Annotated in this window: 39 protein-coding genes and 2 pseudogenes (1 of these 41 only partly in view); 25 read left to right on the top strand and 16 right to left on the bottom strand. The window is 69.4% G+C overall.

The window, feature by feature from the left end:
• On the bottom strand, positions 1 to 218 hold the 5' portion of the coding sequence (locus ACFWP7_RS05960; RefSeq protein WP_384376644.1) for a hypothetical protein. 49 nt of this gene lie to the left of the window's left edge; 218 of the gene's 267 nt are visible here — the first part of the coding sequence; the start codon lies at positions 216 to 218; the stop codon falls past the left edge of the window.
• Positions 219 to 401: 183 nt separating this feature from the next.
• On the opposite strand from ACFWP7_RS05960, the gene miaA reads away from it, so the two are divergent.
• From miaA to hflX, 6 genes are all read left to right on the top strand, one after another.
• Entirely contained in the window at positions 402 to 1,340 is a 939-nt protein-coding gene (gene miaA, locus ACFWP7_RS05955) for a tRNA (adenosine(37)-N6)-dimethylallyltransferase MiaA (RefSeq protein WP_384376641.1), read from the top strand.
• Positions 1,341 to 1,448: 108 nt separating this feature from the next.
• Positions 1,449 to 2,012, top strand: a complete 564-nt coding sequence (locus tag ACFWP7_RS05950) for a hypothetical protein (protein WP_384376667.1) — start codon at positions 1,449 to 1,451, stop codon at positions 2,010 to 2,012.
• Between the two features lie 108 nt (positions 2,013 to 2,120).
• Positions 2,121 to 2,990, top strand: a complete 870-nt coding sequence (dapF, locus tag ACFWP7_RS05945) for a diaminopimelate epimerase (protein WP_384376638.1) — start codon at positions 2,121 to 2,123, stop codon at positions 2,988 to 2,990.
• 168 nt (positions 2,991 to 3,158) lie between these two features.
• On the top strand, positions 3,159 to 5,363 hold the full coding sequence (locus ACFWP7_RS05940) for a RelA/SpoT family protein (RefSeq protein WP_384376635.1): 2,205 nt from the start codon (positions 3,159 to 3,161) through the stop codon (positions 5,361 to 5,363).
• 70 nt (positions 5,364 to 5,433) lie between these two features.
• Positions 5,434 to 6,933, top strand: a complete 1,500-nt coding sequence (locus tag ACFWP7_RS05935) for a M1 family metallopeptidase (RefSeq protein WP_384376632.1) — start codon at positions 5,434 to 5,436, stop codon at positions 6,931 to 6,933.
• Between the two features lie 215 nt (positions 6,934 to 7,148).
• Positions 7,149 to 8,645, top strand: a complete 1,497-nt coding sequence (gene hflX / locus ACFWP7_RS05930) for a GTPase HflX (RefSeq protein ID WP_384376629.1) — start codon at positions 7,149 to 7,151, stop codon at positions 8,643 to 8,645.
• A 99-nt stretch (positions 8,646 to 8,744) separates the two neighbouring features.
• Here the strand turns inward: hflX and ACFWP7_RS05925 are convergent.
• Positions 8,745 to 9,422: pseudogene (locus ACFWP7_RS05925) on the bottom strand (hypothetical protein).
• Positions 9,423 to 9,630: 208 nt separating this feature from the next.
• Here ACFWP7_RS05925 and ACFWP7_RS05920 point away from each other — a divergent pair.
• Positions 9,631 to 9,774 (top strand): annotated as a pseudogene (locus ACFWP7_RS05920) (IS30 family transposase); the annotation flags it as partial.
• Positions 9,775 to 9,859: 85 nt separating this feature from the next.
• Here ACFWP7_RS05920 and ACFWP7_RS05915 read toward each other — a convergent pair.
• Positions 9,860 to 11,086, bottom strand: a complete 1,227-nt coding sequence (locus tag ACFWP7_RS05915; RefSeq protein WP_384376626.1) for a trypsin-like serine peptidase — start codon at positions 11,084 to 11,086, stop codon at positions 9,860 to 9,862.
• Positions 11,087 to 11,556: 470 nt separating this feature from the next.
• Here ACFWP7_RS05915 and ACFWP7_RS05910 point away from each other — a divergent pair, with 470 nt between their 5' ends.
• The 5 genes from ACFWP7_RS05910 to ACFWP7_RS05890 all read left to right on the top strand — a co-directional run bounded on the left by ACFWP7_RS05910 (position 11,557) and on the right by ACFWP7_RS05890 (position 18,988).
• Complete coding sequence (locus ACFWP7_RS05910) at positions 11,557 to 13,059, top strand: diaminobutyrate--2-oxoglutarate transaminase family protein (RefSeq protein WP_384376623.1); 1,503 nt, start codon at positions 11,557 to 11,559, stop codon at positions 13,057 to 13,059.
• Between the two features lie 711 nt (positions 13,060 to 13,770).
• Positions 13,771 to 15,831 (top strand): IucA/IucC family protein, encoded by a 2,061-nt coding sequence (locus tag ACFWP7_RS05905; RefSeq protein ID WP_384376620.1) that lies wholly within the window; start codon positions 13,771 to 13,773, stop codon positions 15,829 to 15,831.
• A 38-nt stretch (positions 15,832 to 15,869) separates the two neighbouring features.
• On the top strand, positions 15,870 to 16,673 hold the full coding sequence (locus ACFWP7_RS05900) for a GNAT family N-acetyltransferase (protein WP_384376617.1): 804 nt from the start codon (positions 15,870 to 15,872) through the stop codon (positions 16,671 to 16,673).
• A 57-nt stretch (positions 16,674 to 16,730) separates the two neighbouring features.
• The gene (locus tag ACFWP7_RS05895) at positions 16,731 to 17,015 is read left to right on the top strand and encodes a hypothetical protein (RefSeq protein WP_384376613.1); all 285 of its coding nucleotides are present in this window, start codon (positions 16,731 to 16,733) and stop codon (positions 17,013 to 17,015) included.
• Positions 17,012 to 18,988, top strand: a complete 1,977-nt coding sequence (locus tag ACFWP7_RS05890) for an ATP-dependent DNA helicase (protein WP_384376610.1) — start codon at positions 17,012 to 17,014, stop codon at positions 18,986 to 18,988. The genes ACFWP7_RS05895 and ACFWP7_RS05890 overlap by 4 nt, the downstream gene beginning before the upstream one ends.
• Before the next feature lie 809 nt (positions 18,989 to 19,797).
• Here ACFWP7_RS05890 and lexA read toward each other — a convergent pair.
• A complete protein-coding gene (gene lexA, locus ACFWP7_RS05885) occupies positions 19,798 to 20,574 on the bottom strand; it encodes a transcriptional repressor LexA (protein ID WP_365426069.1) in 777 nt (258 codons plus the stop codon).
• A gap of 518 nt (positions 20,575 to 21,092) precedes the next feature.
• On the opposite strand from lexA, the gene nrdR reads away from it, so the two are divergent.
• Together nrdR and ACFWP7_RS05875 are read left to right on the top strand one after the other, a co-directional pair.
• Positions 21,093 to 21,656 (top strand): transcriptional regulator NrdR, encoded by a 564-nt coding sequence (gene nrdR, locus ACFWP7_RS05880; RefSeq protein WP_384376606.1) that lies wholly within the window; start codon positions 21,093 to 21,095, stop codon positions 21,654 to 21,656.
• 150 nt (positions 21,657 to 21,806) lie between these two features.
• Positions 21,807 to 24,707, top strand: a complete 2,901-nt coding sequence (locus ACFWP7_RS05875) for a vitamin B12-dependent ribonucleotide reductase (RefSeq protein ID WP_384376604.1) — start codon at positions 21,807 to 21,809, stop codon at positions 24,705 to 24,707.
• A 270-nt stretch (positions 24,708 to 24,977) separates the two neighbouring features.
• Here ACFWP7_RS05875 and ACFWP7_RS05870 read toward each other — a convergent pair whose 3' ends face one another.
• Entirely contained in the window at positions 24,978 to 25,688 is a 711-nt protein-coding gene (locus ACFWP7_RS05870; RefSeq protein WP_384376601.1) for a DUF6461 domain-containing protein, read from the bottom strand.
• 183 nt (positions 25,689 to 25,871) lie between these two features.
• Positions 25,872 to 26,405 (bottom strand): TerD family protein, encoded by a 534-nt coding sequence (locus ACFWP7_RS05865; RefSeq protein WP_384376598.1) that lies wholly within the window; start codon positions 26,403 to 26,405, stop codon positions 25,872 to 25,874.
• Between the two features lie 155 nt (positions 26,406 to 26,560).
• Here ACFWP7_RS05865 and ACFWP7_RS05860 point away from each other — a divergent pair, with 155 nt between their 5' ends.
• The 4 genes from ACFWP7_RS05860 (at position 26,561) to ACFWP7_RS05845 (ending at position 30,963) form a co-directional block, all read left to right on the top strand.
• Positions 26,561 to 27,166, top strand: coding sequence for a YdbC family protein (locus tag ACFWP7_RS05860; protein WP_384376595.1), 606 nt, complete (start codon positions 26,561 to 26,563; stop codon positions 27,164 to 27,166).
• A 107-nt stretch (positions 27,167 to 27,273) separates the two neighbouring features.
• Positions 27,274 to 27,921, top strand: a complete 648-nt coding sequence (locus ACFWP7_RS05855; protein WP_384376592.1) for a histidine phosphatase family protein — start codon at positions 27,274 to 27,276, stop codon at positions 27,919 to 27,921.
• A gap of 24 nt (positions 27,922 to 27,945) precedes the next feature.
• Positions 27,946 to 28,878, top strand: coding sequence for an ADP-ribosylglycohydrolase family protein (locus tag ACFWP7_RS05850; RefSeq protein ID WP_384376589.1), 933 nt, complete (start codon positions 27,946 to 27,948; stop codon positions 28,876 to 28,878).
• Between the two features lie 360 nt (positions 28,879 to 29,238).
• The gene (locus ACFWP7_RS05845; RefSeq protein WP_384376586.1) at positions 29,239 to 30,963 is read left to right on the top strand and encodes a DUF4173 domain-containing protein; all 1,725 of its coding nucleotides are present in this window, start codon (positions 29,239 to 29,241) and stop codon (positions 30,961 to 30,963) included.
• Between the two features lie 175 nt (positions 30,964 to 31,138).
• Here the strand turns inward: ACFWP7_RS05845 and ACFWP7_RS05840 are convergent, their stop codons facing one another.
• Complete coding sequence (locus tag ACFWP7_RS05840; RefSeq protein ID WP_384376665.1) at positions 31,139 to 32,698, bottom strand: MFS transporter; 1,560 nt, start codon at positions 32,696 to 32,698, stop codon at positions 31,139 to 31,141.
• A gap of 171 nt (positions 32,699 to 32,869) precedes the next feature.
• On the opposite strand from ACFWP7_RS05840, the gene ACFWP7_RS05835 reads away from it, so the two are divergent.
• The 3 genes from ACFWP7_RS05835 to ACFWP7_RS05825 all read left to right on the top strand — a co-directional run bounded on the left by ACFWP7_RS05835 (position 32,870) and on the right by ACFWP7_RS05825 (position 35,066).
• Positions 32,870 to 33,493 (top strand): TetR/AcrR family transcriptional regulator, encoded by a 624-nt coding sequence (locus tag ACFWP7_RS05835; protein ID WP_384376583.1) that lies wholly within the window; start codon positions 32,870 to 32,872, stop codon positions 33,491 to 33,493.
• A 173-nt stretch (positions 33,494 to 33,666) separates the two neighbouring features.
• Positions 33,667 to 34,368 carry a ribonuclease HII gene (locus ACFWP7_RS05830; protein ID WP_384376580.1) on the top strand — a complete coding sequence of 234 codons (702 nt, stop codon included), beginning with the start codon at positions 33,667 to 33,669 and terminating at the stop codon, positions 34,366 to 34,368.
• 68 nt (positions 34,369 to 34,436) lie between these two features.
• Positions 34,437 to 35,066, top strand: coding sequence for a hypothetical protein (locus tag ACFWP7_RS05825; protein ID WP_384376577.1), 630 nt, complete (start codon positions 34,437 to 34,439; stop codon positions 35,064 to 35,066).
• A 432-nt stretch (positions 35,067 to 35,498) separates the two neighbouring features.
• Here the strand turns inward: ACFWP7_RS05825 and ACFWP7_RS05820 are convergent, their stop codons facing one another.
• A complete protein-coding gene (locus tag ACFWP7_RS05820; protein WP_384376574.1) occupies positions 35,499 to 36,134 on the bottom strand; it encodes a hypothetical protein in 636 nt (211 codons plus the stop codon).
• 415 nt (positions 36,135 to 36,549) lie between these two features.
• Between ACFWP7_RS05820 and ACFWP7_RS05815 the strand changes: the two genes are divergently transcribed.
• Complete coding sequence (locus ACFWP7_RS05815; protein ID WP_384376571.1) at positions 36,550 to 38,709, top strand: RecQ family ATP-dependent DNA helicase; 2,160 nt, start codon at positions 36,550 to 36,552, stop codon at positions 38,707 to 38,709.
• A gap of 892 nt (positions 38,710 to 39,601) precedes the next feature.
• Here the strand turns inward: ACFWP7_RS05815 and ACFWP7_RS05810 are convergent.
• Positions 39,602 to 41,089, bottom strand: a complete 1,488-nt coding sequence (locus ACFWP7_RS05810) for a M28 family peptidase (RefSeq protein ID WP_384376568.1) — start codon at positions 41,087 to 41,089, stop codon at positions 39,602 to 39,604.
• A gap of 988 nt (positions 41,090 to 42,077) precedes the next feature.
• Between ACFWP7_RS05810 and ACFWP7_RS05805 the strand changes: the two genes are divergently transcribed.
• The 3 genes from ACFWP7_RS05805 (at position 42,078) to ACFWP7_RS05795 (ending at position 46,162) form a co-directional block, all read left to right on the top strand.
• Complete coding sequence (locus ACFWP7_RS05805; protein WP_384376565.1) at positions 42,078 to 42,899, top strand: sensor histidine kinase; 822 nt, start codon at positions 42,078 to 42,080, stop codon at positions 42,897 to 42,899.
• Positions 42,886 to 43,569, top strand: a complete 684-nt coding sequence (locus tag ACFWP7_RS05800) for a LuxR C-terminal-related transcriptional regulator (RefSeq protein ID WP_384376562.1) — start codon at positions 42,886 to 42,888, stop codon at positions 43,567 to 43,569. Before ACFWP7_RS05805 ends, ACFWP7_RS05800 begins: the two co-directional genes overlap by 14 nt.
• A gap of 637 nt (positions 43,570 to 44,206) precedes the next feature.
• Entirely contained in the window at positions 44,207 to 46,162 is a 1,956-nt protein-coding gene (locus ACFWP7_RS05795) for a BTAD domain-containing putative transcriptional regulator (protein WP_384376558.1), read from the top strand.
• A gap of 31 nt (positions 46,163 to 46,193) precedes the next feature.
• On the opposite strand, the gene ACFWP7_RS05790 is transcribed toward ACFWP7_RS05795, so the two are convergent.
• The 7 genes from ACFWP7_RS05790 to dapF (ACFWP7_RS05760) form a co-directional block, all read right to left on the bottom strand.
• Entirely contained in the window at positions 46,194 to 47,513 is a 1,320-nt protein-coding gene (locus tag ACFWP7_RS05790; protein WP_384376555.1) for an MFS transporter, read from the bottom strand.
• Positions 47,510 to 48,325, bottom strand: a complete 816-nt coding sequence (locus ACFWP7_RS05785) for an alpha/beta fold hydrolase (RefSeq protein ID WP_384376552.1) — start codon at positions 48,323 to 48,325, stop codon at positions 47,510 to 47,512. The genes ACFWP7_RS05790 and ACFWP7_RS05785 overlap by 4 nt, the downstream gene beginning before the upstream one ends.
• Positions 48,322 to 50,724 (bottom strand): amino acid adenylation domain-containing protein, encoded by a 2,403-nt coding sequence (locus ACFWP7_RS05780; RefSeq protein WP_384376549.1) that lies wholly within the window; start codon positions 50,722 to 50,724, stop codon positions 48,322 to 48,324. Before ACFWP7_RS05780 ends, ACFWP7_RS05785 begins: the two co-directional genes overlap by 4 nt.
• On the bottom strand, positions 50,721 to 52,250 hold the full coding sequence (gene glyA / locus ACFWP7_RS05775; RefSeq protein WP_384376546.1) for a serine hydroxymethyltransferase: 1,530 nt from the start codon (positions 52,248 to 52,250) through the stop codon (positions 50,721 to 50,723). Before glyA ends, ACFWP7_RS05780 begins: the two co-directional genes overlap by 4 nt.
• Positions 52,243 to 55,422, bottom strand: a complete 3,180-nt coding sequence (locus tag ACFWP7_RS05770; RefSeq protein WP_384376543.1) for an amino acid adenylation domain-containing protein — start codon at positions 55,420 to 55,422, stop codon at positions 52,243 to 52,245. The genes glyA and ACFWP7_RS05770 overlap by 8 nt, the downstream gene beginning before the upstream one ends.
• A 174-nt stretch (positions 55,423 to 55,596) precedes the next feature.
• Positions 55,597 to 56,703, bottom strand: a complete 1,107-nt coding sequence (locus tag ACFWP7_RS05765) for an aminotransferase class I/II-fold pyridoxal phosphate-dependent enzyme (protein WP_384376540.1) — start codon at positions 56,701 to 56,703, stop codon at positions 55,597 to 55,599.
• Complete coding sequence (dapF, locus tag ACFWP7_RS05760; RefSeq protein ID WP_384376537.1) at positions 56,700 to 57,608, bottom strand: diaminopimelate epimerase; 909 nt, start codon at positions 57,606 to 57,608, stop codon at positions 56,700 to 56,702. The genes ACFWP7_RS05765 and dapF (ACFWP7_RS05760) overlap by 4 nt, the downstream gene beginning before the upstream one ends.
• Positions 57,609 to 57,671: the final 63 nt, after the last annotated feature.

Genomic DNA, 57,671 nt, shown 5'->3' with positions numbered 1-57,671 from the left:
GTCTGCTGCTTGGGGATCTCGACGTCCTCCGTGGTGGCGGCCCCGGCGGTCTCGGTCTCCGCCGTCGCCTCGCCCTCGGTCTTGGTCTCGGACGAACCCTTCGCCTCTTCCGCCACCTCCGCCTCGGTCTCGGCCGTCACTGTGTCGGCCTGCACCTCAGCGGTTGACGCCTCCTCCGTAGCCTTCGACCTCCGGAGAAGTCGTGCAAAAACACCCATATCCACTCCATACGTTACTCGTGAGGGTGAAATCCCGCGTTGCCCGGTGCGCCCCATTGCGCCACCCGGGCCACCGCTCGTCCGAAACCGGCGGCTGGAACCTCGCAACAGGCAACGACCTCGGGCCTTTGCCGTTACGTAACTCGTTAGAGGAGAGGCCGGGACGTTTGCGAGACTGGGACCGTGAGAAGTAACTGCCCCACCTCCCGGGTCATCGCCGTCGTCGGACCGACCGCGGCAGGAAAGTCCGATCTGGGCGTTTTCCTCGCCCAGCGCCTCGGCGGCGAGGTCGTCAACGCCGACTCCATGCAGTTGTACCGAGGGATGGACATCGGTACCGCCAAACTGACGTCCGAGGAGCGCGGTGGGATCCCGCACCACCTCCTGGACATCTGGGACGTGACCGTCACGGCCAGCGTCGCCGAGTACCAGCGGCTCGCCCGCGCCCGGATCGACGCACTGCTCGCCGAGGGCCGCTGGCCGATCCTGGTGGGCGGCTCCGGGCTGTACGTCCGTGGGGCCGTGGACCACCTCGACTTCCCCGGCACCGACCCCGAGGTACGGGCCCGGCTTGAGGAGGAGCTCACCCTGCGCGGCTCGGGCGCGCTGCACGCGCGGCTGGCCATGGCCGATCCGGAGGCCGCCCACGCGATCCTGCCCAGCAACGGCCGCCGTATCGTCCGCGCCCTCGAGGTCATCGAGATCACCGGCAAGCCCTTCACCGCCAACCTGCCGGGACACGACTCCGTGTACGACACCCTCCAGATCGGCGTCGATGTGGCGCGTCCCGAGCTGGATGAGCGGATCGCGCGCCGGGTGGACCGGATGTGGGGCGCGGGGTTCGTCGACGAGGTGCGGGCACTGGAGGCGCAGGGCTTGCGCGAAGGGCGCACGGCCGCGCGCGCACTCGGCTATCAGCAGGTGCTCGCGGCGCTCGCGGGGGAGTGCACCGAAACGGAGGCGCGCGCCGAGACCGTACGTGCCACCAAGCGCTTCGCGCGCCGTCAGGATTCATGGTTCCGCCGTGACCCGCGGGTGCATTGGCTCAGTGGGGCTGCGGCAGATCTCACAGAACTTCCGCAGCTCGCGCTGGCGTTGGTCGAACGACCGGTCACAGCCTGATCACGTCATGGCATCGGGACGCTCCGGCCGTCATCCGGGCCTCCGGCGCCGTGCCATCATCGAGCTTCGATCGACCAGTGAAAGTCCGAGTTGGGAGGGCGCGTGGCGATGGAGGCCGGCCCTCGTGACACCGCACGAGACACTGAGCACGGTATCGATCCGGAAGGCGAGCGCCTGAACGTCGATCCGGACAGCGACCGTCTGAACATCGATCCGGATGGCGACCATCTGAACATCGATCCGGACGGAGAACCCCTGATTTCCGACGGACCCGAGGACACCCCGGACGGTGTGATCGCCGACGGGCCCGGGCCGGACGAGATGTCCCCTGAGCCCGAGGTCGAGGTCGAGCTGCGTCCGCAGCGCCGACTGCGCATCTGGCAGCTCGCACCCATCGTGGCCCTGGCCGCGATCGGCTCCCTGATGTTCGCCTTCCCGTTGGCCTTCGAGTTCGGGGACGGCGGCGCCGTGGTCGCCATGCTCGGCCTGCTGATCTGCTCCTGCGCCGCGGGCTGGGGAATGATGGCCGCCCGCCGTGTCGGCTACACCTGGCCGGGCTTCCCGCAGCGCGGTTCGGGCCGCGGTCCGGACTGGCGTGTGGTGATCGCGTACGTCGTGCTGGTCGCGGCCGTGGTGGTGCTCGCCGTGGGGCGCGTGGCGCGGCTGCGCTGACCCACCCGTGCCGTGCGTGATCCGGCTTCGCCGGGGTTGTGTGCGGCCGCTGCTGTGACGATGCCTCCGTGCGTGCGGAGTGTCGGACCGAACCCGTACGATCGAGGAATGAGCGCGCGGATCGCCTTCCTCAAGGGGCACGGGACCGAGAACGACTTTGTGATCATCCCGGACCCGGAGAACGTCATCGACCTGCCCCCGGCTGCCGTCGCCGCCCTGTGCGACCGCCGCGCGGGCATCGGCGGCGACGGTGTGCTGCATGTCGTACGGTCCGCCGCGCACCCCGAGGCCAGGGAAATGGCGGCCGAGGCGGAGTGGTTCATGGACTACCGCAATGGCGACGGGTCGGTCGCGGAGATGTGCGGCAACGGAGTGCGTGTGTTCGCGCGCTACCTCCAGCGGGCCGGATATGTGGCCGAGGGTGACATCGCGCTGGCCACGCGCGGAGGCGTGAAGGCGGTGCATATCGCCAAGGACGGAGACGTGACCGTCGGCATGGGCAAGGCGCTCCTCCCCGAAGGGGACGTCAGCGTGAGCGTCGGCGCACGCACCTGGCCCGCGCGCAACGTCAACATGGGCAACCCGCACGCGGTCGCCTTCGTGGACGACCTCGCACACGCCGGCGAGCTGTACTCGCCGCCGCCGTTCAGCCCGGAATCGGTGTACCCGGACGGGGTGAACGTCGAGTTCGTGGTGGACCGCGGCCCGCAGCACGTAGCCCTCCGCGTCCACGAGCGCGGCGCCGGGGAGACCCGCTCGTGCGGCACGGGCGCGTGTGCCGTGGCTGTCGCCGCGGCCCGACGTGACGGCGCCGACCCGGCCGTGACCGGCACTCCGGCGACGTACACCGTGGACGTACCCGGCGGACGTCTGGTGATCACCGAACACCCGGACGGCGAGATCGAGATGACGGGTCCTGCGGTGATCGTGGCCGAAGGTGAGCTTCTTGCCGAATGGTTCGAAACCGTAAACCCCTGAACCTTCGCTCGAATGGGTGATCCGTTTCACGCTCGGCGAGAGGCGGTCAGCCGCACGTGGTGGGCTCGGTAGCATCAAGCACCGGCCCGGACGGGGGATCGACACCATCCCCTGAGCCGTGTACGCCATGGGGCACCCGTCCGCCGGTCTACGCAGCCGGAGGTGCCCATGAGTGCGGAGGCGACAAATCCCGCGACGCCAGGCCCTGTCATGCCGTCCCACAAGCTCTCGGCCTCACCCCCGCTCGCGACTTCGATCGAGCGGGAGGACTCCCCTGAGCAGGGAGCACCTCCAGTGCACCGCAGGAAGGGCCTTCCCCGGCTCGACCTGCGCCGTCTGGGCCGGGCCGCGTTGCTCGGCCCCGCGGCCCGTGACCGGCTGCCGGACGCGATCGGCCATGTGGCCGAGGCCCACCGCGCCCACCACCCCAGCGCCGACCTGGAACCACTGCGCCGGGCGTACGTGCTCGCCGAGTCCTCCCACCGCGGTCAGATGCGCAAGAGCGGTGAGCCGTACATCACACACCCGCTCGCGGTGACCCTGATCCTCGCCGAACTCGGCGCGGAGACCACGACGTTGACCGCCTCTCTGCTTCACGACACCGTCGAGGACACGGAAGTGACCCTCGATCAGGTGCGAGAGCAGTTCGGCGAGGAGGTCCGCTACCTGGTCGACGGTGTCACCAAGCTGGAAAAAGTCGACTACGGAGCCGCCGCCGAGCCCGAGACGTTCCGCAAGATGCTTGTCGCCACCGGCAACGACGTCCGCGTGATGTCGATCAAACTCGCCGACCGGCTGCACAACATGCGCACCCTCGGTGTCATGCGTCCCGAGAAGCAGGCGCGAATCGCCAAGGTCACCAGGGACGTTCTGATCCCGCTGGCCGAACGGCTCGGCGTCCAGGCGCTCAAGACCGAGCTCGAGGACCTCGTCTTCGCGATTCTGCACCCCGAGGAGTACCGGCACACCAGGGGGCTGATCGCCGACAACGCGGCGCGCGACGGCGACCCGCTGGCGGAGATCGCCGAGGAGGTGCGCGGGGTGCTGCGCGAGTCGGGTCTGCAGGCCGAAGTCGTCATAAGGCCGCGGCACTTCGTCTCCGTGCACCGGGTGTCGCGCAAACGTGGTCCCATGCGCGGCGCCGACTTCGGACGGCTCCTGGTCCTCGTGAACGAGGACGCCGACTGCTACGGGGTCCTCGGCGAACTGCACACCTGTCTCACGCCCGTGGTCTCGGAGTTCAAGGACTTCATCGCCGTACCGAAGTTCAACCTCTACCAGTCGCTGCACACGGCCGTCGCGCGCGGCGACGGCGAGATCGCCGAAGTCCTCATCCGCACCCACCAGATGCACAAGGTCGCCGAGGCCGGGGTCATCGCGCTCGGCAATCCGTACGCTCCTCCTTCGGAGGAGCAAGCAGAGGGATCTGTCGACGACGAGCGTGCCGACCCCACCCGCCCCGGCTGGCTCTCCCGGCTCCTCGACTGGCAGGCGGGTGCCGCGGATCCTGACACGTTCTGGTCCACACTGCGTGAAGACCTCGCCCAGGACCGCGAGATCACCGTCTTCCGCGCCGACGGCGGCTCGTTGGGCCTTCCCGACGGCGCCAGTTGCGTGGACGCCGCGTACGCGCAGTACGGCGACGACGCGCACGCCTGCATGGGCGCCCGCGTCAACGGCCGCCTGGCGACGCTGAGTACGGTTCTGCGGGACGGCGACACCGTGCAGCTCCTGATGGGGCAGGACCCGGCCTCCGAGCCCTCCAGGGAGTGGCTGGAGCACGCGCACACGCCGGCCGCGCGGATCGCCATCCAGCGTTGGCTCGCCGCACACCCATCGCCGCGCGACTCCGCGGCCCCCGAGACGCCGGCCGCGGCTCCTCGCCCGACCGCCGACGGGCCGACCGCCCGCCCCGGCGCCGCGAACGCCGTGGTCGAGCAGTCCGGCGCGTCCGTACGGCTCGCGGGCTGCTGTACGCCCGTACCGCCCGACGCCGTGACCGGCTTCGCCGTACGCGGGGGAGTGGTCACCGTCCACCGGGTCGAATGCGCCGCCGTGGAGAGCATGAAGGGCGTGGGACGCGCGGAGGTCGGAGTGAGCTGGGGCGACACCACCGAGTGCCGCGTCACGCTGGTGGCCGAGTCCTTCGGGCGCCCGCATCTGCTCGCCGATCTCACCGAAGCCATCGCCCTGGAGGGCGTCGCCATCGTCTCGGCGACCGTCGAACCGCCCAGCCAGCAGCGCGTACGGCACACGTACACGCTCCAACTCCCGGACGCGGCGCACCTTCCCGGGCTGATGCGGGCCATGCGGAACGTGCCGGGTGTGTACGACGTGAGCCGGGCGCGGCACCAGGCGGCGGCCGCGCAGTAGGAGGACCCTTTCGGGTGGATCCGGCGCGCGTCGTCACCGTACGGCGGGTGCGCGCTGGTAGCCGTGGTCCATGCCGCTCACCCCCTGCCCAAGGACTCCCCTCCCCAGGACCCGTCGGATCAAGGCGGCCCTGCTCGCCTCGGCCGTCTCCGTCTGCCTCGTCGCCGCGAGTGCGCCCTCCCCGGCCGCCCCGCTCGGCGTCGGCGACCGGCTCTTCCCGTACCTGGGCAATCCCGGGTACGACGTCGCGTCGTACGACCTCGCCTTCACCTATCCCGGCACCAACACCAAGCCGCTCGCGGCCGTCACCACGATCGACGCCGTGGCGTCCGCCCCGCTCGATCAGGTCAATCTCGACTTCGCGCACGGAACAGTGGGATCGGTCGACGTCAACGGGGTGCCCGCGTCCTTCAAGAGTGCCGGGGAAGACCTGGTGGTGACTCCCGCGGAACCGGTGCCCGCCGGGGGCTGGATGCGGATCACCGTGCAGCACACCAGTGACCCGGTCCCCGCCGCGAACCAGGACGGCGGCTGGGTGCAGACCAAGGACGGGCTGGCGATGGCCAACCAGGCCGACGCCGCGCACCTGGTCTTCCCCTGCAACGACCATCCGTCCGACAAAGCGATGTTCACCATCCACGTCACCGCGCCCGACGGGTACACGGCCGTGGCGAACGGTCTGCCGGTCGGAACGAACCGTGCCGGCAAGTCCACCACCTGGACGTACCGCACCCAGCACCCCATGGCGACCGAGCTCGCGCAGGTGTCCGTCGGCCGCTCCACGGTGCTGCACCGGACCGGGCCGCACGGCCTGCCCGTACGCGATGTCGTGCCCACCAAGGACCGCGAACTGCTGGAACCGTGGCTCAAGAAGACCCCCGACCAGATCGCCTGGATGGAGGGGAAGATCGGACCGTACCCCTTCGAGACGTACGGGCTGCTGATGGCCGACGCACGGACCGGCTTCGAACTGGAGACACAAACGCTCTCTCTCTTCGAGAGAGAGCTCTTCACCGAGCCCGCCTACCCGAAGTGGTACGTCGAGTCGATCATGGTGCACGAGCTGTCGCACCAGTGGTTCGGCGACAGCGTCAGCCCCCGCGCCTGGTCCGACCTGTGGCTGAACGAGGGGCACGCCACCTGGTACGAGGCCCTGTACGCCGAGGAGAAGGCAGACAGGCCCATGGCGACCCGTATGAAGGCCGCCTACCGGGCGTCCGACGGCTGGCGGGCCGCAGGAGGGCCCCCGGCGGCGCCCAAGGGGCCCAAGCCCGGTCAGAAGATCAGTATCTTCCGGCCGAACGTCTACGACGGAGCCGCTTTGGCGCTGTACGCGCTGCGTGAGGAGATCGGGCGTCCGGCCTTCGAGCGGCTGGAGCGGTCCTGGGTGGGCGTTCACTACGACGGGGTTGCGTCGACGGCGGACTTCGAGAGCCTGGCGTCCGGCATCGCCGGCCGTGATCTGAGCGGCTTCTTCAAGGCGTGGCTGTACGGCGAGAAGACCCCGCCGATGCCGGGCCACCCGGACTGGAAGAGTGACGCCCCTAAGGCGACACAGAGCGCCGGATAACTGACGTGACGAGACGGGACGTGCCGTGCGACCATCTTTCAGGTCGGCGGCACGGCCCCTCCGGGCTGGTGAAACGACCCCTCGGGGGTCGGCGACCCCGGTCACTCGGGGTTGACATGGCGGAATCCGGGAATCTCACGGTGACCCGGGACGTTCTCCTCCATGACGGACGGTGTCCGCCGCGCATTCCATGTCCCCCTAGACGTAAGGATCCAATGACCTCCTCTTCTTCCCCTTCCCAGGACGCGCAGAGCCTCGCGCAGAACAACCCCGAAGGTCTTCGGGCCGATGCCCTGATGGAAGAGGACGTCGCCTGGAGCCATCAGATCGACGAAGAGCGGGACGGCGACCAGCTCGAACGTTCCGAGCGTGCGGCCCTGCGACGTGTGGCGGGCCTCTCCACCGAGCTCGAGGACGTCACCGAGGTCGAATACCGGCAGCTCCGCCTGGAGCGCGTCGTACTTGTCGGTGTGTGGACCTCGGGGACCGTGACCGACGCGGACAACTCGCTCGCCGAGCTGGCGGCCCTCGCGGAGACCGCGGGTGCCCTCGTGCTCGACGGCGTGGTCCAGCGCCGCGACAAGCCGGACGCGGCCACGTACATCGGCTCCGGCAAGGCGAACGAGCTGCGGGACATCGTCCTGGAGACCGGCGCCGACACCGTCATCTGCGACGGTGAGCTGAGCCCCGGCCAGCTGATCCACCTGGAAGACGTCGTCAAGGTCAAGGTCATCGACCGTACGGCCCTGATCCTCGACATCTTCGCCCAGCATGCCAAGTCCCGAGAGGGCAAGGCGCAGGTCGCGCTCGCGCAGATGCAGTACATGCTGCCGAGGCTGCGCGGCTGGGGTCAGTCGCTGTCCCGTCAGATGGGCGGCGGCTCGGGCGGCGGCCTCGCCACCCGTGGTCCCGGTGAGACCAAGATCGAGACGGACCGGCGCCGTATCCGCGAGAAGATGGCGAAGATGCGCCGGGAGATCGCGAGTATGAAGACGGGCCGCGACATCAAGCGTCAGGAGCGCCGCCGCAACAAGGTGCCCTCGGTCGCCATCGCCGGTTACACCAACGCCGGCAAGTCCTCGCTGCTCAACCGCCTCACGGGCGCGGGAGTGCTCGTCGAGAACGCGCTGTTCGCGACCCTCGACCCGACCGTGCGCCGGGCCGAGACCCCGGGCGGGCGGCTGTACACGCTGGTCGACACGGTCGGTTTCGTCCGGCACCTGCCGCACCACCTGGTCGAGGCGTTCCGCTCCACCATGGAGGAGGTCGGCGAGGCAGACCTGATCCTGCACGTGGTCGACGGTTCGCACCCGGCGCCGGAGGAGCAGCTGGCCGCCGTGCGCGAGGTCATCCGTGACGTGGGCGCCATCAAGGTGCCCGAGATCGTGGTGATCAACAAGGCGGATGCGGCCGATCCGCTGGTACTCCAGCGGCTGATGCGGATGGAGAAGCGCTCCATCGCGGTCTCGGCCCGTACGGGGCTGGGCATCGACGAGCTGCTCGCCCTCATCGACAACGAGCTGCCGCGTCCCTCGGTCGAGATCGAGGTCCTCGTGCCGTACACGCACGGCAAGCTGGTCGCGCGCGCACACAACGAGGGCGAGGTGATCTCCGAGGAGCACACCCCGGAGGGCACGCTGCTCAAGGTGCGGGTCCATGAGGAACTGGCGGCGGAGCTGACGCCGTATGTTCCGGCGCCTGCGCTCTCGTAGGGACGTATTCGGTGCTCGTGTATGTATGAACTGATGCGGTGCTCTGGGTGCTCTAAGGCCTCTAGGTCCTAGAGCACCCAGGGGTCCTCTAGTGCCGTATCAGGCAACGTTCGCCCAGTCGACGACGGCGCGTAGGCGCCGGTCGTCGGCGTGGGGGTTTTGCCGGATGACGTAGTGGCGGATCATGCTGCCCTCTTTGTGGCCGGCGTCGTCCGTGCCGTCGAGGGCGAAGTTGCGCGGAGCGGTGAACTTTTCCTCGGTGCGGTTGGCCAGGAGGAGTGGGTCGGTGTGTAGGCGATGTCGCCGGGGTTCACCGCCGCCCAAGTAGCCGACCCGCTGGCATTTCCTCGTGGCCAGGTGGCTGTGGACAGGCGCCTACCCCGCCGTGGCGGTTGTAGGTCGCCCTCCGTCGTCGGCGCGGCTCACGGTCGGGGTCCTTGTGCTTGCCGCTGCCTTCGGCCCACCGCCAACCGAGATGGGGCATCAGGTTGAGCGGCCAGAACTCGTCCGTACAGAAGACGACTTCGGGGTCACCGTCCTCGGACCCCTTGGCTACCAGGAAGTCGGCCGGCTTGGCCGGGCTCCAAGTCGAGAACGGCGGGCCGTGCTCGGCCGGCCTGGACTTGGCGACCTTCTTGATCGCTCGCGGGTCGGGCAGAGTGAACGTCCTGGGTCGCCCGCACTTTGCCACTTCGGGTCGGTGCAGCGCCGGATGATCCGCAGCAGCCGTCTGCCCTCGTCATCGTCGATCTCACGGATGCGTACTCGTTCTGCCACCCGCAGCGGTCGCGCTCGGGCTTCGGCCGGGCTTTCTGGTGCGGACGTACGAAGGCCCGCCCCTCTTGTCCTTCCGTTCTGGTGGTCGTCGCAACACCCCAGCTCAGGGGATGCGATGGAGTTCAAGATCCGGGAGGACCGGGCGGGCCGGGGCCCGAAGAAGTTGCTGCGTGAGCGGGAGACATACTGCCGGCACATGCAGCAGTAGTTCCCCAAGGGCACGGATCTCTCCGTCCACACCCGCGAACACCTGGACGCCGTCGCCGCCGAACTCAACAGCCGCCCACGCAAAACGCTCGACTGGGAAACCCCAGCCGAGCGTCTCGCCAAGCTCCCGGCGACAGCCAGTTGATCACTGTGTTGCTACGACCCCTGGAAATCGCCTGTCGGAGGGGCGGGCCTTCATCGTGTGCCGTATCGCTGCTACGGCTGTTGGGTCACTGCCCGGCGAACTTGTCGCTCACCTCGTCGTACACACCCTTGGCCACCTGGCCGAGGTGCGGACCCGCCAGCCAGCCCGAAGTGACCGGGCCGATCGACGTGTTGGACACCAGCGCGGGCTTGCCGTCGGTCCCCGCGGCCACCCAGCCGCCGCCGGACGAACCGCCCGTCATGGTGCACCCGATGCGGTACATCGTCGGGTCGGACTCCACGATCGACAACCGCCCCGGCTTGTCCGTGCACTGGAGCATCGTCTCGCCGTCGAACGGCGCCGCCGCCGGATAGCCGGTCGCCGTGATGCTCGCCACCTGCGACACGGCCGGCGCGCTGAAGTTCACCGGCAGCGCCGAACCGATCGTCTCCTCAAGGGACTTGCCGTCACCGCCCTCTTCCGGCGTCACATGCAGCACGGCGAAGTCGTACGAAGCTCCGTCGCCGCCCGTGGCACCGCCCTGCTCGATCCACTGGTCCGAGGTCTGCGCCCAGTCGCTCCACCAGACGCCGTACGGTGCGACCTCGTCCTTCGTCGCGGCCGCCAACTCGGCGGCTGTGGCACCGTCGTCGTTGTACGAGGGAACGAAGGCGATGTTGCGGTACCAGCCGCCCGTCTTGCCGGAGTGCACGCAGTGGCCCGCAGTCCAGACCATGTTGGACTTGCCCGGGTTGGCCGGGTCCTCGACCACCGTCGCCGAACAGACCATCGTGCCCTCGGGGGAGTCGAAGAACACCTTGCCCGCCTCGGCGGCGTTGTCGTGGTAGGGCGCCGACACGGCCTGCGCGCTCACGGGAGCCGGGGTCGGGTCGGTGACACCCTGGTCACCGGAGAGGTCGCTCTCGTCAACGCCCTTGTCCTTGTCCGGGTCGTCCGCCTCGCGCATCCGGTCCGGGTCCCACAAGCCCTCGATGATCGGGTTGATGTAGTCCTCGGCTTCGCGCAGCCAGTCGTCCTTGTCCCAGTTCTTCCAGGCGCCGTTCTTCCACTTGTCGACATCGATCCCGTGCTCTTTGAGCCGGTCCCTGATGTCGTCCGGAATCGTGATCTTGTCGTCGCCGCTCTGGGCCGCGGACGAGGCCTCGCCGCCGGCTGTGTTGTCGCCCGAACCGCAGGCGGTGGCGGTCAGCGCGAGTGTCGCGGTGAGACAGACGGCGGCCAGCACGGGCGAGGTTCTGCGGCGCGCGCCCCTCCCTCGACGACCGGCGAAGGGCGGGCGTATCGATCGCATGGTGTAACTCCCCCTGGAGATATGAGAACTGCGTGTTGCGGGTGCGGGTGTTGTGTATGCGGTGCGGTGCGAGTACGGGGCTGGTGCGGGTGCTTGGCGGTCGCCTGTACGGCCTACCCGCCCTACCGGCCTCGGCCGTTCGGTGTCACCGGACGGCATCACAGACTATGCGGTCGCTGTGGGGGACATCCGGCGGAACGGCAACGGTTCCGTCACGGCAAGGATCTTCAGCCCACCCGCTTCCCCGCGCGGGCGGCGTCGTTGGTACGTACGGGGGGCCTGCCGCATGCGTTCAGAACCCCCTGCCAACTCGCCTCTGGACAGCGGGAGGAGCTGAAGCCGTGGCCGTGACCGAGTCTGCGGTTGTGTCAGTGGGGCGTGAGCCCGAGGAGACGCGGGAGGGTGCGTCTCGCGCTTCGGACGGGGCGAGGAAGGGTGTGTCCCGCGCTTCCGGCGAGGCGCGAGAGGGCATGTCCCGCACTTCCGAGGGGACGCGCGCGGCACACGAGGGGATTCTGCGGCGCCAGTCGGCGCGCGAGTCGGCGGCGCGCACCTACGCGCGCGCCCTGCCGATCGTCCCCGTGCGGGCGCGCGGCCTGACGATCGAGGGGGCCGACGGCCGCCGCTACCTCGACTGTCTTTCCGGCGCGGGGACCTTGACCCTGGGACACAACCATCCAGTGGTCCTGGAGGCCATCAGAAAGGTCCTCGACTCCGGAGCCCCACTTCACGCCCTCGACCTCGCCACCCCCGTCGAGGACGCCTTCACCACTGAGCTGTTCCGCACGCTGCCGCCCGAGTTCGCCGCCTGCGCGCGGGTGCAGTTCTGCGGACCCGCCGGGACGGACGCCGTTGAGGCCGCGTTCATACTTGCGCGCGCGGCGACCGGGCGGACCGGGATGCTCGCGTTCACCGGCGCGTACCACGGGATGACCGCGGGAGCGCTCGAAGCATCCGCAGGCGCGACCGACGTACGTGTCACGCGCCTGCCCTATCCGCAGGACTACCGCTGCCCGTTCGGTATCGGTGGTGACCGCGGGGCCGAACTGGCGGCGCGCTGGACGGAGTCCGTGCTCGACGACCCCAAGTCGGGCGTGCCGCAGCCCGCCGGGATGATCCTCGAACCCGTCCAGGGTGAGGGCGGAGTGATTCCGGCGCCCGACGCGTGGATGCGCAGGATGCGTGAGATCACCGCGGCGCGGTCCATCCCGCTGATCGTGGACGAGGTCGAGACCGGCGTCGGCAGGACCGGGGCCTTCTGGGCGGTGGAGCACAGCGGGATCACGCCGGACGTCATGGTCCTTTCCAAGGCCATCGGCGGAAGCCTGCCGCTGGCCGTCGTCGTCTACCGCGACGACCTCGACGTTTGGCAACCCGGCGCGCACGCAGGCACGTTCCGCGGAAACCAACTCGCCATGGCCGCGGGCACGGCGACCCTCGCGTACGTCCGCAAAAACCACCTCGCCGAACGCGCCGGGACACTGGGTGCCCGCATGCTCGACCAACTCCGGCTACTGGCCGACGAGTTCTCCTGCGTCGGAGATGTACGCGGCCGGGGACTGATGATCGGCGTCGAGTTGGTGGACCCCGAGGCAACTCCGGACCCCGCCGGCGGCTCGCGACCCGCCGCTCCCGAACTTGCCGCCGCCGTCCAACGGGAGTGCCTTCGCCGGGGCTTGATCGTGGAACTGGGTGGTCGCCACGGCGGCGTGGTGCGACTCCTCCCTCCGCTGACCATCAGCGACGAACAGGCGAGCGCCGTACTGGACCGCCTCGCGGACGCGGTGAGTGCGGTGGCGCGAGGGCATCTGAGGCGTGGCGGGGGCGGGGCACGTGCGGAGCCGGACGGGCGGTCGGACGACGAGGGGAGTCTTGGTGGGTGTTCCGCCGGGGGCCGGCTTCGTGACCGTGGCGAGCTGCCGGAGCCCGCTGATCAGGGCCGGCGTTCCGGGTGTGCCGAACACACCGGATAGCCGCCAGTGGCCGGGCTCCCGGGCTGCTCGGTCGTTGCGCCGCTCGGCCGCCGGGTCGCTCGATCGTTGGGGCGCCGAGTGGCGACGCGGTGGCGGGCACACCGAGGCACCCCACGGGGCGTGCGGCGCCCGGATCGCGGGGCGTGCGTGTCCGGTGTGCGTGGTGCGGCACCCGGATCCGGGGCACGGCGCCGGGGTCTGGTGTACGGCGCTGGGTTCTGGCGTACGGGCTTGGGTCTGGCGTACGGGGCTGGGATCGGGCGTACGGAGCTTGGGTCTGGCGTGTACGGGGCTTGGGTCCGATGTACGGGGCTGGGATCGGGTGTATGGGGCTGAGATCGGCGTACGGCGCCGGGATCCGGCATACGGCGTGGGGCACCGGCTCCGAGCCACCTCAGTCCGGCGAGACGTACCCCTTCACCCCTCCGCTCGTACCCCTCTGCTGTCACCTGTCCCGGCTCTCAGCAGTTCCAGCTCCTGGACCGTGCGGTTCCCAGCCGCCGGTGGCCCTCTCCTTGGAGCAGCACCGCTCACCCCTCACCGTATGGAAGCCGGCGCCTCGTACCGACCCCGCACCAGCTGCACCGGACCTCCAATCCCACTCGCACCCCCACCCCACCCGAATCAACCCGGAACGCCAAAGGCCCAACGCGCGCCCGTGCCGCCCGGTTCGTCGCCGCACGAGCCCGAACGACCTCACAAGGAACTCTCTTGAACACCACCTCCGCACCCGACGGTCCTCCCCACACCCGCGAGCGAGCGACCCACGGCACGCAGAGCCCGCTCGTGCCCGCGGCCGAATCGGTCCCCCGCCAGAAGGAAGGGGCCCGGGAGTCCGAGCGGCTGCGCGGCGGCACCGCCGATCTGTTGGAGCACCCCGACGTGCATACCGCAGCCCAGGCAGCAGCCGTCGAGAATCTCCTGCGCTGCTGGGTACGGGAGAACAACCTGCCTGCTCCCGAGGACGGCATCCTCCGCATCCCGCTCTCCGCCAGTGCCACAACCCTGCTCGCCCCCGTCCACTACTGGTCGCCCACCGGCTGGCACCGTCTCGGCCTCCCCTACTTCGCCGACGCTCCCGAAGAGGCACCGCCCGCCGACGCGGTCACGGTTGCGGCGCTGCTCGCACGGCAAACGGTCAGGAGCGCGACGACAGTCGGCACCGACCCTGCGCCGGCCGCCCCCGGCACCGACCCTGCGCCGGCCGCCCCCGGCACCGGCCCCGTGTCGCCCGGCCCCGGCAGAACAACCCGTGGCGGCAAAGCGCCCCGCCCCGAACCGCCGGGTTCGCACAGCCCCGCCGGTGACGGAGTCGACCTTGTCGGCCGCGTCGCCGATTCCGTTCGACGTACCGCCGCGTTCATCAGTGACCGCAGGGAACGCCCCGCCCATGAGCCCGACCTCTTCCTGACGGCCGAGCAGGCGCTCGTGCTCGGGCACCCGCTGCATCCCACACCGAAGAGCCGCGAGGGACTCTCCGAGGCGGAAGCCCGCCTGTATTCACCGGAGTTGCGCGGCTCCTTCGCCCTGTACTGGATGGCTGTGGCTCCCTCGCTGCTGGCAGCCGACTCGGCGTGGACGGAACGCGGCCGCCCCGTCACAGCGGAGCAGCTCACGGCACGGCTGGCCGGCACCGGGCTGTCCCTGCCCGACGGGTACGCCGCCCTGCCCATGCATCCCTGGCAGCTGAGTGAGGTCCGGCACCGTCCCGAGACCGCGGCCCTGCTGGACGCGGGACTGCTCCGGGACCTCGGCCCGCATGGCTCCCGGTGGCATCCCACCTCCTCGGTCCGCACCCTTTACCGCTCCGGCGCCCCCGCGATGCTGAAGCTGTCGCTGGGCCTGCGCATCACCAACTCCCGCCGTGAGAACCTCCGCAAGGAACTCCACCGTGGCGTGGAGGTCCACCGACTGTTGCGCAGCGGCCTGTTCAAGCAGTGGCAGGCTGTCCACCCGGGCTTCGACATCGTCCGTGATCCCGCCTGGCTGGCCGTCGACGGTCCGGACGGCAACCCCTTGCCCGGACTCGACGTGGTGATCCGCCACAACCCGTTCAGCCCGACAGACGACGCCGGTTGCATCGCGGGACTGGTCTCGCCCCGACCCCACGCCCAAGCCGGCGCACGGGACCAACCACAGGGCGGGCCCCCATCGCGGTCTCGGCTCGCCGAGATCGTCACCCGTCTCGCCGGCCACACCGGTCGCCCTCGCGGCGCCGTCGCCACCGAGTGGTTCCTGCGCTATCTGGAGCAGGTCGTACGCCCCGTGCTCTGGCTGGACGGCGAGGCGGGGATCGCTCTGGAAGCGCACCAGCAGAACACGCTGCTCCTGCTGGACCCCGAGGGGTGGCCCACGGGCGGCCGCTACCGCGACAACCAGGGCTACTACTTCCGCGAGTCGCGGCGCGCGGAACTCGACGCCCGGCTGCCCGGCATCGGCGAGCGGAGCGACACGTTCGTCTCCGACGAGGTCACCGACGAACGCTTCGCCTACTACCTCGCGATCAACAACGTGCTGGGCCTGGTCGGCGCGTTCGGATCCCAGCACCTGGCAGACGAAGAGTTGTTGCTCGCCGCGTTCCGCCGCTTCCTCGCCGATGTGGCCACCGGCCCGGCTCGGCTGCGTACGTCCCTGCCCGCCCACCTCCTCGAATCCCCCGTCCTGCGCTGCAAGGCCAACCTGCTCACCCGGTTGCACGGCCTCGACGAACTCGTCGGTCCCGTCGACACCCAGTCCGTCTACGTCACCATCACCAACCCCCTTCATTCCTGAGGACATGACCCACCCCGTCTACTGAGAGGAGCGACGCCGTGCCCCCTGCCGATGCGAGCGCCGACGCCGGTGCCGCACCCGTCACCGAGCTCGCCACCCGAACGCGGCCCGGTTCGAATCCCGACGCCAGTGCGGACTGCGAGGACACCCTGGACCTGCGTCTGCCCGACGAGCTCATCGCGCTCTTCGCCGAAGGAGCCAGGGCACACGGGGATACCAGCGGAGGGCGGATGGGCACGGCGAACGAAACCCGCGTCGCCCCGGCCGGTGACGAGCTGCTCGACCGCATCGGCAGCTGGGGGCCGACCGATACTCCCGCGGGCGCCTTCCACCTCGTCCCCGTAAGCATCGAGCGCGACCTCCCGCTCGTCACCCGTTGGATGAACGACCCTGCCGTCGCCGCGTTCTGGGACCTGGCGGGTGCCCAGTCCGTGGCCGAAGAGCACCTACGCCGTCAGTTGGAAGGAGACGGACGAAGTGTTCCCTGCCTCGGCGTGCTGGACGGCACGCTCATGAGCTACTGGGAGATCTACCGCGCGGACCTGGACCTGCTGGCGCGCCACTACCCCGCCCGACCGCACGACACCGGAATCCACCTCCTCATCGGTGGTGTCGCCAACCGTGGGCGAGGTCTCGGCTCCACCCTGCTCAGAGCTGTCGCCGACCTCGTGCTGGACAAGCGCCCCTCGTGCGCTCGCGTTGTCGCGGAACCCGACCTTCGCAACACCCCCTCCGTCTCCGCTTTCCTGAGCGCCGGCTTCCGGTTCTCCGCCGAGGTCGACCTGCCCGACAAGCGGGCAGCCCTCATGGTCCGAGACCGGGCCCTGCGCGATCTGTTGTAGCGCCGTCACATGTAGTACACCGCTCGTCCCGCTCCGGTTCCCTTTCGAGGAGTCCCCGTGCCGAATTCATCCGCCACCCCGGGCTCCGGCGAGCCATCAGCTCTGTACGACCCGCCTGAGCTGGGCAAAGACCGGCGGGAGCAGGCCGGCCGTCGCCTGCTCGCCAAGATGGTCGGCGAGTTCTCGTACGAGATGATCATCCAGCCGGAGCCGGAGCCGGAGCCGGAGCCGGAGCCGGAGCCGGAGCCGGAGCCGCGTCCTTTGCTCGGCTTGATCGCGACCGTCGTCCCCACCTTGATCGCCCGGTTGTCAGTGGCGACCCTTAAGGTGGCAGAGCTATGACACAGCCCTCACTCCCCGAACTCCTGCATGCCGCCGTCACTGCTGTCGGCGGTACGGAGCGCCCTGGCCAGGTGACCATGGCCGAAGCCGTCGCAGGTGCCATCGACGACAGCTCTCACCTGCTGGTCCAGGCGGGCACCGGCACCGGAAAGTCGCTCGGTTACCTGGTGCCCGCGCTCGCGCACGGGGAGCGGGTGGTCGTGGCGACGGCCACCCTGGCGCTCCAGCGGCAGCTTGTGGAGCGGGACCTTCCACGGACCGTGGACGCCCTCCATCCGTTGCTGCGCCGCCGCCCCGAGTTCGCGATGCTCAAGGGCCGGTCGAACTATCTGTGTCTGCACCGACTGCGCGAGGGCATGCCGCAGGAAGAGGAGGAGGGCCTCTTCGATCAGTTCGAGGCTGCCGCTCCCACCAGCAAACTCGGCCAGGACCTGGTGCGGCTACGGGACTGGTCGGACGAGACGGAGACCGGGGACCGGGACAACCTCACGCCGGGCGTCTCCGACCGTGCCTGGGCCCAGGTGTCCGTGTCGTCCCGGGAGTGCCTGGGCGCCAGCAAGTGCGCCTACGGAGCAGAGTGCTTCGCCGAGGCGGCCCGCGAGCGCGCCAAGCTGGCCGAGGTCATCGTCACCAACCACGCGCTGCTCGCGATCGACGCCATCGAGGGCGCGCCGGTTCTCCCGATGCACGAGGTGCTGATCGTTGACGAGGCCCACGAGTTGGTCTCCAGGGTTACCGGCGTTGCGACCGGCGAGCTCACGCCCGGCCAGGTCAACCGTGCCGTCCGCCGCGCAGCGAAGTTGGTCAACGAGAAGGCGGCCGACCAGCTCCAGACCGCCGCCGAGGGCTTCGAGCGGCTCATGGAGCTGGCCCTGCCCGGGCGCCTGGAGGAGATCCCGGAGGACCTCGGGTACGCCCTGATGGCACTTCGCGATGCCGCTCGTACGGTGATCTCGGCGCTCGGTTCCACGCGTGACAAGTCCGTCCAGGACGAGGACGCCGTACGCAAGCAGGCCCTCGCCTCGCTGGAGGCCGTGCACGATGTGGCGGAGCGGATCACCAACGGCTCGGAGTGGGACGTCGTCTGGTATGAGCGCCACGACCGCTTCGGCGCGTCACTGCGCGTGGCTCCCATGAATGTCTCCGGGCTCCTCAGGGAGAAGCTCTTCACGGACCGCTCCGTCGTCCTGACCTCCGCGACGCTGAAGCTCGGCGGTGACTTCAACGGAGTGGGAGCGTCGCTGGGCCTCGCCCCGGAGGGCACGGAGGGCGAGGATCTCCCGCAGTGGAAGGGCGTGGACGTCGGCTCGCCCTTCGACTACCCCAGGCAGGGCATTCTCTACGTCGCCAAGCACCTGTCCCGCCCCGCCCGTGACGGCGATCGCGGGGACATGCTGGACGAGCTCACCGAACTGGTCCAGGCCGCCGGCGGTCGCACACTCGGGCTGTTCTCCTCGATGCGGGCCGCCCAACTCGCCGCCGAGGAACTGCGTTCGCGTGTCCCCGAGTACCCCATCCTGCTCCAGGGCGAGGAGACGCTCGGCGAGCTGATCAAGAACTTCGCGGCAGACCCGAAGACCTGCCTCTTCGGCACCCTCTCCCTCTGGCAGGGCGTCGACGTCCCCGGTCCGAGCTGCCAGCTGGTCGTCATGGACAAGATCCCTTTCCCACGCCCCGACGACCCCCTGATGAGCGCCCGCCAGAAGGCTGTCGAGGACAAGGGAGGCAACGGGTTCATGGCCGTCGCCGCCACTCACGCGGCCCTGCTGATGGCCCAGGGCGCCGGCCGCCTCGTACGAGCGACGGGGGACCGTGGCGTCGTCGCGGTACTGGACCAGCGCCTGGCCACGGCGCGCTACGGCAGCTATCTGAAGGCGTCACTGCCCGACTTCTGGTTCACGACGGACCGCAATCAGGTACGGAGGTCGCTGGCTGCGATCGACGAGGCCGCGCGGAAGTCGGAGGAGGCGTAGCGCCTGCGCGGCGGGCGGGACGTGGCCGGGCCGGCCTGTGTTGCTGCCCGGGCGAAGCCGGACTTGCCGCGGCGCGTTGCTGTGATCGGCCAGGGCCCCCGGCCTGCTCTGCGGATACCGTGCGGTGCTTTGCTGTACGTCGCGTCGAGCATCCCCCGCGAGCCTTGACCCGGCTGACAGCCCTGGCGTTGCGGGGCCGGGTTCGAACCACCCGGCTTGGTGACGCCGCTGCGCATCGGACGCCGTACCCCACGGCTCCCGGCCAGGAAGCGCTCGGCAGGTCCTAGCCTTCGACGGGGTGGGCACATCTCCAAGGCCGCCGGGACCTGACCAGCCAAAGGGGGCCATCGGGAAGGACGTGCGCAGTTCAAGGTGGCCCGCGGCCGGGACGTACACAGCCCAGGAGCCTTCGGCGGGACGTCCACAGGTCAAAGCGCCCGCGGCCGGGACGAGCACAGCTCAAGAGCCCTCGTTCGGGACGAGCACCACCCAAAGCGCCTGCGGTCGGGACGTGCCTAGCCCATGAGCTCGCGGCCAGGGCAGGCACCCCAACCCTCAGTCAGAACGAACACAGCCCAAGGCGCCCGGCAAAGGCAGTCGGTCGAAGGCAGTCAGTCGAAGGCAGTCAGTCCAAGGCGGCCAGTCCAAGGCGGCCAGTCCACGGCGCCGGTCAGGAAAGGCACCGCCCAACGCCCGCCCCGGACAGCCCCCGAGGCCCCCGGCCGGAAAACGCACAGGGCCCCGGAACCGGCGCAGTTGGTTCCGGGGCCCGGTCAGGGGCGGGGTGGAGCATCCCGCCGTCGGGGATGCTAGATCCGCCGCAGCACTGCCACGACCTTGCCGAGGATGGTCGCCTCGTCGCCGGGAATCGGCTGGTACGCGGAGTTGTGCGGCAGGAGCCACACATGCCCGTCCTCGCGCTTGAAGCGCTTCACCGTGGCCTCGCCCTCGAGCATGGCGGCCACGATGTCGCCGTTCTCCGCGACCGGCTGGCGGCGGACCGTGACCCAGTCTCCGTCGCAGATGGCGGCCTCGATCATCGAGTCACCGACGACCTTGAGGACGAACAGCTCGCCGTCTCCGACCAGCTGGCGGGGGAGGGGGAACACGTCCTCCACCGATTCCTCGGCCAGGATCGGGCCACCGGCGGCGATACGGCCCACGAGCGGGACGTACGACGCGGCCGGCTTGCCCGCCGTGTCCGTGGGCTGTGCCGACGACTGGTCGGACCCCCGGACCTCGTACGCGCGCGGGCGGTGCGGGTCGCGCCGCAGGAAGCCCTTGCGCTCCAGTGCCATCAGTTGATGCGCGACCGAGGAGGTGCTGGACAGGCCGACGGCCTGTCCGATCTCGCGCATCGACGGCGGGTAGCCGCGCCGCTGCACGGAGTCCCTGATGACCTCGATCACCCGGCGTTGCCGGTCGGTGAGGCCCGAGCTGTCCGCCCGGATGCCTGGAGGTCGGCCCGGCAGAGAACGCTTGGGCCCCTCATGATTCGCAGCTTCGTTCATCGCTTGCACCGGCTCGAGTCGGCCCTGGGAGCGGTCCTGGGCAGTGATGGTGGCACTGTCTGCGGTGGTGGTCACGTCGGCCCCTCTCGATGGTCTCCCTGCTGGACAACGGTAGTTGCTTTCGAAAGGTTGCGCCAAACACACGTTCGAGTGAAAAAGTGTGGATTACCTGTCCTGATCACGTGTCTGGGTGTATGGCTGACGTGGCGTCTGGCGGACACGGGGGCACATTGCTGTACCCTCCACCGCCGGGGCGACAACCGAGCCGGTCGAGCTGGGCCGCCGCCCAGTCTGCCACCCGGTCTCCCGTCGGCCGGGAACCGCCCCCCTTTTCCTGTGGTGACCACGCTATCGCCGCGTGTCTGGAATCGGTATGGACGTGCGGCACATGCCAATACGTGGGCGACACGCGCGTCATCGGTGAATTTACGCGCCAAGCCCCACATGTAGTGGTTGGATTACGGCAGCAGCCCAGAAGTTGTGGTCCCCCGGGTCTCCGACCCCTCGGCCATCGCCTATGCTGGGGACTGCTTCGAGGGGCCCAAGGGGTCTCCCGAGCTCTATGAGTCGTGCTGTGAAGGAGGGTTGGAGCCATGCACTGCCCCTTCTGCAGGCACCCTGACAGCCGCGTCGTCGACAGTCGTACGACCGATGACGGCACGTCGATCCGCAGGCGCCGCCAGTGCCCCGACTGCTCCCGTCGTTTCACGACGGTGGAGACGTGCTCACTGATGGTGGTCAAGCGCTCCGGCGTGACCGAACCCTTCAGCCGTACCAAGGTCATCAATGGCGTCCGCAAGGCCTGCCAGGGGCGGCCTGTCACCGAGGATGCACTCGCCCAGCTCGGCCAGCGGGTCGAGGAGGCGGTGCGGGCCACCGGAAGCGCCGAACTGACCACCCATGACGTGGGACTGGCCATACTCGGCCCCTTGCAGGAACTCGACCTCGTCGCCTATCTGCGATTCGCGTCCGTCTACCGGGCGTTCGACTCGCTAGAGGACTTCGAGGCCGCCATCGTGGAACTCAGGGAAGAGACGAGGCAGCGCCCCGCTGCGGACGAGGCGGACGACGAAGACGCCTCCGCGGAGCGCCCGGGAAGCGACCGCGGGTCCGGAGGGACTGTTCAGGTCCCCGTGCCCGCCAGCGTCGCCGACTGACGGGAAGGCCGACTCCGGTCGGCTCGCCGACGGCGACCACAGACCTGTTGCGGGCAGCCGCGTATGCGGCGCGCGCAGCATCAGACACACACCGTGCCCCGGGAACAACGAGGCACTTCTGGGCGTTTTAGCCCGATACAGGGAGGCGGCATGACAGAGACGGCGAGCGGTCCGGCACGAGGTTCCCGCACCAAGGGAACCAAGGCCACCAAGGGACTGCAGATCGAGCGCATCCACACCACTCCCGGCGTGCACCCGTACGACGAGGTGGAATGGGCACGCCGTGACGTCGTCCTGACCAACTGGCGCGACGGCTCGGTCAATTTCGATCAGCGTGGCGTCGAGTTCCCCGACTCGTGGTCGGTGAACGCGGTCAACATCGTCACCAGCAAGTACTTCCGCGGTGCCGTCGGTACTCCGCAGCGCGAGGTGAGCCTCAAGCAGCTCATCGACCGCATCGTGAAGACGTACCGGAAGGCCGGTGAGGACTACAAGTACTTCACCTCGCCCGCCGACGCCGAGATCTTCGAGCACGAGCTGGCGTACGCCCTCCTGCACCAGATCTTCAGCTTCAACTCGCCGGTGTGGTTCAACGTCGGCACGCCGCAGCCCCAGCAGGTCTCCGCCTGCTTCATCCTGTCCGTCGACGACTCCATGGAGTCGATCCTCGACTGGTACAAGGAAGAGGGCATGATCTTCAAGGGGGGCTCCGGCGCCGGCCTGAACCTCTCCCGGATCCGCTCCTCCAAGGAACTGCTCTCCTCGGGCGGCAACGCCTCGGGTCCCGTTTCCTTCATGCGCGGTGCCGACGCCTCCGCGGGAACGATCAAGTCGGGTGGCGCCACGCGCCGCGCGGCCAAGATGGTCATCCTCGACGTCGACCACCCCGACATCGAGGGCTTCATCGAGACCAAGGTGAAGGAAGAGGAGAAGATCCGCGCGCTTCGTGACGCGGGCTTCGACATGGACCTGGGCGGCGACGACATCACGTCCGTCCAGTACCAGAACGCCAACAACTCGGTCCGGGTGAACGACACGTTCATGAAGGCGGTCGAGGCCGGCGGTAAGTTCGGCCTGACCTCCCGCATGACCGGCGAGGTCATCGAGGAGGTCGACGCCAAGTCGCTCTTCCGCAAGATGGCCGAGGCTGCCTGGGCGTGCGCCGATCCCGGCATCCAGTACGACGACACGATCAACGCCTGGCACACCTGCCCGGAGTCCGGCCGGATCAACGGCTCGAACCCGTGCAGCGAGTACATGCACCTGGACAACACGTCCTGCAACCTCGCCTCGCTGAACCTGATGAAGTTCCTTAAGGACGACGGAAAGGGACACCAGTCCTTCGATGTCGACCGGTTCTCGAAGGTCGTCGAGCTGGTCATCACCGCGATGGACATCTCCATCTGCTTCGCGGACTTCCCGACCCAGAAGATCGGCGAGAACACCCGCGCCTTCCGCCAGCTGGGCATCGGTTACGCCAACCTCGGCGCCCTCCTGATGGCGACCGGCCACGCGTACGACTCCGACGGCGGCCGCTCCCTCGCCGGCGCCGTCACCTCGCTGATGACCAGCACTTCGTACAAGCGTTCCGCCGAACTCGCCTCGGTCGTCGGCCCGTACGACGGTTACGCACGCAACGCGCAGCCGCACCAGCGCGTCATGAAGCAGCACTCCGACGCCAACGCCGTGGCCCCTCGCGTGGACGAGCTGGACAGCCCGATCTGGGCCGCCGCCACGGAGGCCTGGCAGGACGTCCTCCACCTCGGTGAGAAGAACGGCTTCCGTAACGCGCAGGCCTCGGTCATCGCCCCGACCGGCACCATCGGTCTCGCGATGTCCTGCGACACCACCGGTCTTGAGCCCGACCTCGCGCTGGTCAAGTTCAAGAAGCTGGTCGGCGGCGGCTCGATGCAGATCGTCAACGGCACCGTTCCGCAGGCCCTGCGCCGCCTGGGCTACCAGGAGGAGCAGATCGAGGCGATCGTCGCCCACATCGCCGAGAACGGCAATGTGATCGACGCCCCGAGCCTCAAGCACGAGCACTACGAGGTGTTCGACTGCGCCATGGGCGAGCGCTCCATCTCCGCGATGGGCCACGTCCGCATGATGGCCGCGATCCAGCCGTGGATCTCCGGCGCGCTCTCCAAGACGGTCAACCTGCCGGAGACGGCGACCGTCGAGGACGTCGAAGAGGTCTACTTCGAGGCGTGGAAGATGGGCGTCAAGGCGCTCGCGATCTACCGTGACAACTGCAAGGTGGGCCAGCCCCTCTCGGCCAAGACCAAGGACAAGGAGAAGTCCGAGGTCACTGCAAAGGCCGAGGAGACCATCCGTACCGCGGTCGAGAAGGTCGTCGAGTACCGCCCGGTCCGTAAGCGTCTCCCCAAGGGCCGTCCCGGCATTACCACCTCCTTCACGGTGGGTGGCGCCGAGGGTTACATGACGGCCAACTCCTACCCGGACGACGGTCTCGGCGAGGTCTTCCTGAAGATGTCGAAGCAGGGTTCCACCCTCGCCGGCATGATGGACGCCTTCTCCATCGCCGTCTCGGTGGGCCTGCAGTACGGCGTGCCCCTGGAGACGTACGTCTCCAAGTTCACGAACATGCGGTTCGAGCCGGCCGGTATGACGGACGACCCGGACGTGCGGATGGCGCAGTCGATCGTCGACTACATCTTCCGCCGCCTGGCGCTGGACTTCCTGCCCTTCGAGACGCGCTCCGCGCTCGGCATCCACTCCATCGACGAGCGTCAGCGTCACCTGGAGACCGGGTCGTACGAGCCGTCCGACGACGACGTGGACGTCGAGGGCCTCGCCCAGTCCGCGCCCCGCGCGCAGGAACTGAAGGCGGTCATCGCCCCCAAGGCGGAGGTCGCGGTCGAGGCGGTCAAGCCCGCCCCCCAGGAGGTCCACACCAGTGCCGAACTGGTGGAGATGCAGCTGGGCATCCAGGCGGACGCCCCCCTGTGCTTCTCCTGCGGCACGAAGATGCAGCGGGCCGGCTCCTGCTACATCTGCGAGGGCTGCGGCTCGACCAGCGGTTGCAGCTGAGACCGAGCGGAACTGCGTTGGCTGCAACATCCGGCGCATTCGCTGAGCATTGATGACAAGAGGGGCGTCAGCCAGTGGCTGACGCCCCTCTTGGTCGGTCCTGGACGCCTGGTGGCCATGCAGGGGCACCGCCCTGCGGCTGAGGGGTGAAGCGTTCGACCTCGGCGGGGCTTTGGCGCCCGTGAGGGTCAGGGCGTGGGTGAGGTGGGCCCGAGGATGACCATCGGTTCCGAGGCCTTGGCGCGGGCGCGCCACCGACGCCTCGACCTCCTAGCGAGTGACTTCCTTGTAGAAGCGCTCCCCGTCGGCGTCGGTGATGTCGATGACGATCTTGTTCCACTCCTCGGCGGGTTCCTCCGGCACCTGCCCGAGCTGGTACTCGGCATCCCGGAGCAGTTCCTCCGTCACCCGCACACCGGTCAGCCGCTCGGCGAGGGCGAGGACCGCCGCCTTGGTGTCGACGGGTGCGCCGGTGTCACCCTCGTCGTCGGAGAGATCGAAACCGACCTCACGCATCACCGGGTTGAGGGTGCCGGGGGCGCTGCCCTCCCTGGCCGTGGGCCACTCGAAGGTGGTCCGAAGCTTCCCGTCCTCGTACCAGTGGAACAGGTCGATGGGCTTGCCTCCGTTGCTGGAGTGCACCACCGCGCGCCCGCCCTTCGACGACAGGGCCTCCACGAAGCGCGGCCGCATCCCGCCGCCGTCGAAGCGCAGGACAACCGTCCAGTCGCCGCTCTCGCCCGGCACGGTGAACGCGCCCGCGATGAAGGACGCGTCCCGGTAGTCCGTCGCGTCGAGCAGTTCGTACTGGCGCCCGATCAGCGGGTCCACCCCTGTGCACACGCCCTGCGGCTCCGCCTCCATCACTCGTAGCACCGCCCCCGGGGCGACATCACGCACCAGGGTCAGGGTGTACCCGGCTTCCAGTGCGTGGCGGAACAATGGAGAGGAACGTATCCAGGCGTAGTCATGCGCGGTCACCGAAGTCGTGCGCCACAGTCTGCCTGCTGCCACTGACAAGGGCCCGCGACGAAGGGCCCGCGAAGCAGGCTCGGTGCGTGTCCTGCTTCGAAGTCACCCTGAGTCCCACTGAAGTCCCCCTGAGCCTTAATGCTGTTCTACGGAGAGGCCTGTTCTGAGAACGCGGTCTCCTAGGAGTCCGTTTCAGGAGTCCTCGGGGGTTCCCATGACCCGGGCGAAGGTGGCCGGGTCCGTGTCGTATCCGCGGATGCCGGGGTGGAAAGTCCACTCTCCGGAGTCGTCGCGTACGAACTCCCCGACGGTCGCCGCCGTGGACCCCAGGACGTCGCCGAACTGGTCCTCGGCCAGGACGGTGTAGCCCTCGCGCATGCGCAGGGCAGGGTTCGCCACGCCGACGAACGTCTTGTGGCCGCCGCGCTGTTGGATGAGGACGCCGACCACGACGCGGGCGTAGCGCCTGTCCAGGCGGTTCAGCTCCAGGGTCATGACCTCGTCCCAGCCGAAGCCCTTGCCGTCCTTGCTGTCCCGGTTCAGATAGATGGTGCCGTCCGGGGAGCGACTGTCGAAGTGCACTACGTAGGTGGGTTTTCCGAACGGGTCGGCCGCCGGATAGGTCGCCGCGATGATGTCGAGATCGGTCGAGGGCTCACCTACGGGGCTCGGGTCCCACTTCACCGCGAGCTCGACCTTGCGGATGCCTTTGTTGAGACCGTTCAACAGATCTCTCCTCCCGGTTCCCCATGTGCTTCCCGACTCAACTGGTGTGAAATCAGGGTTGGTTGCCCATCGTGCCACGCGCGCCGGGGCGCTCGCGCGGATGTCCTGCGCCGGAGCGTGACCGGCGCCACGTTCCGTGGCCTTACGATGGCGCGGTGCTGGTCAAGTGGATTCGCTGCACCGTGGTCGACCGCCGCGGTTTCGAGCGGGGGCAGCGAAAGTGGGCGGGGCTTCTGGGCGAGCCTGGTTTCCGGGGACAGGGCGGGGGGTGGAGCCGGGAGCGGTCCGGCGTCGCGCACGTTTTCGCCTTCTGGGAGAGCCGTGCCTTCTACGACTCCTTCATGGCCCGCTCCCACGACAGGCTCGCCGCGACACAGTCGGGCACCTTCAAGGATTCCCAGGTCAAACTGTTCGATCACCGTTTCGATGTGAAGACGGGCTTCGAGCCACGCTTCACGGACACCGACGTGGTGCGGGTGGCCCACTGCCGTATCCGCGAGGAACGGGCCGAGCATTTCGCGCTGATGCAGGAGAAGGTCTGGAACCCCGCGATGGCGGGCTCGCCCGGCATGGTGCGTGGCCTGTTCGGCGAGGCGCCAGGACATGAGTTCCTGATCCTCTCCATGTGGCAGTCGGCCGCCGAGCACGGCAAATACCGCTCCGAGCGGGTGGAACGGCTCGCGTTGCGCGCTCAGACCGAGGCCGACGTGGCTGCCCTCGCGGGCGACATCGTGGAGCTGGAGCCCGGCTGGACGGTCTGACGGGGCCACCTGCCGCGCGCCCCGATGTGTGCCGGTCTTGTGTGACCTACGCCGTATGAAGCCTGTACGAGTGCTCGATCGGGGGTCACCCCATTTAGGGTCTTGGCATGGTCCGACCACGGCGCATCGTTCTTGTCCGGCACGGCGAGTCAACGGGCAACGCCGATGACACCGTGTACGAACGCGAGCCCGACCATGCCCTGGGGCTCACCGAGCTGGGCTGGCGGCAGGCGGAGGAGACCGGGAAGCGGCTGCGGGAGGTGTTCGGCCGCGAGAGCGTAAGCGTTTACGTCTCCCCCTACCGCCGTACGCACGAGACGTTCCGCGCCTTTCACCTCGACCCGGAGCTCGTACGGATGCGCGAGGAGCCTCGGCTGCGCGAGCAGGACTGGGGCAACTGGCAGGACCGCGACGACGTACGCCTTCAGAAGGCATACCGGGACGCGTACGGGCACTTCTTCTACCGCTTCGCGCAGGGTGAGTCCGGCGCCGATGTGTACGACCGGGTCGGCGGCTTCCTGGAGAGCCTGTACCGGAGCTTCGAGGCGCCCGACCACCCGCCGAACGTGCTTCTGGTGACACATGGCCTCGCCATGCGGCTGTTCTGCATGCGCTGGTTCCACTGGACGGTCGCGGACTTCGAATCGCTGTCGAATCCGGGGAACGGAGAATCCCGGATGCTCGTCCTCGGCGAGGACGGCAGGTACACGATTGACCGGCCCTTCGAACGCTGGCGCGATCCGGAACCGTACTGAACCACCGGATAGAGTGGCAGGGCGATGACCGCTGACTCCTCTTCACCCGGACGCCTGGACCGTGCCATGGCCAGCCTGCGTGGACTCGCGGTGGGGGACGCGCTGGGCTCGCAGTTCTTCGTGCCTGCGAACTACCCGCTGCTGAAGCGCCGCGAGCTGCCGCCCCGGCCCTGGCAATGGACCGACGACACCGAAATGGCCTGCTCCGTAGTGGCCGTTCTGGCCACCCACGACCGCATCGACCAGGACGAGCTGGCCCGGTCCTTCGCCGAGCACCATGACTTCGACCGGGGCTACGGGCCCGCGGTCAACCGGCTGCTGAGGCTGGTCAGGGAGGGTGGCGACTGGCGCGAGCTGTCGGCCGCCCTCTTCAACGGACAAGGGTCGTGGGGCAACGGCGCCGCGATGCGCATCGCCCCTCTGGGCGCCTGGTACGCGGACGATCCGGAGCAGGCCACGCACCAGGCCGAGATCTCGGCGTACCCCACACACCAGCACCGAGAGGCCGTGGTCGGCGCCATGGCCGTCGCGGCGGCCGCGGCGCTGGCCGCCGACCCGGCCGGCCCGCCGAGCGCCGAAGCCCTGCTCGACGGCGTCATCGCGCTCGTCCCGCGCAGCGCCGTCGGCGCCGGGCTGCGGCGCGCCCGGGACATGCTCGACTACGCCGACGCCGCCACTGTTGCCGCCGTCCTCGGCTGCGGCCGACGTACGACGGCCCACGACACGGTTCCCTTCGCCCTCTGGTCGGCGGCCAGGACCCTCGGTGACTACGAAGAAGCCTTCTGGGCGACTGCCCAGGTGGGCGGCGACATGGACACGACCTGCGCCATCGTGGGCGGCGTCGTCGCCTCCGGGAAGGCGGGAGCGCCGCCGGGGGCGTGGCTGGAGCGGACGGAAGGGCTTCCGGACTGGATGCCGGAGGCGGCGCACGGTCGTCGGATGACGCACGGGGCGTAGCGTCCATCACGCTGATGGGCGTGGCACTGGGCTGCGGGGAGAGCGTCGCCGGGTGCCTGGGCCTCTATGGCCTGCTGCGTGAGCTCTGGACGGCGATCCGCCTCCGGTGAGCCCCGGGACCGCTGGCGGTCCTCTCCGGGGTGCGTGCGCCGCACGGACCGCCGCGGCCGCCTCTGTCACAGGCTTGCTACAGCGCCACTGCCACGGTCTGGAGCGGGTGGGCCGCGGATACCCTTTCCGCCACGCCGCCTGTTGATCATGCCGGGTGTGCACCGACAAGACACCGGTCACCAGTCCCACCCGCCTTCCGCCGAAGCGGCGTGCCGTGGGCTGCGTCACGGCCGACAGGGAGGGGGTTCCGTGTCCGACATACCGTCGACGTCCGAGCCGAGGGAGCAGGAGACCACGCGGCCGGGAGATGACGAGCCCGATGCGCCGGAGAGCTTCGGGTCGGGCGGAAATCGTGGCCCTGAAGACGCCGTCCCGGAATCTGAGTCCACGTCCGCCGCCAGGTCCGTCGCCCGGTCCTCCGCCAAGGGAGATGCGGCCGAGGACGACGAGGACACCGACTGGGACCAACCGTTGCCCGTCCCCTGGCTGGCCGATCTCCAGGTGACGGCACCCGCCCCGGTGCGTACGGCCACACTGTGGGCCGTGTTGGCCACCGGACTGCTCAGCATGCTGCTCCTGGGTGACGGCCTGGCGCTCAACCTCGTGCTGCTCGCGATCCCGGCCGCGCTCGCCGCGTACTTCGCCGCCCAGGCTGCGGGACGACGCCCGCGCGCGTGGGCGCTCGTCTGGGGCCTCGGCGGAATCGCTCTGCTGTTCGTACCCGCTCTGCGTGACGCGGGCTGGCCTTCGTTCCTGGCCGTGGCCGCCGCGGTCGCGCTGGGTTCGATGGCGCTGCACGGCGGCCGTACCTGGCCCGCTGTCCTGCTGGGGCCCATCGGCGTGCTCAACTCCCTGGTCACCGGCCCTGCGTGGGGCTGGCGCGGGCTGCGTGAACGGTCCGGTGGTACCCGCGGCAACCTGGGCGCGGTGCTGCGCGCGCTCGCCGTGACCGTGGTCCTGCTGCTGGTCTTCGGGGCGCTGTTCGCGGGTGCTGACGCGGCCTTCGCGGATCTGCTCGGTGAGCTGGTGCCGGACACCTCCGTCTCCGGCGGACCCTGGCGCCTGCTGCTTCTGCTGCTCGGCCTGGTCGGCGCGCTCGCGGTGGCCCACACAGCCGCCGCGCCCGTCCAGTGGGACCGGGTCGAGGTACCCGCGGGCCGACCGCGCGGCCGAGTCGAGTGGGCGCTGCCGCTGATCGTGCTCACCGCGCTGTTCGCGGCCTTCAACGCCGTCCAACTCGCCGTGCTCTTCGGCGGATACGACGCCGTACTGGAGAAGACCGGCCAGACGTACGCCGAATACGCGCGCCAGGGCTTCTGGCAGTTGCTCCTCGTCACGCTCCTGACCCTGCTCGTCATCGTCTTCGCCCTGCGCTGGGCGCCGCGCGACGGCGGAGGTGACCGGAAGCTGGTGCGCGGCGTGCTGGGAACCCTGTGCGCGCTGGCGCTCGTTGTCGTGACATCGGCCGTGCGGCGTATGGACATGTATGTGGACGCTTATGGACTGACGCGGCTGAGGGTCTCCGTGGTCGCCGTGGAGCTCTGGCTGGGCCTGGTCATCGTTCTCATCATGGCGGCCGGTGTGTGGGGTGCTCGCTGGTTGCCGCGTGTGGTCGCGGCGAGTGCGGCCGCGGGTGTGCTCGCGTTCGGGCTGGTGTCGCCCGACGGCCTGATAGCCGAGCGCAACGTCCAGCGGTACGAGGACACCAGCAAGGAGGGCGCCGGCAAGTTCGACCTCAACTACGCACAAGGCCTGTCCGCCGACGCCGTACCCGCCCTCGACGCACTGGAGGAGCCGCTGCGATCGTGTGCGCTGCGGTCCATCGCCGCAGACCTGGAGGGTGGCGACGCCCCCTGGTACGCGACCAGTTGGGGCGAGGCGCGTGCCCGGGACATCCTCCACGACCGGCCGGTGTCGAAGGACGCGGACTGGAGTACGTGCTACGAGTTGAGTGACGACTTCATGTACCGGTGAGCTCCTATGGCGGTGAACTCATGTACCGGTGAGCTCATATGCCCGTGAACTCGTGCACCGGTGAGCTCATTTACCGGTGGACTCGTGCACGGTGAGGTCGGCTGCTGCGGATGGCCGGACCGGCGTCCGCGCCGTCGATCCAGAGACCCTGGCCCGGTCATCCGCAGCCCGTGTGTCAGCCTCCGACGGGTCCTGCCGTGCCTGCCGTGCCGGAGAGGGCCTCCAGGTCGCTCTTGCGGACCCGGATCACCAGCGCCGCGGTGGCCAGAGCGAGGAGGGCCATCGCGACGGCCGGGATGAAGGCGGTGGAAATGCCGTTGGCGAGAACTTCGTTCCCCCAGGGAGCCGGCAGTTGCTGTGTCCTGGCGAACTCTGCCTTCTGTTCGGCCGAGGCGTTCGCCATGAAGTCCGGGATCTGTTTCTCCGCCTCGTCCCGGCCGGCCGAGCCGAAGACCGTGGTCAGGATGGAGAGTCCGAGCGAGCCGCCCACCTGTTGCGTGGTGTTGAGCAGGCCCGAGGCCGCGCCCGCCTCGTGGACGGCGACTCCGGATACCGCGGTGACGGTCAGCGTGACGAAGTTCAGCCCCATGCCGAAGGCGAACAGCAGCATCGGGCCGAGCACCCCACCGACGTACGAACTGTCGGGGTTGATGAAGGTCTGCCAGCCGAGTCCGAGTGCGACGAGAGCCGAACCGACGAGCATGAACGGCTTGGGTCCCAGGACCGGCAGGAACCGCTGGGACAGACCCGCGCCGATCGCGATGGCGACCGTCACCGGAAGGAAGGCCAGGCCTGCCTCGATCGGCGTGTAGGACAGGACGTTCTGCACGAACAGGACGATGAAGAAGAACATGCCGAACATGGCCGCCGCTAGGCTGAGCATGATCACGTACGTGCCCGAGCGGTTGCGGTCGGCGAACATCCTCAGCGGGGTGATCGGTTCCTTGGCCCGCATCTCGATGAACACGAAGGCCGCCAGCAGCACCACCGAGGCACCGAAGGAACCGATGGTGAGGCTGTCCCGCCAGCCTTCCTCCGCGGCGCGGATGAACCCGTACACCAGGGCGGCCATTCCGGCCGTCGAGGTGAGCGCGCCGAAGATGTCGAAGCGTCCGGGATGACGTTCGGACTCGCTGATGTACAGCGGTGTGAGGACGGCGATCAGTACGCCGATGGGCACGTTGACGAAGAGCACCCAGCGCCAGTCGAGCCATTCGGTGAGCATGCCGCCCGCGAGGAGTCCGATGGCGCCGCCGCCGGCCGAGACGGCTGCGAAGACGGCGAAGGCCCTGTTCCGCTCCGGGCCTTCGGGGAACGTCGTGGTGATGAGGGCCAGCGAGGTGGGTGACGCGATCGCGCCACCGACCCCCTGGAGGGCGCGTGCGGCCAGCAACTGCCAGGGTTCCTGGGCGAATCCGCCGAGCAGCGAGGCGAGCGTGAAGAGCAGGATGCCGGTCATGAAGACCCGGCGCCGGCCGAGGATGTCACCCGCACGCCCGCCGAGAAGCAGCAGGCCACCGAAGGTGAGGGTGTACGCGCTGACCACCCATGTGAGATCGGTCGTACTGAACTTGAGCGCGTCTTGAATGTGCGGGAGGGCGATGTTCACAATCGTCGCGTCGAGTACCACCATGAGTTGGCAGGCCGCGATGACGGTGAGCGCGATGCCGGGATGCCCCTCCCGGCGGGCCGCTCCTGGTTTTGGGCCGTTCTGTATCAACTGAGAGGTTGTCACCATGGGTCCCCCACAAGTGCGTTAGTGAACGCTCGCGTTCACTGTTGCGTCAACGGTAGTGAGTCCCCGACAGTGAACGCAAGCGTTCACTGAAGTCTCTGCCGAGTGGCGTCACGCGACTGCTCTCCCTCCCCGTACGCCCCCTCCCTCATGCTCAACGGAGACACTCAGATGACCATTTCGCGTTGGACGGCCGCACCCGCTCAGCCGGCCTCCCCGCGTCGACGCGGGGCCGTGCTCGAACGGGCGATCCTCGAGGCCGCGCTGGAACAGCTCAGTACGGTCGGCTGGAACGGCCTCACGATGGAGGGCGTCGCCGCGCGCGCTCGGACCGGCAAGGCCGCCGTCTACCGGCGCTGGCCCTCGAAGGAGGACCTCGTCGCGGACGCGCTCCAGGCCGGGCTGCCGAGCCTGACGGACGCGCCCGACCTGGGGGGCGTACGGGAGGACCTGCTGGAGCTGTGCCGGCGGGTGCGTGACGCGATGTTCTCGCAGCCTGGGCACGCACTCCGGTCGGTGCTTTACGAATGCGATGTCGCTCAGGCCGAGCGCTTCCACGCCGTGATCCTCGGCGGGGTCATCGAGCCGACCCTGCATATTCTGCGAGAGGTCATCCACCGGGGAATTGAGCGCGGAGAGGTGCGGCCCGAGGCGGCGAACCCGTATGTCTTCGACGCCATCCCGGCGATGATGATGTACCGCTCCAAGGTGTGCGCGAGCGAATGGAGCGACCGTGATCTGGAGGAGATGGTCGACCAGCTGATGGTCCCGCTGCTGCGCAGGACGGCTGTCTGACCGGCCTCGGTCGAACCGGCTCGTGGACCCTGCTCAGGACGCCCCGGGCGACCTTGCCCAAGAAGCCCGGGTGGCCTCGCGCACGGTCTCCGGCCGGCCTCGCCGGGGAGGTCGTGGTCGCTCGGGGGACCGGGTGTCGCGAGGTGCTTCGGGCGGCGTAGTCTGAGTACGCCATGCCGTACGAACCTCCCACCCACACCGTCGAGCGCTCCCTCCGCGCCACGACCGGAGCGAAGATCATTGCCGGTGTCGACGAGGTGGGGCGCGGCGCTTGGGCCGGCCCGGTCACCGTCTGCGCCGCCGTCACGGGTCTGCGCCGTCCCCCCGAAGGGCTCACCGATTCCAAACTACTGACCGTCAAGCGCCGTACAGCGCTCGCTGTCGAGTTGGAGAAGTGGGTGACGTCGTACGGCCTCGGTCATGCCTCTCCGGAGGAGATCGACCAGCTGGGGATGACGGCCGCCCAGCGGCTCGCCGCCGTACGCGCACTGGAAGCGCTGCCGGTGCGTCCCGACGCGGTCATCCTCGACGGGAAGCACGACTACCTCGGCTCGCCCTGGCGGGTCCGTATGGTGATCAAGGGCGACCAGTCCTGCGTGTCCGTCGCGGCGGCCTCGGTGATCGCCAAGGTTCAGCGCGACAAAATGATGGCCGAACTGGGTGTCGACCATGCAGACTTCGGTTTTGCGGCCAACGCCGGTTATCCGTCGCCGGTGCACAGGGCCGCGCTGGAGGATCGGGGCCCCACCCCGTACCACCGGCTGTCGTGGGCGTATCTTGATGCGCTGCCCCAGTGGCGGCACCTCAAGAAGGTTCGCAGCTGGGCGGACGGAAGCGTTCCGGAGATCGAGGGCCAGCTCGGCTTCGATTTCTGACGGTTCCGCTCGCACTCATGTGCCACCCGCCGACGCGAGTCGCACCGGCGTTTGATAGATATCAGCTCATGCCTCTCATTCCCGAGGAGCCTCAGATTCACGAGAGTGCCCAGGGTCCCCGCGCTACTCCGGCCAGTGGCCGCACAGCGCCGACCCCCCGTCCCGTACCCGGCCCCCGTCCCGCGGCTCCGCCGCGTCCCGGCCGTCCGGGTCCTGTCCGGCCGATGCCGGCCCAACGCACCCCGCACGAGCCGGTCGTGGCCGCTCCGGGGCCGTCCGCCCCGGCGGCCGCTCCCGCTGCCGCCGCCACTCCCCGGATCCAGCTCATCCCGGCCTCGGCCGAGGGCGCGCTGGACGCCGCCGAAGAAGCCGTCGACCTGCTGTTGGAGTCGGGCCGTGCCCCCGGGGAGGTGCTGGTGATCACCACCGGCCAACCGCACCCGTGGGCCGCGCACGAACTCTCCTTCGGCGAGACCGCGTACTGGGCGCAACACGACGCCGGCGATGACGTCTTTTACGCCGACGCCTCAGTCGCGGGCCGGGCCGCGTCCCGTCCCGTGGTCGTGGTCGCCGTCAACGGCGGTTCCGACACCGTCGCCACCACCGCGCTGCCCCTGGCCCTCGGTCGGGCCGGTGCCCTGCTGATCGTCTGCGGTGACGCGCAGACGATCAACTCGGTGCTGGGCGCGGGGGTCTGAGCACGCTCCGGACGCCGTCCGGGGCGCGCTCGGCGCACCTGCTCGGGGGGACACTGAGGGTGCCGCTGCGGCGGCACCTGTCCGGTGGTCATCCTGACGTGCGCCGATGATGGCCGAGCGCGTGGTCCGTTGTCGGCGGTGTCCGGCAAGTGTGCTGTTCACAGGCTTGGCCGGCACGCCAGGGGCTCTTCGGCGTCCTTGGTACAGGGGAGTGCCGGCGACTTCCACGTGCGTCGGTACGGGGGCGGGCGTACGACTGTGGGACTCGCTGAGATGTGCTTCAGGACGTCGTTCGCTCCTGGCCGGTTCTGCCGGGTCTTCCTCGTGCATGCCTTGCCGTACGTCGTCGGCGGCGTGCCGGGGAGGTCGTTCGCGCCCGCTTGGACGGACGTCGGCAGGCGCCCCCGGCCTCGGCGTCTGGTAGCCGCGGCCTCAGCGGGCGGCCGCCCGGCGCAGTACCTCCGACGCGGCGCCGCCGGTGCGCGGCAGCGGCGGCAGTGCCTCCACCGCGCTGAAGGACTCCGGGGGTGAGTCCGTGTTCGGACGGCGTCCGCCGCGGCCCTCGCCGAGGACCTGCCAGCCGTCACGCGTCAGCGTGATGTACGCCCCGCAGCGCAGTCCGTGGAGCGTGCAGGCGTCCCGCAGTCCCCACATCCACGCCCCGTCCTCCTCCGTCCAACGCGCGTCGCCGTCACGGCAGTAGAGCAGCACGGCCGTCCGCACCGGCGTGCGCCGTCGCAGGTCGTGCGGGATGACCCGGCGCAGCTGCGCGAGCAGCGCGTTGCGGAACATCCAGCCGTCGGCCGGAGCCGAACGCCGAGTGAACGACGCGCTTGCCGTCAGCCGCTCCTCCGGGTCGAGGACGGCCACGATCGCGGTCGCGGGCCGTGGCCGATGCCGCTCGTGCAGCCCGCTGACGACCTCACGAGGATTACGCAACAGCGGAATCCCTGCGGAGGCCCATTCAGTGGGTTCGAGCATCCTGACCAGCGGGTCGGCGGAAGCGGCGGACAGATCGGCAGACGTCGACATGGATGCCGCCGAGGACGGAGCGAATCCGAAGGTCACGTTCCTCCCTTCGGCTACGCGCCCACACTGCGGGCGGGGGTCGGACTTGGGGGAGCGCGCCGCGGCACAGCCCTACCGGACCACCGATGAGGCATGCGGGGAGCGATCCCAATTCTTCCTGTCGAACTGGGATGCGGCAACGAGCAATTGGGGCCACCGACCGTATTCCGGCGATAGGTCGCCTATATCCCTGCCCACAGTTCTTGGCGGCGACACCAGAGTCACGCTTGCACGGCGAGGACCAGCGGCAACACCACCGGCGCACCGGATCGTCGCAGCATGCGCGCGGCCACGGTGAGTGTCCAGCCGGTTTCCGTTCCGGCGTCCTGAAGCCGGACGGGGCTGCCCGCCCTGCGACGGGGCGTCACGCTGGGTGAGTTCGCTGATTGTCAGTGGCATCCGGTTGCATGGGGGCATGGACAACCTGGAACTCCGCGCAGAAGCCGATGCCATCCTCGCTGAGCTCGTCGGCGGCCCCGGGGGGTCGGCACGGCTGCGCGAGGACCAGTGGCAGGCGGTGGCGGCCCTGGTGGAGGAACGTCGGCGTGCGCTGGTGGTGCAGCGCACCGGCTGGGGCAAGTCGGCGGTGTACTTCGTGGCCACCGCTCTGCTGCGGCGGCGGGGCGCCGGACCCACGGTGATCATCTCGCCGTTGCTGGCGCTGATGCGCAACCAGGTCGAGTCGGCGGCGCGGGCCGGGATCCAGGCGCGCACGATCAACTCGGCCAACCCGGAGGAGTGGGACACCATCTACGGGGAGGTCGAGCGCGGCGAGACCGACGTGCTCCTCGTGAGTCCGGAACGTCTTAATTCCGTGGATTTCCGCGACCAGGTGCTGCCCAAGCTCGCAGCGACGACCGGATTGCTGGTGGTCGACGAGGCGCACTGCATTTCCGACTGGGGCCACGACTTCCGCCCCGACTACCGCAGGCTGCGGGCGATGCTGGCCGAGCTGCCCGCCGGTGTGCCGGTGCTGGCCACCACCGCGACCGCCAACGAGCGGGTTACCGCAGATGTGGCTGAGCAGTTGGGCACCGGCGCCGGTGAGGCCCTGGTGCTGCGCGGTCCGCTGGAGAGGGAGAGCCTGCGCCTGGGTGTGGTCCAGTTGCCGGATGCCGCGCACCGCCTGGCCTGGCTCGCCGAGCACCTGGACGAGTTGCCGGGCTCCGGGATCATCTACACCCTCACGGTCGCCGCGGCCGAGGAGGCCACCGCCTTTCTGCGTCAGCGCGGCTTCCGCGTGGCGTCGTACACCGGGAAGACGGAGAACGCCGACCGCCTGCAGGCCGAGGTCGACCTCCAGGAGAACCGGGTCAAGGCGCTGGTCGCGACTTCGGCGCTGGGCATGGGTTACGACAAGCCGGACCTCGGATTCGTGGTGCATCTGGGTTCGCCGTCCTCGCCGATCGCTTACTACCAGCAGGTGGGGCGTGCGGGGCGTGGTGTGGCCCACGCCGATGTGCTGCTGCTGCCGGGGCGGGAGGACGAGGCCATCTGGCGCTACTTCGCCGATACCGCCTTCCCGCCCGAGATGCAGGTCCGGCAGACCCTCTCGGCCCTTGCCGATGCGGGACGGCCACTGTCCGTGCCGGCCCTGGAGGCGGCCGTGGATCTTCGGCGCAGCCGTCTGGAGTCGATGCTGAAGGTGCTGGATGTCGACGGCGCGGTGAAGCGGGTGAAGGGCGGTTGGACGGCCACGGGAGCCGAGTGGGTGTACGACGCCGAACGGTACGCCTGGGTGGCCAAGCAGCGGGCGGCCGAGCAGCAGGCCATGCGCGACTACGTGAGCACGTCCCAGTGCCGGATGGAGTTCCTGCGTCGGCAGCTGGACGACGAGGGCGCGATCCCGTGCGGCCGGTGCGACAACTGTGCGGGAGCCTGGGTCGATTCCTCCGTTTCGGCGGAGACGTTGACAGGAGCGACCGAGGAACTCGACCGCCCGGGGGTGGAGGTTGAGCCGCGCCGGATGTGGCCGACCGGGATGGCCGCACTGGGTATCGACCTCAAGGGGCGCATCCCGGCCAGGGAACAGTGCTCCACCGGGCGCGCCCTGGGGAGGCTTTCGGACATCGGCTGGGGCAACCGGCTGCGCCCACTGCTGGCTGAGAACGCGCCGGACGGCTCGGTCCCCGACGATGTCCTGCGGGCCGCGGTGGCGGTCCTGGCCGACTGGGCGCGCTCTCCGGGGGGCTGGGCGTCGGACACCCCGGATGCCTCTGCCCGGCCGGTAGGAGTCGTCGCCGTGCCGTCCCTGTCCCGCCCGCAGCTGGTCGGCTCCCTCGCCCAGGGAATCGCGACCGTCGGCCGCCTCCCGTTTCTGGGCACCCTGACGTACACCGGGCCGAGCGACGCGCACGTGGTACGCCGCAGCAACTCCGCCCAACGTCTCAGGGCACTGTCCGACGCCTTCACCGTCCCCGAGGACTTGGCGGCTTCCCTCGCCGGCTCTCCGGGTCCGGTGCTGCTCGTGGACGACTACACCGACTCCGGCTGGACCCTCGCCGTCGCTGCCCGGCTGCTCCGCAGGGCGGGCGGAGGGGATGTTCTTCCGTTGGTGCTTGCCGCGGCGGGCTGAGCTTTCCTCAGGGAAGTTCCGTCGCCTGTGGCCGGGTTCGGTCGCTATGCATTCCGGATGGAATTGCACACTTCAATGGGGCAGTCGGGTATGTGCCAGGGTTATTGCGGCCCTGTCGGCAGGCCCCGCCCTTCCTGAGGTTTCCCGGAAAGTCCGGATGGTCTCAGTGAGTGGGGCGGACGGCGTCGAATCCCCGTGGAATTCGACGAATGTATCCCACGTCCCGGGGAATGGTGTCGGCGTGGAGAGCACTGGACCCGCTCCGTTCGAGCGAGTGGTTACCGGGGGAGCAGCCGCCGTTCATCGTTCACCTCTGCTAATAAGTGAAGCGGGCTGAACGTGTCGGACGCGTGGCTGTCCACCAGCAGGGCGCTCTTCCACCGGAGTTCGCCGCCCCTTTTCGCTCTGGGAGCGCATCGAATCCTGCCATTGGCGCGTAAGGGAGGGGAAGGAGGATCGAGGTGATTTCATGGTGGGCAACACTGCAGACATATTGTGTACACACAGAGGCCGGTGGAGCTGGAAGCCTGCCCGGCCCAGTGCGTCCTCGCACCGTCTGGAGCACTACTCGCTCCAGGGGCGGAGCCCGCAGAGCCGGATGATTTCGGCCAGGTCGGTGGCTGGACGAGGGCGGGCGAGGTGACGGACGGGGATGCAGGGTTGTCCGCGCCGCGGAGTGGTCCACACGTCTACCGGTCCACGCCCTGGTCACCGCAAGCTTGCGGCCCGCGACGCCGACCTGCGCAGACGCAAACGACGCCGACCGTTGTGGGCAGTCGTGACGCACAACTGGGGTCCCCGGACAGAGTTCCGGGGGAGGGTGTTGCCTCCCCCCGAGGCCGGGCCCGTCGACCGGGACGCCGACCTCGGGGGCCTGAGTCGGACTACTCGGTCACTTCGTGGCCGTTGCGCCGACGCCGACGCCGACGCCGGCGCGGCCGCTGTCCGTCTGGACGGTGACGGCCGGCCTCGTCAGGGAGCTGAGGTCGTGCGCGTACGTGCCCACCGAGTCGGCGATGACGTCGGTGTTTATGTCGAACGCCTTCATGCTGATGTTCTCGATGGTGTCGTGGGCCGTCTGATAGTTGACGTCGAACGCGACACCCGCCGTACCCCCGAACTTCGCTGCCTGCGCAGGCGTCTTGATCGCCTCCGCGCCGCTGAACGTACCGCCGGAGGGGATGCCGGCGTCGACGAAGGGGCCGTAGTCGAAGCGGCTGACGAACGGCGTGCCCTCGGGCGACAGACCCCGATTGCCGAGGAACTCCGTGATGCCGCGCTCGAGTGGGGCCGAGCCCTGCGGTACGACCTGCGAGTTGGCACCGTCCGAGCCGTCCCCGTCCAGCACGAACAAGCCGTAGTTCGGCGAGGCGATCATTTCGAAGTGGAGGTAGAGCTTGATCTCCTGCTTCGCGAGCGCCGTCAGGTTCGAGACGTAGTGATCGGAGCCGACCAGGCCGCTTTCCGTGGCCGACCACCAGGCGAAGCGCACCTTGTTGCGCGGGTGCTTCTCCTCCTTGGCCAGCTTCAGTGCGACGTCGAGCAACCCGGCTGAGCCGGAGCCGTCGTCGTTGATGCCCGGACTCGCCGGCACCGTGTCCAGCTGGGCCCCGAGCATCACGGTGTTGGCGGCGTTGCCGCCCGGGGTCTCGGCGATGACGTTGTTCGTGGAGCGCTTCTCCTGGAACTGGCGGATCTCGAAGGAGATGCTCACCGGGCCCTGGGCGGCGTCCGCGGCGAGCTTCTCGCCGTCCGCCTTGCTGAGGCCGCCGGTGGGGATCCTGGCGGCGGCCGGGTCGCCGAGAGTGCCTGACAGCGGGCCGTACCCGGCGTCGATGTTGTTGTAGATGATGGCGCCGACCGCACCCGCGGCGGCGGCCTGTTCCTGCTTGGCGGCGAAGGCGCAGCCGCCGCGCCTGATCAGGGCGATCCTGCCGGTGAAGCCGCCGGCGGCGTAGTCGCCGGACTCACAACCGGTGCTGCCGTCGGCGTCGACCGGGACGGCGGCCAGGTCGGCCGCGATGCCGCCCACCGGCGTCGACGTGGTGTACGTCATTGCCTTGATCTGGAGGTCGCCCGGTGCGGGCGAGAGGACAGTGAGCTTCTCGGCCAGTGTCTGCGTGTAGACGAACTCGAACTCCTGGTACGAGACGCGGTAGCCGGCCCTCTGCAGCTGCTTGTAGACGTAGGCCGCCGCCGCGTCGTGCCCCGGGGAGCCGGCAACGCGATCGCCGCCCGTCGAGTCGGCCAACTGCTGGAACTTCTCGAGGTACTTGTAGGCGTCCTTGGCGGACGCTTCACGAACGAGCGCCTTCGAGAGCCTGGCGGCGTCCTTGCCCGGGTCGTCCTTGTGGGCCGAAGCGGGCGAGGTTGAGGCCATCAGGAGCGGTATCGAGAGTGTGACCGCGGCCAGAGTGGCCGTGGCTCTTCGACGGGATGCGTGCACAGAGGTCCTTCCCGGTGCGAACAAGGTTGAGAGGAAGTTAGCGATCTTCAGCCCGTTCTGCGAACAGATGTGCCACAACTACGTAATTTGTCGCACTGTTGATCATCATCTCGCTGTAGACAGTCGCTGTGGCCGGTCAGGGTTCGTGCAGGCGGTCGCGACCCGGCCGGGTGTCTGCGGGGCCGGGCACCCGTCGACCCTCGTCCGTGGTTCGGGCCGGAAGCCCGTCCCGAACCCATGGCCCTGTGCATCGCGGCAAGTGAAAGCTCGTCGGCATTCAGGAAATCATTTACCAGTGCAATCCTGCGTACGTTTCGGCAGGGTCATGGTGTCCTTGCCGCGGTGTCCGGCGACGTTCACCCGTCATTCGGTTTGTGCTCGGATGTCTTTGGTCTCGACCGGAAGTCGATATACCGGACGCCCGTGACTGTCCGATTCCTTTCGGCGGATTTGTGCCGCTGGTCAATGGTGCGAGAGGTTTCCAAGGGGTCGCTTGACGTTCTTTAGGCGGTGCGGCAGGATCATGGCGAATCTCCGACCTTTCTCCTTGTTTTTATCGTCCGGGTGACGAGGGAGCCGGGTCAGGGGAATCGGGGGAGGGGGAGGCGTGTCCGACACGTCGGTAGGGGAAAATCTTTGGAAAGATTCTCGCGTCGAAGACATGGGGCTGGCCGCGGAATTACTCGCTTGTGAGCCTGAGTTGCTCGATGTCTATCGGAGCGGACTCGTCGAGCAGAGGAATCCGCTGGGGATCAATGCGGAAGCGTGGGATTCCTGCCGTGAGCAGGTCCGTGGAATCCTGTCCGAGTGCCGGTCCGCGCTGGAGAACGATGCCGGGGCTGCGCACGGCCGGCGATCCCCGCAGCACGCGCGTCTTTCGAGGGGAACCCGGATCGCTCAGGGAACCGTGCCGGTCCAGGCCGTGCATGCAGGGTCCCTGCTGGTCCAGCTCGTGGCGGAGTTCCTGGAGCGGTTGTCCCTCACGGGCCGCCCGTACAGCGGCCGGAGTCTGATGAGACTGATGGCGATCCTCCAGGCGGCGGTCACACGCCGCTTCGAGGAATCCGGCGAAGGAGGAGAAGGAGCAGACGGGTATGGCCCGTCCCTGCTCGACGTCCCACGGGACTCCACCATCCAGAGCTGCAGCTCAATGGCGCGGGAGGTCCACGACCGCATCGGCAGCGCGGCCAGCCTTGCCCTGCGCCAGTTGGAGCTCTACGAACTCGCCCGGAACGTCTCCTCGGCGACGGACCCCCGGCTGGACAGCCTGAAGCAGGCGATCCTGGAGACGATGCACGGCACCCGGGACATCGTGACCGAGCTGCGTACCCGCGCGCACTCCGTCGGTTCTCTGGAGACGGCGCTGTCCGCCTTCGTCACCGCGATGGAGATCGACGAACCCGTCGTGGACATCCGGATCGAGGACTTCGACGAACCCCTGCCGGAAACCATCGCGGACAATCTCTTTCTCGTCCTGCGTGAATGTCTGCGCAACGCCTTGGCGCACGCCCGGGCCTCTCGTGTGACCCTTTATGTGCGAAGTGACGCGCGTCGACTACGGGCGTCCGTGACCGATGACGGAGTCGGTCTCCCTGAGGAGCGGAAGTTCGGCAACGGCCTTGCCTCCATGGCGGAACGGATCCGATCGCTCGGCGGCCGGATGGAGATCAAGAGTGCTCCCGGGTGCGGCACCATCCTTGAGTTCTCGGTACCGATGGGCGAGGCCTGGCATGCGGTCGGCTGATGAGCAAAGGTTGTTGGGGACGGGCGAGCCGATTCGTATCGTCGCGGTCGACGACCACTCGCTGTTGCGCGGTGCCCTCTGCCAGCTTCTCAATGCGGAGGACGACCTGTGCGTCGTGGGCGAGGCCGACACGTCCGAGGGGCTCGGCGACCTGGTGGAGAGCAGTGGAGCGCATGTCGTGCTGCTCGATGTCGAGATGCCCGACCACCATGCGCCCACCGTGGTGAGCGAACTGATCGCGCGCTTCCCGCGTCTGCGCGTGCTGATGCTGTCGATGTACGGCGATGGACCGCTCGTGCACGAGTTGCTCGCCCGCGGCGCCCACGGCTATCTGCACAAGAGCACCCCTTGCGCATCGCTGCTGTCCGCCATCCGCGGCGCCGTGGCTCCCAACCCGCAGGTCATGGTCGCCCTTCAGGGCAGCGTGATTCCGGAAACCGCCTTCCGCGGCGCCGGGCTGTCCCTCTCGCCCCGTGAACGAGAGGTCCTCACGCATGTCGCCGACGCGCTGAGCAACCGCCAGATCGCCCATGAGCTGGGCATCACCGAGGCAACGGTGAAGCGACACCTGCGGAACATCTTCGAGAGACTCGGCGCGGCCTCTCGTATCGAAGCCGTCAACAAGGCCGTGGACGCCCGGCTCATCGAGTCGGCGAGAAAGGGCAGGTGACCCCGCGGTCACCGAAGCGTCGGCCATGCCGTACAGCCGGTGCGAATACTCCTTTAGGAGCATGCCCGATGCTTCTTCAGAGGCCTGGTGTCAGTCCGATGTCAGGATTACATTCGCAGGCATGCCTCAAGTGACGCTCTGCGAGACGCACAAGAGCGGCGATGTTGACCATCGATTCGCAAGTGACACGATCAAGTGTCCCTCGGGGCGCGAACTAGCCGCACTTTCCTGTCGGGGAGTCTCGACACGCGGCGCGGTTCTTCCCTCTGACGCCTGTCACGGGTGACCGCGACGGCCGGCCTGACCAGCCTCGGCCTTCAGCGACGTCCTGAACCCCGGGCAGGCCTCCGGCCCGGTGCTGCCGGGTGGTTGGGCAATGCGGCCCTCACCTGTCCCGGCGCCCCGGGCGCCTGACCTTCCTTACGACGCTGTGCCCGCGGTTCCTCGGAACGGGCTCGGTGTCGCTCCTCTCCGCCGACCAATTCGCCGAGCCCGCCGATCGTCACCGGCGGACGCGCCGGCTCTTCATCGACGCGCGATACGCGGCGCAACTCGCCGCCTTCGCGCGGTCCGGGGCCCGAACGGCCACATCCGGGACCGACATGAACAGCACACGACCCATAGGGGGAACGGGACCATGAACGGCACGGGGGACCCTTTTCGCATCCAGCTCCTGGGACCGATACGGGCCTGGCGACGGGGTGAGGAGGTGGCGCTCGGCTCGCCCAAACAGCGTGCGGTGCTCAGTCTGCTCGCCAGCCGGGCCGGCGAGGTGGTCAGTGGGGAGACCATCACCAGCGCCCTCTGGGGCAGCGACGCCCCGCAGACCGCGGCCAACGGCGTCCACACCTATGTGGCCCGGCTGCGCCGCGCGCTGGAGCCGGGACGCGGCTGCCGGGACGCCAGCACGGTTCTCTCCTCGGAGCCCGGGGGCTACTGCCTGCGGGTGGACCCGGCGTCGGTGGACGCCACGCTCTTCGTCGAGCGGCACGGTCACGCCCGCAGATCACGCGAAGGCGGTAGTGCTGAAACGACACTGCGGATGTACGAGGACGCTCTGGCGCTGTGGCGGGGGGAGGCGTACTCCGGGGTGCCGGGGCCCTTCGCCGCCGTGGAAGGCGTCCGGCTGCGGGACATGAGGCTGACCGCGGTCGAGGAGTGGGCCGCCGTCATGCTGGAGGCCGGACAGTACGCCGAGGCGGTCGACGCCCTCTCGCGTGCCGTGTCGGAGGAGCCGCTGCGCGAGAAGCTCCGCTGGCTGTTGATGCTCGCGCTCTACCACGCGGGCCGTCAGGCGCATGCCCTCTCGGTGTACACGGAGACCCGGCAGCTGCTGAGCCGCGAACTGGGCATCGAGCCGGGGGCCGAGCTGCAGGACCTCCACCGGTGGATCCTCGCCGGGCAACAGGAGTTGCGGCCGCTCGGCGGACGTATGTCCCGCAGGACCCGGGAGGGACTTGGTGCCGGCGTTCCAAGGCCGGCCCAACTCCCCTCCATGGCACGCGGGTTCACCGGGCGCGACACCGAACTGAGGCAACTTGAGGGCCTCCTGGACGACGAGTTCGCTCAGCGCAGCACCCCGGTGATCGTGGTCGACGGCGCCGCGGGCGTCGGAAAGTCGGCACTCGTGCTGGAACTGGCACACCGCCTCGCGCACCGCTTCCCGGACGGTCAGCTCTATGTGGACCTCTGCGGCAACGGACTGCGCGGCCGGCCGTTGAGCGCCTCGGACGCGTTGCTGCAACTGCTCACCAGCATCGGAGCCGACAGCGCGCGGATACCGCGGGACGTGACCGGCCGTGCCACGCTCTATCGCAGCCTGCTGTACGGCAAGCGGATGCTGGTGGTGCTGGACGACGCCTTGAGCGTTGATCAGCTGAGGCCCTTGATACCGCGCGGCGAATCGTGCGTCGTGGCCACGAGCCGGCAGCGCTTCGGCGGACTGGCAGCACGGGACGGTGCGCGCACGCTCACCGTCAAACCGCTGGCCGACGCCGAGGCGGCACACCTGCTCACCAACCTGTCCGCAGGACGGCTCACCGAAGACCCGGGGGCCGCTCGGCGACTGGCGGCACTGTGCGGTGGACTGCCGCTGGCGTTGCGCATCACCGCGGAGCGACTCACCGCGAACCCCGGTGTCCCGCCGGGAACGCTGGTGGAGCAGTACGCGGAGGAGAGCGGCCGGCTGGACCGCCTCACCATGGAGGACGATGCCCTGGCCAGTGTCCGTGACGCGTTCGAGACCTCCTACCAGGCGCTCTCCGGCGAAGCGGCGCGGATGTTCCGCTTCCTGGGGCTGAGCAAGGACGGACCGATCACCGTTCCCGTCGCGGCGTCACTGACGGACACGGACCGCGACACCGCCCGCCGACTGCTCGACCTGCTGGTCGCCAACCATCTCCTTGAGGCACAGGGGCATCAGTTCCGCTTCCACGACCTCCTGGGGATCTACGCGGCCGAGTGCGCGAAACGCGAGCCGATGCTCAACAGGAGAGCGGCCCTGGCCCGACTGGCTGCGGCGAGCCCGGTCGCTCCGCGCGAGCGGGTGGCGGACGACGACAGGGAGGTGGCCTGTGCCGTCGTACTCGCGTAGTGCCGCCGTGTTCCGAGACCGCCGAGGGATCTCACACTGAGGTGAGGGCACCGTCCTCGGGCCCCGTCGGCATGCTGCGCAGTCTGCCGACGGGGGACAGGACGATCGGGATCAGCATCGCGGCGGAGACCAGGCCCGCGATCCACAGGGCACCGTGAAGACCCGCCAGCGCGGCCAGCAGGCCGCCGACGGGTCCGCCCAGCGCACCGCCGCCATAGAGCAGCATGCGCATCGCGGCCGTCATCCGGCCCATCAGATGCTGCGGAGTGACGGTCTGGCGCAGGCTCACGATGAGGACGTTCGAGACGCTGCTGCCGAAGTACTCCAGGAAGAACGAGGCGACGAACAGGCTCAGGAGCAGCCAGCGCGGACCGCCCGCGGCGGGAATCAGCAAGGGGCCGAGGAAGATGATCGAGACCGACACCCGGTAGGCGGTGCCCACCGACAGCCGGCGCACCACCATGCCGGACACCAGCGCGCCCAGCAGACCCCCCACGGCGGCCGCACCCATGATGAAACCGACTGCGGCGGCAGGCAGTTCCTTGTCGCGCACGGCGTACAGCAGGAACAGCGTCTGCACCATGGTGAGGAGGAAGTTGCAGCTGCAGCCGACCAGGCCCATCGCACGCAGCAGCCGGTTGCCGAACACCCAGCGCAGGCCCTCGGTCAGTTCGGCGCGCAGACGACGTTCGGCCTTGGGTGCCTCCGGGGCGGGTTCCGGCTTCCTGATGAGGAGCAGCGACAGCACCGACAGTGCGTACGAGAAGGCGTTGGCGGTCATGGCGAAAGGCGCCGAGAACGCGCTGACCAGCGTGCCGGCCAGCCCCGGCCCGGCGATGTCCGCCGACGACAGCGTGGCGTTGAGCTTGGTGTTGGCCTCCAGCAGGCTGCGCCTGTCCTTCACCAGCACCGGAACGTACGACATCCAGCTGACGTCGAAGAGCACCGACGCCACCCCGATACCGAGCGCCAGGGCGTACAGCAGAGGGAGCGTCAGCAGGCCGAAGTGGTAGAGGAGGGGTACCAGGCCGATCAGCACCATCCGGGCCAGGTTGGCGCCCAGCATGATGGGCCGCTTGCGCGACCGGTCCACCCATACGCCGAAGAGCAGGGCGAGCCCGAGGAAGGGAACCAGCTGGGCGAACCGCAACAGGCCCAGTTCCTCGGCCCCCACCTCGAAGACCAGTACCGCGGTGAGGGGGAGCGCGAGAAGGGTGATCTGGGTGCCGTAGAGGGAGAGTCCCTCGCCGGTCCAGAACACCATGAAGTCCCTGTTGTGCCAGAGAGACCGAGGGGGTGCCTCCGCCTCGGCCGTGGTGGCCGGTGCGGCGGGCGTGCCGTGCTCCGTCATGCCGGACCTGCCTCTCGTAGGGCTTGGTCGACGATGCCGCTGATGACGCCCAGCCCCTGGCCCTGCCACACGGAGTGGTGGTCGCCGGGTGCGGTGTGCTCGGTGAGCCGGCTCACATGGGGACGCCAGTCCAGCAGCCTCCCCTCCGACTCCGCGGCCTTGATCAGGATGGCGGGCCCTTGGTGGACGGAATCCAGCCGATGCCGTCGCAGGGCCAGCACGCCCGCACGGAAGAGGGCGTAGCGCTCCAGCAGGAACTCCACGTCGAATTCCTCGGGTACGGCGCCGTCGCGCTCCGCCGCGGCGAAGATTTCCGCCGGTTCCGCCCCCGGCCGTATGCCTGCCAGAGCCTTGTCGACTTCGGGTGCCCGGTCACGGGTCACGCCGAGGAAGTCGTACAGGAAGTAGCGGGCCAGTTGCTCGTCGGGCGGCACCGACTGTGTCCCGGGCAGCGCCGCGTCGACGATGACGAGCAGAGGCACCTCTTCTCCCGCGGCGACCAGCAGCCGTGCCATCTCGTAGGCGACGACCCCGCCGAGCGACCAGCCGAGCAGCTGGTACGGACCGTGCGGGCGGGCCGCCCTGAGCGAGTCCGTGTGCAACCGGGCCAGCTCGTCGATCGACCCGGCGGGCTCGGAGAGGCCGTCGAAACCAGGTGCCTCGAATCCGAACACCGGGTGCCCGGTGTCGAGTTGGTGCGCCATCGCCGAATAGCAGTAGGGCGAACCCGAGACCGGGTGGACGCAGTGGAGCGGGAGCAGGTCGCCTGTCTCCCGGAGGGTGACGAGACTGCCGACGGGGGATTCGATCACTGTGCCGACGCTCCGTTCGGAGTCGGTGCGAGCTGCGTGAGCCGCTCGTCGATGACGGAGGCGACGCCGCTGACGCTGCTCCCGCCGTACAGCAGGCGGACGTTCACCCTGATCCCGAAGTGCTTGTTGAGCCGGGTCACCGCACGCATGGCCTGCAAGGAGTTGCCGCCGACCGCGAAGAAGTCGCCGTCCGCGCCGATCCGGGGTACGCCGAGCACGGCCGCGAAGATCTCGGCCACTGTCCGCTCGGTCGCCGTCACCGGTGCGGCGAAGCTCTCCAGGGGTCCGCCGATGTCGTCCGGCGGCGCCGGCAGGGCCCTGCGATCGACCTTGCCGTTGGGAGTCAGGGGCAGCTCGTCCAGGACGAGCAGGGTGCCCGGCACCATGAAACGGGGCAGGGACCGGGCAGCGTGCTCGCCCACCGTCCCCGGCCGCACCGTCCGGCCCGCTTCGGCGACGACATAGGCGACCAGCCGTCGGTCGCCCGCCCCGTCGGGGTGCGCGGTGACGACCGCCTCCCGGACGGTGTCGTGGGCGCGCAGTACGGCTTCTATCTCGCCGAGTTCGATCCGCAGGCCATGCAGTTTGACCTGGAAGTCCGCCCGGCCCAGCAACTCGATGAGACCGTCGGGCCCGTAGCGGGCCACATCGCCGGTCCGATAGAGGCGCTCGCCCGACAGCTCGCCGAACGACCAGTCGAAGAAGCGCTCCGCGGTCTGCTCCGGCCGGCCGAGATAGCCCCGGGCGAGCCCGATTCCCGCCAGGTGGAGTTCGCCGGGAACACCCGGCGGCACCGGCTGGAGAGAGTCGTCGAGGATGTAGGTGCGCTGGTTGGCCATGGGGCGCCCGTACGGGATGCTCGTCCAGCGGTCGTCGGTCTTCGTCACCTCGTAGACGGTGGAGTGGATGGACGACTCGGTGGCCCCGCCGAGGGCGACGAAGCGCAGGGCGGGGGCGATCGCCCGTGCCCGGTCGGGCAGCGACACGGGTATCCAGTCCCCGCCGAGCAGCGCCAGGCGCAGGTCACCGAGGGGCTGCGCACCCGTGCTGTCGAGGTGGTCGACGACCAGGTCGAGGAGAGCGGGAGCCGAGTTCCAGACGGTGACCCGGTGGGCGGCGAGCAGTTCGGCCCAGTGCTCGGGGTCCTTGGCCCGCCCCGGCTCCGGCAGGATCACCGTGCCGCCCGCGGCCGTCAGCCCGAGGAACTCGTACACCGACATGTCGAAGCTGGGCGACGACAGCGCGAGGACCCGGTCGTCGGCGCCCACGCCGAAGCGGGAGTTGAGATCCGCGATGTTGTTCATCACCCCGCGATGGCGCAGGGCGATCGGCTTCGGGGCGCCGGTGGATCCCGAGGTGTGGATGATGTACGCGAGATCCTCGGGGTTGGCGCCGCCCGGGGGATTGTGGTGCGGGCGCTCGGCGAGGAGCTCCTGGACCTGGTCGAGGAGGACCACGGGAGTGCCCGTTCCGGTGTCCGGCAGCGAGAGGCTCGCTGCCGGTCCGGTACGGCTGACCACCACCGCGCAGGAAGTGCCGGTCACCATCGTGGCGAGGCGCTGCTGCGGGTAGTCGGGGTCGAGCGGCACATAGGCGCCGCCCGCCTTGAGCACGCCCAGGACAGCGACCAGCAAGTCGGCGGATCGCTCCAGGCAGATGCCGACCCGCCGGTCGGGGCCGATGCCCAGATCGCGCAGATGATGGGCAAGACGGTTCGCCGCCTCGTTGACCTCGCGATACGTCCATGTCCGGCCGCCGCCGACCAGGGCGACGGCGTCGGGTGACTCGGCGGCGCGGTTCTCGAACGCGGTGTGCAGGCACACGTCGTGCGGAAGATCCGCCGCGGTGTCGTTCCATTCGACGAGCATCCGGCGCAGTTCGTCCCGCGGGAGCAGGCGCAGCCGCGACACCGGCCGGTCCGGATCGGCGAGCCCGTCGTCCAGCAGAGTGCGGTAGCCGACGAGGAGACGCTGGATGGTGGCCCGGTCGAAGAGCTCGGGGGCGTATCGCAGCTCCGCGGTGGGAATGCCGTCGTCGCCCGGCGGGTGCAGCACCAGCTCGAACTCGTCCGGCTGCGCCGGCTCCGGCCCGGCGGCTGTGTCGCGGGCCAGCTCGGCCAGGGTCGCCGTCCCGGTGACGGTCCGGTTCAGGCGGGCCGCGCCCGACCCGGGTGTCCGCACGGCGAAGCCGAATTCAGACTGTCCGCTCCAACGGTGGAGCAGCGCGGTGAAGCCGGCCAGGAGCAACTCCTCCGTGGCGGTTCCCGCCGAGGGGCCGAGCCGCAACTGAGCGGCGCCGGTACGTTCCGGAGTGGCTCCGGGCAGTCGCGGCCGGTCGGCCGGCAGCAGCGCGGGCGGTGCCGGCACGGCGGATGTCCTGGGGGCTGTGTTCCGGCTCAAGACCTCGCTCCTCGGTCGCGGTCGGAGACCTCGGCGGTGCCGACTCCGGCGCCGAAGGGCAGTGGATGGGTGCGGCACAGAGCGGCGACCTCGGCCGCGACCCGGTCGCGCACCACGGAATCGGTGCGGAACTCGGCGTCGCCGAGCACGGTGGTGGCGGTGAGCACCTCGTGCAGCAGACCGGCGCAGACCCGCATCTCGGCGGGCCCCATGCCCCGTTGCGACAGCACGTTCGTGCCCAGCCGCAGACCGCTGGCGACGAGAGGGGCTTTGGTGTCCTTGGGGATGCGGTTCCGGTTCGTGAGGATTCCGCAGTCCTCCAGGGCGCGTTCGGCGACCACACCGGTGATGCCGCGGTCGAGTATGTCCAGTAGCACCATGTGATTGTCGGTGCCCCCGGCCAGGACCCGGTAACCGAGCCCGGCCAGGTCCTCGGCGAGCGCCGCCGCGTTGTCGACGACCAGCCGCATGGTCGCCTTGAACGCCGGTTCCGCAACCAGCTTGAGCGCATGCGCCTTGGCGGCGATCGACGCCGGGCTCGGCGTCCCCTGCGACTGGGGGAAGACCGCGCGCTGCATCAGCTTTTCGAGCGGGGTACGGCGACTGTCCGGGCCGGGGGTCCGGTGCTCCTGGCCGATGAGGATGAGCCCTCCGCGCGGCCCGCCCAACTGCTTGTACGTGCTGGTGGTCGTGATGTGCGCCAGGTCGATGGGGCTGGGGTGTTCGCCCGTGGCCACCAGACCGGCGATGTGCGAGATGTCGGCCACCAGATAGGCCCCGACGGAGTCCGCGATCGCGCGGAACCGGGCGAAGTCCAGTGTCCGGGGATAGGCGCTGGCTCCCGCGATGAGCACCTTGGGGCGATGGGCCAGGGCCAGCTCGGCCACCTGCTCGTAGTCGATGAACCCCTGCTCGTCGAGGCCGTAGTGGACCGCTCGGTAGTGACGCCCGGTCACCGAGGCGGCGGATCCATGGGTGAGATGGCCGCCGGAATCCAGGTCGAGGGCGAGCAGCACACCGCCCGGAGGCACCAGCGCGGCCAGCACGGCTTGGTTGGCCGAGGAGCAGGAATGCGGCTGCACATTGGCATAACGGGCGCCGAAGGCCTGCTTGGCCCGGGCCACGGCCAGTCGTTCCACCGCGTCGAACCGGGCCGCACCGGGGTGGTAGCGGGCCCCCGGATAACCCTCGGCCGTCACGTTCGACAGGGCGGCGCCCCCGGCCGCCAGGACGGCCGGGTTCGCGATGCTGGCGGACGCCACCATGGCCAGGGTGCCGGCCTGCTCGCCCACCTCACGGTCGAGGACCAGGGCGAGTTCGGGATCGGTTCGGCTCAGCAACGCCGCTCCCTGGTGCAGGAGCAGAGTCTGCGCGGAGCCGGAGCCGGAGCCGGAGCCAGAGCCGGAGCCGGGGTTGGGGCCGGAGCTGGGGTTGGGGTTGGGGTCAGTGTCCACGGCGGACCCGGAGCGGGAGCCGGTCTGCCGGAGGTCGTGGGACGGGAGTGACACCCGTGAGGTCTCAAGCACGGCTACCCGTCGCCTCCTTGGACGCCGTCAGCGCGTCGATGGCCGTGGCGACCGTGGCGACCGTGGCACCGCCGTACAGAAGACGGACGTTGACCTTGACGGCGAAGTGCTTGTTGAGCCGGCTCACGACGCGCATCGCCTGCAGCGAATTGCCCCCGAGCTCGAAGAAGTTGCCGTCGCCGCTGATCTGCGGCAGGGACAGCACAGCACCGAACACCTCGGCCACCTTCTCCTCGGTCGCGGTCACCGGGGCGACGAAGCTCGCCGTCCCGTCGCCCGAACCGGCCACCGGAGCAGGGAGTTTGGCGCGGTCGATCTTGCGCGCCGCCGTCAGCGGGAACTCCGCCAGCTCCACCCAGCCCGTCGGCACCATGTACTCGGGCATCGTGCTGCCCAGGTGCTCACGGAGTTCGGCCACGGTCGGCGAGCTGTCGCCCAGCACGGTGTAGTACGCGACGAGCTGCTTCTCCCCGTAGTCCTCGCGCAGCAGGACCACGGCCAGCCGGACCTTCGGGTGCGTCAGCAGTCCGGACTCGATCTCACCGAGCTCGATCCGCAGCCCGCGCAGCTTCACCTGGTTGTCGAGCCGCCCGATGAAGTCGATCTGCAGATCGCGGTTCCACCGCACCAGGTCCCCGGTGCGGTAGACCCGACCCGCACCCAGGAAGGGGTCGGGGACGAACTTCTCCTCCGTCAGCTCCGGCAGGTTGAGGTAGCCACGGGCCAGGCCCTCGTCGCCGCCGATCAGCAACTCGCCCGGGACGCCCACCGGAACCAGGTTGAACTCCTTGTCCACCACGTAGTGCAGGCGGCTGAACTCGGGCCTGCCGATGGGCGGCGAGGACTGCCATTCCTTGTGCTCGCACAGGTACTCGGTGGTCGCCACCGACGCCTCGGTGGGTCCGTAGAGGTTCACGAACTTGCGACCCGGCAGATTCCACTTGTTGACCAGCTCGGCCGGCAGCGCCTCGGCGCCGCCCATGATGTATTTCAGGTCCGGGTACGGCCCCGCGTCGACCACGGAGAGGATCGCGGGGGACAGGCCGGCGTAGGTCACCCGCTGGTCACGGATCAGGGCGCCGAGCGACTCGGGGGACGAGGCGTCCTCCGGCGCCACGAGGACCAGCGCCGAACCGCTGATCAGCCCGGCGAAGATCTCGCCCTCGGACATGTCGAAGGTCAGCGCGGGCAGCTGCAGGAGCCGGTCCTCGGTGGTCCACTCGCCGAAGGTGCGCCGGTACGCCTCGATGAACATGCGCAGACCGCGCTGCTCGATCATCACGCCCTTGGGACGCCCGGTCGAGCCGGAGGTGTAGAGGACGTAGACCAGGGAGGTCGGCTGCGCCCACTCCTCCAGCGGTTCGTCGTCCGGCTGCGCCTCGATGAGCTCCCAGTCGGCGTCGATCCGGATGCTCTCCCAGCCGCACGAGTCCGGCAGGTCGCCCACCGAGGCCGACCGTGTGATGACCAGCGGGGCCTTGGTGTCCCGCAGCATGTGGTCCAGCCGGGCGTTGGGGTGCGACGGGTCGATGATCGTGTAGGCGGCGCCTGACACCATGACACCCACGATCGCCACCAGGGCGTCCAGATCGCGGTCCATCGCGATGGCCACGACCTCCTCGCGCCGCACACCGCGGGAGCGGATGTACCGGGCGAGCTTGCCGGCCTGGCGCATCAGCTCGCCGTACGTCAGCTCCACGCCACGGCAGACCGCCGCGACCAGCTCCGGATTCTCCTCGGCGATCCGCGCGATGGTCGCGTGCACCGGCTCCGTCGGGTAGTCGAAGTCGGCGCCGCGCCCCACCTCCAGCAGCTCGCGGTGCTCTTCCCCGGACAGCAGCGGCAGCGCGGAGACCGGGGTGTCAGGGGCGTCCGCCGCGGCGGCGAGCACCGTCCGGAAGTGCCCGATCAGGGACTCGACGCGCCAGCGGTCGTAGAGGTCGGTCGCGAACTCGACGATCAGACGCAGCCGTTCGGTGCCCTCCACAAAGCTGAACGAGAGGTCGAACCGCGAGCGGGAGCCGGCCACCGTGATCGACTCGGACGTCAGACCGGCCAGTTCCAGCGTGTCGCTGGTGCTGGACTCGCCCAGCAGCTGGCAGGCGATCTGGAACAGCGGGTTGCGTCCCGCGTCCCTGGTCGTCTGCACCCGGTCCACGACATGGTCGAACGGCACATCCTGGTTGTCGTACATGTCGAGGTTCGCGTCGGCGACGCGCTCGAGCAGCTCGGCGAAGGTGACACCGCCGGACAGGTCGCACCGCAGCACGGTCATATTGATGAACAGGCCGACGACGTCTTCGAGTTCCGGGTCCGTGCGGCCGAGCATGGGCACCCCGAGGGCGATGTCGTCCTGCCCGCTGTAGCGGCTCAGTACGACGTTCAGCGCCGCGGCGACCACCATGTAGAGGGACGCGCCCTGCTCATGGGCCAAGGCGCGGGCCTTCTGCAGCAGTTCGGCCGGGAAGTCGACCACGAAGGTCTCGCCGTTCTGCGTGGGCTCCGTCGGCCGGAGCCGGTCGGCGGGCAGCTCGAGCGCCTCGAGACCGGCAAGCCGCTCCTCCCAGAACTTCAGCTCCTCCTCCCAGACGCCGTCGGCCCGCTGCTTACGCTGCCGCTTGATGTGGTCGTCGTAGCCGATGGACAGTTCCGGCAGGGACGGAGCAGTACCCGTGGCCAGGGCCCCGTAGGCCTGGGAGAGTTCGCGGCTGATCACACCTCCGGACCAGCCGTCGGTGATGATGTGGTGGAAGCTCAGGCTGAGTACGTGCTCCTCGGGGGCCAGCCGGAACAGCTGGAACCGGGAGATCGGCCCCGCGGCCAGATCGAACGGGGTGTCCGCCTCGGCCTGCAGCGCCTCGTGGAGTGCGCCCTCGGCGTCGTCGGCGGCCAGGCCGGAGAGGTCCCGGACCGCCAGTGGCCGGTCCTCCGCCGGTGAGACGACCTGATAGGGGACGCCGTCCTGCGCGTGGAAGGTCACCCGCAGCTGCTCGTGGCGCCTCACCAGCAGGTTGAGCGCACCTTCGAGAGCAAGCGGGTCGAGCGGCCCGCGCAGCCGGTAGGCCACCGGCACGTTGTAGGTGGTCTCACCGGGATTCATCTGGGACAGGAACCACAACTGTTCCTGTCCGAAAGACAGTTGGATGCGCGCATCGGCGGTGTGCAAGCTCATCGTCTCAGGACTCCATTCGGGTGTTCACGGTGGTTTCCCAGGGGCGGGGGAGCCCGGGCTCGGCGCACCGGGGCGGCAGGAAGCCAGCCCCGGAGGGCCGGGGCGGCAGCAGGCAGGCAAGGGAAGAGCACGGAAGGCAGGCCGGGACCCGGGGGTTCGGCGGCAGCGCCGGGGTCAGCGGGCCTGGACGGAGCCGGCCGTGGGGGAGAGGGGCCTGAGCACACGCTCCACGCGGCGCAGCCCCTCGGTCACGGCCTCGGGCGAGCGCGCGAAACAGATCCGGAAGCCGTCGGTCGCGCCGAGTGTCTCGCCGGGCATGAGCAGCACTCCCAGGTCCAGTGCCCTGCGGCACATCGCCAGCGGCTCCTCCCCGGTGTTCAGCCAGAGCCAGGCGAACGGGGTGTCCTCGGGCTCCACGAGGATCACGGCGTCCGCGTTGCGCCGGGCGAAGTCCCGGACCAGGGCCAGCCCTTGGCGGGTGAGGTCGTGGTACGCGCGCAGATGGTGCTCCCGGTTGGCCAGGACGTCGAGGGCCAGGGTCTCGCACAGCACCGAGTTGGAAATGGTGGACAGGAACTTGCGCCGGGCACAGCTCTCCACGACGTCCGGCGGACCGTAGAGCCAGCCGACCCGCAGTCCGGGGAAGCCGTACACCTTGGACAGGCTGGACACGGAGATCACCCGATCACTGCCTAGGGCGGGGGACCGCGAGAGGTCGAGCGCGTACTCCTCGTCGAGCAGAAGATGGGCGCCCGTACGCTCCGCCAGTGCCAGCAGGCCGCGCAGGTCCTCCTCCGCGATGCGCCGACCGGTGGGATTGCACGGGGTGTTGGCGACGATCAATCGCACGTCGGGCCCGGCCACCGCCTCGGCGGCCTCGACGTCGAAGCTGAGGTCGGGGCGGAACCCGACGAGTTCGACACGGCAGCCCAGCTCGGGGGGCACGTCCCAGGACTGCTGCCAGCCGGGCCGGAAGGCGATCACTCTGGATCCGGGTGTCAACAGCGCCGTGTACACGAGGTAGAGCGCCTGCTGGGCACCTTGGGTGATGAGGATCGAGTCGGCCGCCCCGCCGTACAGGCCGGCGACCGCTTCGCGGAGAGCATCGAGGCCCCGGTCGTGTCCGTAGTCCAGCTCCAGTTCGGGCGGCACCTTGAGGGCGTCGAGGCGTCCGGGGACCATGTTGCTGTCGCCCAGATCGATGTCGAAGCGCCCCACGGCGTCCTCGAACACCCACCGCTGGATCGGATAGTCACGCGACTGCTGCGAGGAAGTGGTCACCGTAGGTTCCCCGCTGACGCCATCCGGTCGAGCCGTGCGCGCAGGGCGGGTGCGAACGAGCCGGCGGCCACCTGCTCGGCGTCGCCGGTCATGGTGACATGGCCGTCGCCCGCGATGGTGATCTCCACGCTGCCTCCGGACATCCTGACCTCGACGCTGCCGTCGCACAGCCCGAGTTCGCGGGCCGCGGACACCGCGGCACAGGCGCTCGCGCCGGACGCCGTCACGTACCCGGCGCCGCGCTCGAACACCTCCAGCTCCATCACGGCCCGGTTCGCCATGCGCGCGAACTGCACATTGGTGGCTTGCGGGAACCGGATGTGCCGGGCGATCCTCGGGCCGAGCCGCCGGGCCAGCTGCGGTGACGGGTCGTCCACCAGGACCACCGTGTGCGGATTTCCGTTGTACACACAGGTGACGACGAGTTCCTCGCCCTCCACGGACAGCGGCACGCCCACCGCACGGCCGATGTACGGCGCCCCGGCCTCGTCGAGCAGGGGCAGATCGGCGGCCTCGAAGCTGGGCTGCCCCATACCGACCTCCACGCGCCCCGCGTTGGCGTCGAGGACCCGCACCGGGCAGTCACCTGCGGCCGTGCGGAGGGTGAACTCCCGCCCGTCGGCCCAGGCGTCGCGCTCCTGCTCGGCGAGGTGGAGCGCGAACATCCGCAGTCCGTTGCCGCTCCTTCCGCAGTCGGAGCCGTCGGAGTTGTACAGGTCGAGGGCGACCGGCACACCGGCACGGGGCGTCTCCAGCGGCCCGTAGAGGACACCGTCCGCCCCTATGCCACGGTGCCGGTCGCAGACCAGCCGGATCGCTTCAGGGGTCACGGGGAAGTCGGTGTAACGAGGGTCGATCACCAAGTAGTCGTTGCCTGCTGCCTGATATTTGAAGAAGTCGATCACAGCTGATCTCCAAGGGCTGCTGGGCGCGGTGCCGCCCCGAGGCGTCGTGCCTCACCTCGGGGC

It is taken from the genome of Streptomyces sp. NPDC058470 (assembly GCF_042721055.1).
Lineage (GTDB): Bacteria > Actinomycetota > Actinomycetes > Streptomycetales > Streptomycetaceae > Streptomyces.
The sequence above is the reverse complement of the archived record's forward strand: the minus strand, read 5'-3'. Positions and strand labels throughout refer to the sequence as shown.

What these genes read in the sequence shown, in the direction of transcription:
- ACFWP7_RS05950 (WP_384376667.1), top strand. Translation starts at nt 1,449, where the DNA reads ATGGAGGCCGGCCCTCGTGACACCGCACGAGACACTGAGCACGGTATC.
- dapF (WP_384376638.1), top strand. Translation starts at nt 2,121, where the DNA reads ATGAGCGCGCGGATCGCCTTCCTCAAGGGGCACGGGACCGAGAACGAC.
- ACFWP7_RS05940 (WP_384376635.1), top strand. Translation starts at nt 3,159, where the DNA reads ATGAGTGCGGAGGCGACAAATCCCGCGACGCCAGGCCCTGTCATGCCG.
- ACFWP7_RS05935 (WP_384376632.1), top strand. Translation starts at nt 5,434, where the DNA reads ATGCCGCTCACCCCCTGCCCAAGGACTCCCCTCCCCAGGACCCGTCGG.
- hflX (WP_384376629.1), top strand. Translation starts at nt 7,149, where the DNA reads ATGACCTCCTCTTCTTCCCCTTCCCAGGACGCGCAGAGCCTCGCGCAG.
- ACFWP7_RS05915 (WP_384376626.1), bottom strand. Translation starts at nt 11,086, where the DNA reads ATGCGATCGATACGCCCGCCCTTCGCCGGTCGTCGAGGGAGGGGCGCG.
- ACFWP7_RS05910 (WP_384376623.1), top strand. Translation starts at nt 11,557, where the DNA reads ATGTCCCGCACTTCCGAGGGGACGCGCGCGGCACACGAGGGGATTCTG.
- ACFWP7_RS05890 (WP_384376610.1), top strand. Translation starts at nt 17,012, where the DNA reads ATGACACAGCCCTCACTCCCCGAACTCCTGCATGCCGCCGTCACTGCT.
- nrdR (WP_384376606.1), top strand. Translation starts at nt 21,093, where the DNA reads ATGCACTGCCCCTTCTGCAGGCACCCTGACAGCCGCGTCGTCGACAGT.
- ACFWP7_RS05875 (WP_384376604.1), top strand. Translation starts at nt 21,807, where the DNA reads ATGACAGAGACGGCGAGCGGTCCGGCACGAGGTTCCCGCACCAAGGGA.
- ACFWP7_RS05855 (WP_384376592.1), top strand. Translation starts at nt 27,274, where the DNA reads ATGGTCCGACCACGGCGCATCGTTCTTGTCCGGCACGGCGAGTCAACG.
- ACFWP7_RS05850 (WP_384376589.1), top strand. Translation starts at nt 27,946, where the DNA reads ATGACCGCTGACTCCTCTTCACCCGGACGCCTGGACCGTGCCATGGCC.
- ACFWP7_RS05835 (WP_384376583.1), top strand. Translation starts at nt 32,870, where the DNA reads ATGACCATTTCGCGTTGGACGGCCGCACCCGCTCAGCCGGCCTCCCCG.
- ACFWP7_RS05830 (WP_384376580.1), top strand. Translation starts at nt 33,667, where the DNA reads ATGCCGTACGAACCTCCCACCCACACCGTCGAGCGCTCCCTCCGCGCC.
- ACFWP7_RS05825 (WP_384376577.1), top strand. Translation starts at nt 34,437, where the DNA reads ATGCCTCTCATTCCCGAGGAGCCTCAGATTCACGAGAGTGCCCAGGGT.
- ACFWP7_RS05815 (WP_384376571.1), top strand. Translation starts at nt 36,550, where the DNA reads ATGGACAACCTGGAACTCCGCGCAGAAGCCGATGCCATCCTCGCTGAG.
- ACFWP7_RS05810 (WP_384376568.1), bottom strand. Translation starts at nt 41,089, where the DNA reads ATGGCCTCAACCTCGCCCGCTTCGGCCCACAAGGACGACCCGGGCAAG.
- ACFWP7_RS05800 (WP_384376562.1), top strand. Translation starts at nt 42,886, where the DNA reads ATGCGGTCGGCTGATGAGCAAAGGTTGTTGGGGACGGGCGAGCCGATT.
- ACFWP7_RS05795 (WP_384376558.1), top strand. Translation starts at nt 44,207, where the DNA reads ATGAACGGCACGGGGGACCCTTTTCGCATCCAGCTCCTGGGACCGATA.
- ACFWP7_RS05790 (WP_384376555.1), bottom strand. Translation starts at nt 47,513, where the DNA reads ATGACGGAGCACGGCACGCCCGCCGCACCGGCCACCACGGCCGAGGCG.
- ACFWP7_RS05770 (WP_384376543.1), bottom strand. Translation starts at nt 55,422, where the DNA reads ATGAGCTTGCACACCGCCGATGCGCGCATCCAACTGTCTTTCGGACAG.